General features: G+C 56.3%; 47 protein-coding genes (1 of these 47 running past the window's edge). 27 read left to right on the forward strand and 20 right to left on the reverse strand.

Going from position 1 to position 57,671, the window contains the following annotated elements; all coding sequences use genetic code 11:
- The 5 genes from KP703_RS07800 to KP703_RS07820 form a co-directional block, all read right to left on the reverse strand.
- On the reverse strand, window positions 1-209 hold a 209-nt coding region (locus tag KP703_RS07800; protein ID WP_215754404.1), incomplete at its 3' end, for a transposase.
- Window positions 210-359: 150 nt separating this feature from the next.
- Window positions 360-3,236, reverse strand: a complete 2,877-nt coding sequence (locus KP703_RS07805; RefSeq protein WP_215754405.1) for a TonB-dependent receptor plug domain-containing protein — start codon at window positions 3,234-3,236, stop codon at window positions 360-362.
- A gap of 97 nt (window positions 3,237-3,333) precedes the next feature.
- Window positions 3,334-4,233: a DUF4880 domain-containing protein gene (locus KP703_RS07810; protein ID WP_215754406.1), complete on the reverse strand. Its 900-nt coding sequence runs from the start codon at window positions 4,231-4,233 to the stop codon at window positions 3,334-3,336.
- Window positions 4,211-4,774 (reverse strand): RNA polymerase sigma factor, encoded by a 564-nt coding sequence (locus tag KP703_RS07815; protein ID WP_062144703.1) that lies wholly within the window; start codon window positions 4,772-4,774, stop codon window positions 4,211-4,213. The genes KP703_RS07810 and KP703_RS07815 overlap by 23 nt, the downstream gene beginning before the upstream one ends.
- 185 nt (window positions 4,775-4,959) lie before the next feature.
- The gene (locus KP703_RS07820) at window positions 4,960-6,363 is read right to left on the reverse strand and encodes a PLP-dependent aminotransferase family protein (RefSeq protein ID WP_215754407.1); all 1,404 of its coding nucleotides are present in this window, start codon (window positions 6,361-6,363) and stop codon (window positions 4,960-4,962) included.
- Between the two features lie 128 nt (window positions 6,364-6,491).
- Between KP703_RS07820 and KP703_RS07825 the strand changes: the two genes are divergently transcribed.
- The 5 genes from KP703_RS07825 (at window position 6,492) to KP703_RS07845 (ending at window position 12,424) form a co-directional block, all read left to right on the forward strand.
- Entirely contained in the window at window positions 6,492-7,841 is a 1,350-nt protein-coding gene (locus tag KP703_RS07825; protein WP_215754408.1) for an aspartate aminotransferase family protein, read from the forward strand.
- A 43-nt stretch (window positions 7,842-7,884) separates the two neighbouring features.
- A complete protein-coding gene (locus KP703_RS07830) occupies window positions 7,885-8,277 on the forward strand; it encodes a tautomerase family protein (RefSeq protein ID WP_062144536.1) in 393 nt (130 codons plus the stop codon).
- 271 nt (window positions 8,278-8,548) lie between these two features.
- Window positions 8,549-9,010 (forward strand): (2Fe-2S)-binding protein, encoded by a 462-nt coding sequence (locus tag KP703_RS07835; protein ID WP_062248735.1) that lies wholly within the window; start codon window positions 8,549-8,551, stop codon window positions 9,008-9,010.
- Window positions 9,000-11,177, forward strand: coding sequence for a molybdopterin cofactor-binding domain-containing protein (locus KP703_RS07840; protein WP_215754409.1), 2,178 nt, complete (start codon window positions 9,000-9,002; stop codon window positions 11,175-11,177). Before KP703_RS07835 ends, KP703_RS07840 begins: the two co-directional genes overlap by 11 nt.
- Entirely contained in the window at window positions 11,174-12,424 is a 1,251-nt protein-coding gene (locus KP703_RS07845) for a cytochrome c (protein WP_252353922.1), read from the forward strand. Before KP703_RS07840 ends, KP703_RS07845 begins: the two co-directional genes overlap by 4 nt.
- On the opposite strand, the gene KP703_RS07850 is transcribed toward KP703_RS07845, so the two are convergent.
- Window positions 12,414-12,956 (reverse strand): cupin domain-containing protein, encoded by a 543-nt coding sequence (locus tag KP703_RS07850; protein WP_043551040.1) that lies wholly within the window; start codon window positions 12,954-12,956, stop codon window positions 12,414-12,416. The two genes, KP703_RS07845 and KP703_RS07850, sit on opposite strands and share 11 nt — an antisense overlap.
- A 672-nt stretch (window positions 12,957-13,628) precedes the next feature.
- On the opposite strand from KP703_RS07850, the gene KP703_RS07855 reads away from it, so the two are divergent.
- From KP703_RS07855 to KP703_RS15625, 8 genes are all read left to right on the forward strand, one after another.
- Entirely contained in the window at window positions 13,629-15,872 is a 2,244-nt protein-coding gene (locus KP703_RS07855) for a TonB-dependent receptor (RefSeq protein WP_252353923.1), read from the forward strand.
- Between the two features lie 126 nt (window positions 15,873-15,998).
- The gene (locus tag KP703_RS07860; protein WP_252353924.1) at window positions 15,999-17,327 is read left to right on the forward strand and encodes an amino acid permease; all 1,329 of its coding nucleotides are present in this window, start codon (window positions 15,999-16,001) and stop codon (window positions 17,325-17,327) included.
- A 68-nt stretch (window positions 17,328-17,395) separates the two neighbouring features.
- Window positions 17,396-18,601 carry an amine dehydrogenase large subunit gene (locus KP703_RS07865; protein ID WP_373687459.1) on the forward strand — a complete coding sequence of 402 codons (1,206 nt, stop codon included), beginning with the start codon at window positions 17,396-17,398 and terminating at the stop codon, window positions 18,599-18,601.
- On the forward strand, window positions 18,598-19,122 hold the full coding sequence (locus KP703_RS07870) for a MauE/DoxX family redox-associated membrane protein (RefSeq protein ID WP_252353925.1): 525 nt from the start codon (window positions 18,598-18,600) through the stop codon (window positions 19,120-19,122). The genes KP703_RS07865 and KP703_RS07870 overlap by 4 nt, the downstream gene beginning before the upstream one ends.
- The gene (locus tag KP703_RS07875) at window positions 19,122-19,715 is read left to right on the forward strand and encodes a redoxin family protein (RefSeq protein WP_215754412.1); all 594 of its coding nucleotides are present in this window, start codon (window positions 19,122-19,124) and stop codon (window positions 19,713-19,715) included. Before KP703_RS07870 ends, KP703_RS07875 begins: the two co-directional genes overlap by 1 nt.
- Window positions 19,702-20,304, forward strand: a complete 603-nt coding sequence (mauA, locus tag KP703_RS07880) for a methylamine dehydrogenase (amicyanin) small subunit (RefSeq protein ID WP_082779751.1) — start codon at window positions 19,702-19,704, stop codon at window positions 20,302-20,304. The genes KP703_RS07875 and mauA overlap by 14 nt, the downstream gene beginning before the upstream one ends.
- Complete coding sequence (locus KP703_RS07885; RefSeq protein WP_062143320.1) at window positions 20,301-20,774, forward strand: cytochrome c; 474 nt, start codon at window positions 20,301-20,303, stop codon at window positions 20,772-20,774. Before mauA ends, KP703_RS07885 begins: the two co-directional genes overlap by 4 nt.
- Entirely contained in the window at window positions 20,752-21,255 is a 504-nt protein-coding gene (locus KP703_RS15625) for a cytochrome c (protein WP_252353926.1), read from the forward strand. Before KP703_RS07885 ends, KP703_RS15625 begins: the two co-directional genes overlap by 23 nt.
- Here KP703_RS15625 and KP703_RS07895 read toward each other — a convergent pair.
- Window positions 21,252-21,911 carry a methylamine dehydrogenase gene (locus KP703_RS07895; RefSeq protein ID WP_252353927.1) on the reverse strand — a complete coding sequence of 220 codons (660 nt, stop codon included), beginning with the start codon at window positions 21,909-21,911 and terminating at the stop codon, window positions 21,252-21,254. The two genes, KP703_RS15625 and KP703_RS07895, sit on opposite strands and share 4 nt — an antisense overlap.
- Before the next feature lie 29 nt (window positions 21,912-21,940).
- Here KP703_RS07895 and KP703_RS07900 point away from each other — a divergent pair, with 29 nt between their 5' ends.
- The 3 genes from KP703_RS07900 to KP703_RS07910 all read left to right on the forward strand — a co-directional run bounded on the left by KP703_RS07900 (window position 21,941) and on the right by KP703_RS07910 (window position 25,194).
- A complete protein-coding gene (locus KP703_RS07900; protein WP_215754413.1) occupies window positions 21,941-23,374 on the forward strand; it encodes an aldehyde dehydrogenase family protein in 1,434 nt (477 codons plus the stop codon).
- Entirely contained in the window at window positions 23,371-24,642 is a 1,272-nt protein-coding gene (locus KP703_RS07905) for an FAD-binding oxidoreductase (RefSeq protein ID WP_215754414.1), read from the forward strand. Before KP703_RS07900 ends, KP703_RS07905 begins: the two co-directional genes overlap by 4 nt.
- A 144-nt stretch (window positions 24,643-24,786) precedes the next feature.
- Window positions 24,787-25,194, forward strand: coding sequence for a lytic transglycosylase domain-containing protein (locus KP703_RS07910; RefSeq protein WP_215754415.1), 408 nt, complete (start codon window positions 24,787-24,789; stop codon window positions 25,192-25,194).
- A 36-nt stretch (window positions 25,195-25,230) separates the two neighbouring features.
- On the opposite strand, the gene KP703_RS07915 is transcribed toward KP703_RS07910, so the two are convergent.
- Window positions 25,231-26,154, reverse strand: a complete 924-nt coding sequence (locus KP703_RS07915; protein ID WP_062274122.1) for a LysR family transcriptional regulator — start codon at window positions 26,152-26,154, stop codon at window positions 25,231-25,233.
- 119 nt (window positions 26,155-26,273) lie between these two features.
- Here KP703_RS07915 and KP703_RS07920 point away from each other — a divergent pair, with 119 nt between their 5' ends.
- Genes KP703_RS07920 through KP703_RS07935 form a run of 4 tightly spaced genes read left to right on the forward strand, consistent with a single transcriptional unit; the run spans window position 26,274 to window position 31,276 of the window.
- Window positions 26,274-27,911 (forward strand): MFS transporter, encoded by a 1,638-nt coding sequence (locus KP703_RS07920; protein ID WP_215754416.1) that lies wholly within the window; start codon window positions 26,274-26,276, stop codon window positions 27,909-27,911.
- A gap of 15 nt (window positions 27,912-27,926) precedes the next feature.
- Window positions 27,927-29,003, forward strand: a complete 1,077-nt coding sequence (locus KP703_RS07925) for an HlyD family secretion protein (protein WP_215754417.1) — start codon at window positions 27,927-27,929, stop codon at window positions 29,001-29,003.
- 4 nt (window positions 29,004-29,007) lie between these two features.
- Window positions 29,008-30,531: an efflux transporter outer membrane subunit gene (locus KP703_RS07930; protein WP_215754467.1), complete on the forward strand. Its 1,524-nt coding sequence runs from the start codon at window positions 29,008-29,010 to the stop codon at window positions 30,529-30,531.
- Window positions 30,532-30,541: 10 nt separating this feature from the next.
- A complete protein-coding gene (locus KP703_RS07935; RefSeq protein WP_215754418.1) occupies window positions 30,542-31,276 on the forward strand; it encodes a hypothetical protein in 735 nt (244 codons plus the stop codon).
- A 42-nt stretch (window positions 31,277-31,318) separates the two neighbouring features.
- Here the strand turns inward: KP703_RS07935 and KP703_RS07940 are convergent, their stop codons facing one another.
- The gene (locus tag KP703_RS07940; RefSeq protein ID WP_215754419.1) at window positions 31,319-32,512 is read right to left on the reverse strand and encodes a low temperature requirement protein A; all 1,194 of its coding nucleotides are present in this window, start codon (window positions 32,510-32,512) and stop codon (window positions 31,319-31,321) included.
- Window positions 32,509-33,453 (reverse strand): LysR substrate-binding domain-containing protein, encoded by a 945-nt coding sequence (locus KP703_RS07945; RefSeq protein WP_215754420.1) that lies wholly within the window; start codon window positions 33,451-33,453, stop codon window positions 32,509-32,511. The genes KP703_RS07940 and KP703_RS07945 overlap by 4 nt, the downstream gene beginning before the upstream one ends.
- Before the next feature lie 119 nt (window positions 33,454-33,572).
- On the opposite strand from KP703_RS07945, the gene KP703_RS07950 reads away from it, so the two are divergent.
- Window positions 33,573-34,442, forward strand: coding sequence for a pirin family protein (locus KP703_RS07950; protein WP_062248763.1), 870 nt, complete (start codon window positions 33,573-33,575; stop codon window positions 34,440-34,442).
- Window positions 34,443-34,475: 33 nt separating this feature from the next.
- On the forward strand, window positions 34,476-35,063 hold the full coding sequence (locus KP703_RS07955) for an NADPH-dependent FMN reductase (protein ID WP_215754421.1): 588 nt from the start codon (window positions 34,476-34,478) through the stop codon (window positions 35,061-35,063).
- Between the two features lie 52 nt (window positions 35,064-35,115).
- Here KP703_RS07955 and KP703_RS07960 read toward each other — a convergent pair whose 3' ends face one another.
- The 10 genes from KP703_RS07960 to KP703_RS08005 all read right to left on the reverse strand — a co-directional run bounded on the left by KP703_RS07960 (window position 35,116) and on the right by KP703_RS08005 (window position 49,683).
- Entirely contained in the window at window positions 35,116-36,765 is a 1,650-nt protein-coding gene (locus KP703_RS07960) for a phospholipase C (protein ID WP_215754422.1), read from the reverse strand.
- A gap of 286 nt (window positions 36,766-37,051) precedes the next feature.
- Window positions 37,052-38,101, reverse strand: coding sequence for an aromatic ring-hydroxylating dioxygenase subunit alpha (locus tag KP703_RS07965; protein ID WP_215754423.1), 1,050 nt, complete (start codon window positions 38,099-38,101; stop codon window positions 37,052-37,054).
- Window positions 38,102-38,259: 158 nt separating this feature from the next.
- Window positions 38,260-38,796, reverse strand: coding sequence for an acetate uptake transporter (locus KP703_RS07970; RefSeq protein ID WP_373687454.1), 537 nt, complete (start codon window positions 38,794-38,796; stop codon window positions 38,260-38,262).
- 147 nt (window positions 38,797-38,943) lie between these two features.
- Window positions 38,944-40,236, reverse strand: coding sequence for an NAD(P)/FAD-dependent oxidoreductase (locus tag KP703_RS07975; protein WP_215754424.1), 1,293 nt, complete (start codon window positions 40,234-40,236; stop codon window positions 38,944-38,946).
- A gap of 180 nt (window positions 40,237-40,416) precedes the next feature.
- A complete protein-coding gene (locus KP703_RS07980) occupies window positions 40,417-41,808 on the reverse strand; it encodes an NAD-dependent succinate-semialdehyde dehydrogenase (RefSeq protein WP_215754425.1) in 1,392 nt (463 codons plus the stop codon).
- 775 nt (window positions 41,809-42,583) lie between these two features.
- Window positions 42,584-43,186 carry a TetR/AcrR family transcriptional regulator gene (locus KP703_RS07985; RefSeq protein WP_215754426.1) on the reverse strand — a complete coding sequence of 201 codons (603 nt, stop codon included), beginning with the start codon at window positions 43,184-43,186 and terminating at the stop codon, window positions 42,584-42,586.
- 199 nt (window positions 43,187-43,385) lie between these two features.
- A complete protein-coding gene (locus KP703_RS07990; RefSeq protein WP_215754427.1) occupies window positions 43,386-44,834 on the reverse strand; it encodes a TolC family protein in 1,449 nt (482 codons plus the stop codon).
- On the reverse strand, window positions 44,835-45,962 hold the full coding sequence (locus KP703_RS07995) for an ABC transporter permease (RefSeq protein WP_215754428.1): 1,128 nt from the start codon (window positions 45,960-45,962) through the stop codon (window positions 44,835-44,837).
- On the reverse strand, window positions 45,962-48,700 hold the full coding sequence (rbbA, locus tag KP703_RS08000) for a ribosome-associated ATPase/putative transporter RbbA (RefSeq protein ID WP_215754429.1): 2,739 nt from the start codon (window positions 48,698-48,700) through the stop codon (window positions 45,962-45,964). The genes KP703_RS07995 and rbbA overlap by 1 nt, the downstream gene beginning before the upstream one ends.
- Window positions 48,700-49,683: an HlyD family efflux transporter periplasmic adaptor subunit gene (locus KP703_RS08005; RefSeq protein WP_215754430.1), complete on the reverse strand. Its 984-nt coding sequence runs from the start codon at window positions 49,681-49,683 to the stop codon at window positions 48,700-48,702. Before KP703_RS08005 ends, rbbA begins: the two co-directional genes overlap by 1 nt.
- Before the next feature lie 350 nt (window positions 49,684-50,033).
- Between KP703_RS08005 and KP703_RS08010 the strand changes: the two genes are divergently transcribed.
- The 5 genes in view from KP703_RS08010 to KP703_RS08030 are tightly spaced (at most 44 nt apart) and all read left to right on the forward strand, a layout consistent with a single transcriptional unit that may run on beyond the window.
- Complete coding sequence (locus tag KP703_RS08010) at window positions 50,034-51,737, forward strand: NAD(P)-binding protein (RefSeq protein ID WP_215754431.1); 1,704 nt, start codon at window positions 50,034-50,036, stop codon at window positions 51,735-51,737.
- A gap of 14 nt (window positions 51,738-51,751) precedes the next feature.
- On the forward strand, window positions 51,752-55,327 hold the full coding sequence (gene nifJ / locus KP703_RS08015) for a pyruvate:ferredoxin (flavodoxin) oxidoreductase (RefSeq protein ID WP_215754432.1): 3,576 nt from the start codon (window positions 51,752-51,754) through the stop codon (window positions 55,325-55,327).
- A gap of 38 nt (window positions 55,328-55,365) precedes the next feature.
- Entirely contained in the window at window positions 55,366-56,370 is a 1,005-nt protein-coding gene (locus tag KP703_RS08020; protein WP_215754433.1) for a dihydroorotate dehydrogenase-like protein, read from the forward strand.
- Window positions 56,371-56,376: 6 nt separating this feature from the next.
- Entirely contained in the window at window positions 56,377-57,420 is a 1,044-nt protein-coding gene (locus tag KP703_RS08025; protein ID WP_215754434.1) for a bifunctional enoyl-CoA hydratase/phosphate acetyltransferase, read from the forward strand.
- Window positions 57,421-57,464: 44 nt separating this feature from the next.
- Window positions 57,465-57,671, forward strand: partial view of an acetate/propionate family kinase gene (locus KP703_RS08030; protein WP_215754435.1) — the 5' portion only. Its footprint extends 984 nt past the window's final position; 207 of the gene's 1,191 nt are visible here — the first part of the coding sequence; the start codon lies at window positions 57,465-57,467; its stop codon lies off the right edge, out of view.

A 57,671-nucleotide genomic window follows, 5' to 3' on the forward strand; every position in this document is an offset into this window, starting at 1 on the left:
AAAAGCTGGGCCGCTCGCCACCACGGCCCCAGTTCAGCGGGGATGCTCCGCCATTTCGCGCCATTCTCATGGCGCCAGAAAATTGCTGCTATCGTACGCCGCAGATCATGGGGCGGCGTCTTGCCCCTTGGGCGAACCGCCTCAATCAGAGGTTCCCAGATCGCCCATGTCTCGTCCGTAAAGGTGCCTGTTCTGTCTCCTTCTTCCATCCCTACAATATGGGAAGAAATTCAAGATCTAACAGGCCCTAGGCAGGTCACCCTTATAGGCTGAAATACCGTGACCCCGTAAAGGGCCACGGAGTAAAAGGAGGGAAAGTGGTTTTAAGGGAGTGATCTGTTGTTGGCGTGGAGAGTTCGTTAGTTGTAAACGACCTCAAAATAGATGCTGCGACCGTAGTTTTCTTTTGCTTCAAGGCGATTGAGGTTTTTGCCGTAATACATCCGTGTATGTGACCCAGCCAGATTATAAACCTCATATTTAAAGCGAAGACTGTCCGTAATGTCGTGCCATGCGCCGATGTCTAAACTTGGCTGCGAGCCATAACCATAAATTTGCGTCGGATCATCATTCAGTCCTTCGAGGTATTTTGCTGAGTAAGAAAAGGATGCTTTCAGTGCGCCGCGTATTTGCGGAATGTGCCAGGTTACGCTTCCGTTAAAAATATACTTTGGCTGCTCAGGGAGTTGATTGAGTTTGTAGGAAACATTTGCACCTTCATAAGTCATCCGGCCACGCATCCATGTGCCGCTGGCATTGACGTCAAAAGACTGATTCCATGGGCCTTTAATGCTGCGGTTCACAACAGAAACTTCAACACCCATAAGTGTTGAGGTGTTGGCATTGCGCGGTTGTTTAACGTATGTGAGTTCATCATTAATAAGCTCTGTAGATCTCGTTGTGTAAATGTCGTGTTTTATTATTTTGTTAAAATAAGCGACGCTAAAAACACCACGACCATGGTTAAAGAATTTATCTATTGAGACATCAAAGTTTTGTGCCTGACGTGGGCGCAGATTGGGATTGCCTCGCGTCAGTGAGCAATTCACACTCCCAGCCTGCGTATCGTCACTGTTACCACAGCTATATTGTTCGGCCTGAGCAAGGTCTGTTGGTTGTGGGCGCCCAACAGATTGGCTGTAAACTGCATGAAGTATTAAATCACGAGGAAATTCATGCACAAAGGTTAAAGAAGGCAAGGGGTTGATGTAACCACCGTTCTTCTTATTGATTTTTCCAGTTGCATTTGCCCCGTCTGTTTCAGGAATAAACGCATTAAAATTTACAGCGTCTGCCCGAACACCCGCAATGAGTTGCGAATGCCGCCATTTGTAGTGAAGGGAGACGTAGCCGTCAAAAAGCTGTTCTTTATAGCGGAAATAAGCCAGTTGTGTGTAACTGCGTGACTTGTCTGCATCAAGCGTTTGCTTATCCCACGCAAAATGGGTCAGATCAAAAAAAGGTCCATTAGGGTTTTTCATGTCTGGAATAAACATACTGGAAGTCGCATCTCCTCCAGGGGTATACCAAAGCTGGTTAGAGGAATTGGTCGCATCCAGGCTGCGCCATTCAAACCCACTTGCAAACCCAAATCCGTGAGAGTCAGGATTAAGGTTGCGTGTGTAATCCAGACGCACGTTTGCCACGCCTTCATGGTCGCGGTCGTACTCTTGTTGTACTGTCTGAAATGTATAACCGCTATTAAGCAGTTTATTCATATCGCTAATATCTGTAAGGGTTGCTACTCTTTCTTTGTCGATGGTGTAGTCGGCAAAAACGGCCTTATTCCCTTTTTCACTGGGGTAAACTCTGGCGGTGACATAGGGCTCATGATTGAAGTAATCTTCCCAAGTGTAACCAGCGCGTAATTTAAGAGTTGAAATATTGTCGTGCCAGTTCAAATTGCCCAAAACACCATTGGTATTCATTTTCCAGTTATCTTTACGACCAATAGTGCGAGCTCTGTAAATATATTCTCGCCCACTCGTGGGCGTTTGGTTCCATATCCCCGTATCGTCAAGCAGATATTCGTTATGCTCCATAAAGGAGTCTTCCCACCGCTGGTAGGCATAGCCCATGACTGAGGCGCTTAATCCGGTATTTTTCGGACGCCATTCCAAACGGGCTGCTCCCCCTAAAGTATTGAGGTCATTGGAATAGCTGCCACCATCAACGTAGCGGGGGGCCGTCATGCCGTTCCAGCCGGGTGTGGTGGAGGCGTTGGGTTTAAGGATTTTACCTTTGGTGTCGTAATAGTTGTAGCTATCTTCCTGCCATGTTTTGCTCGTATTGCGCGTCCGTTTTTGGTACCGGAATGAGGTCATAATCCCAAATTCATTGTTTTTCCCAAATCTATCGGAAAAAACGGCTTTAGCGCCTTGCCCCAGGTGGGGGGACATACCGGGGATCCTGTTGGCGCCAGCGGACCCTTTTTCGGTCGAGTAGATGCCATAAGCGTTAATGTATTTGTAGAGGCCTTTGTGGTCAAAAGCGCTCCGGGGATTCATATCAATAACCGCACCAATAGCCCCGCCATCCTGCTCGGCGGTAAAAGTTTTATAAATACTGTCTTCACCCGTCATTTCTGCTGGTATGTTCTGTAAATTTACGCGGCGCCTGATGCTGCCACCATCACTAATGCTGGCAAGTGTTATGCCATCTAACATTGTCTGGTTCAGGTCAGAAGAAACGCCACGCACACTGATGTAGCGGGGTTCATCCCCATTACGAATGCCAGTAACACCCGGTAGCTGCGTGAGCATCTGGGCAATAGAGGTGGCCCCCCCAAGGTTGGAGAGATCGTCATAGGTGGCGGTGTCTACCACACCGGCAAAATTGCGTTTAGTACGAAGTTCTCTTCTATGCCCTTGTACGGTCAGGTTATCTTCTCTGGCCTGTTCCGATGTTTTAGTTTTTTGGGCTGTTTTTGCTCGGAGTGTTATGAAATTTTGGTTAGAAGCATCAATTTTGAAGATGTTTGTTCCGAGAAGCTTATGCAGTGCTGAGAAGTTATCCATCTTTCCGTAAAGGGGGGCAGAGCGCAGGATATCTGCTACCTTGCCGTCAAACGCAATATGAAGCCCTGTCTGCCGGCTGAAAGCCATGAGGGCAGCCGTAAGTTTTTGTGCGGGAATAGCAAAGGTGCTTTGTTTGTCCTGTGCAATGGAAAGGGTTGGGATAAGGCACACTACAGAAGTAGAAAGAGCGAGTAGGCGAGACCGACCTGAAAAAGACATTCTTGGAACCTTAGTGAGATAGACACATCATACTTTCAATGAGTCTTTCCCCCGCTCATTCCCTCCGTCTTTTTTTGTGACAGTTTCGAGACGGCTCTTATTCAAGAAAAATATGGCCAGCATCTTCCTTGATATGGGCGCCAAGAATGGCTTTGACGGCCTGGGCAAACACATCTGGGCGGTTAAGGTCAAACAGGCCTGAAAGGCGCATGTCTGCCAGCCTGAAGGAAGGAACAAGCTGTTTTTGGTTGTATCTGTTAAAAATATCTGCGGCTTCAGAGAGTGTTTCTGTCGCCAGAGAGACCTGGCCCTGGGTCCATGCCGTCAGACGTGCAAGGGTATCCTGATCAACAGTGCTGAAGTGCAACCTGCCTTGTGGTGTTACAGTCACCTGCGCTCCCACAGAGAAGTGTTTGTGCTCATTCAGCCTGTGGCCATGCATGATCGCTGCGCCATCAACTACAACGGCATTCTCGTAAGAAGAGCTTTTTGTGAGCAAAAGACTGCCATCAAGCACAAACCGCAAATTTTGCGTTTTGACGTAACGGTGCCTGTCGGTAATGAAGCATTGCCCCATGAGCAAAGAGGTCTGTTCAGATTTGTCTTCAAGCTGAGTATAGCAATCCAGCACTATTCTGCGTTGTTTGCCATTCTCGCAATGCAGGATATTTTTTTGCGTACTATAGCGTGTGCTGGCTTCCCCGCTTTCTGCAGGGATGAAAAATGCCGCTACAGAGGCAGCCACAGCAGCAGACATAAATGCACGTCGGGATGGTCTTTGTTTGTGTTGAGGCTGGTTAAGCGTTGGGCTGTAAAGGGCTTTGGCTCTGTCTGTGGCGTGCCATACGGCCTGGCTGCGTAAAAAAGCGCCTTTGTGCCGGATATCGGTCTGTAGCCAGGTTTCCAGATCATCTTTTTCTTGCTCTGTAAGGCTACCCCGGTCTATGCGGGCAACCCAGCGTGCGGCAACGTCATCAAGAGAGTCTTTTGTTGCCACGGGTCAGTCCTGTTTGTGTGTTCTGTGGGGCTTTTTCACGCTGTCCATAAAATTTGGAGATCAGGACAAGCGCTCTGGCAAGCCGCTTTTCGACACTTCTTTCTGATATGCCCAGTTTCTTTGCGCAATCTTTTTGTGTGTGGCCATTTATTTTTCTGTCAATAAAGACATATCGGCAATTTTCGGGGAGTTGTTTTATGATGTCTTCCAGAAACCGGAGTTCTGCGCGGGCCGTGGTAATGTCCTCCGCAGAAGGTGTCTGGTCTATCAGAATGTCATGTTGCAAATCAGCAATAGCCGTAACACTAACGACCTGCGCTTTTTTATAGTGGCGTATAACCAGATTGCGGCAAATGGTATGAAAATAGCCGACGGGATTTGTAACATTGCTAACGTCTGCTTCGGAGAGGATAACATAGGCTTCCTGAATAATGTCATCAGCCTCAAAGTCCGGGAAACGTGCAAGCCATGAGCGGACTATATGCTCATTTGGTAAAATATAACTCGCCAGCCAATGGCTACGCTCTGTGTTCTCTAGCATAACCTTATGTCACCTCTTAATGCAGAGGCTATTTAGCAGTTTGCCATTGTTTGTTTGTGAAACTATTATGACACTCTGCGCATTATGACATTTTCGTCATTCTCTGCTTGAGCTGGATGTATGTCCGAGAGGAATGCCGCGATTATGCTTCTCAGGTAAGGTATCAGAGCAAAGTCTGCGTCTCTTTACCGACCTTTATTTTCTTTCTCTAAAAAAGCGTAGAGACGATCGTGGTTGGAGTGGGTGACGTTAAAGCGGAACCACTGTGACTCCGAGCGTTCCGGACGAAAGAGAGAGCCGGGGGCAAGCAGGATGTCTTCCGCAGCTGCACGTTCTGCAATGGCGTGTGTGGTGACGTCTTTCCTGAAGCGTGCCCACACAAACAGGCCGCCCATCGGGCGTAGAGACAGCGTCATGCCAACGGTGACTAAAGACTGGCAGACAGTTTTCTGGGCCTGAAACAAGCGTTCTCTCAGGTCGGTCAAGTGAGGGCCGTATTGGCCAGTTTTTATAATATGTAAGACTGTTGCTTCGTTTAATCCCGCGCTGGTCAGGCTGGCGGCCATTTTGTAGCGCAGGATGCGTTTACCAACATCAGGCGCGCAGGCCAGATAGCCAACGCGCAGGCCGGGCGCAATGGTTTTAGAAAAACTACCAATATGAATGACATTCTGGAGTTTATCATGCCGCGCATGACAGGGCTGGCTTTCCGGCGCTAAATCCAGAAAGATATTGTCCTCAATAATAGCAACGCCGTGTTTGATGGCGAGGGCATGGATCGCCGCCACATTGTCAGTCGTCACACAACTGCCTGTCGGGTTGTGGAGGATTGAGGTTGTTATGAACAGTTTAGGCTGATGTGCCTTGAGGGCGCGTTCAAATAATTCGGGGGAGGGGCCGGCATGTGTACGGGCTATGCCGACTGCGTTGAGACCCAGACTTTGCAGAAGCGGATAGAGGTTGCAGTAGCCGGGATCATCCACCAGCACGGCATCATCTGGTTGGGTTAAGGTCCGCAACACCAGTTCCAGTGCCTGACTGGCACCATGTGTCAGGATGATGCCGTCTTCAGCACAGGGAATGTCACGTTTTGCCAGAAGCCGACGAATGGCCCGGCGGAGTTCCGTCAGGCCATAAGGGCTTCCATAATCCAGCATGGAGGCAAGATCGGGTGATTGCTCAAGGGCTTTCAGGCCCTGCTTTACAGCATTTGCAAAAATGTAAGGCTGGGCCAGCCAGCCGCATCCGGCTTTGATGATGGGGGCGTTGTCTTCATACGCATGTTGCAAAAGCCAGAGTGAGTCGATGGGCGGCCGTGGTGTCGGCAGAAGCGGTGAGGTTTTGACGTAATAGCCACCCCGATCACGCACACCGAGCAGGCCTACGGACACAAGCCGCGTATAAGCGTTGGCGACAGTAATAGGGCTAACATTGCAGAGCGTTGCCATGCGACGAATGGACGGAAGCCGTTCCTGCGTCAGGAGATTACCTGTGTGGATCTGCTCGCTAATAGCCGCAACAAGTTGGGAAATGAGGGAGGCAGGCAGCCCTGGATCAAGCGCAATGGATGGGGATGCTATCTTAACCATAAGAATGCAGTACAGTTTGTGGAAAATATGCGCAACTGTACATAGGCCTGAAAGAGGGAGTCCGTTACTGTTTGTTATCGAATACGCCTGATGCACTGCGCTGGCGGAAATAAGAGGAACAGCAGTCAATGCCGAATGGGACGGGAAACTTTGATCCAGTTGCCGCTGTGGAAAAGGGGGCATATTGGCAACCCTTTACGGCGACCCGGGTGTTGCAGGCTAACCCGGCACCGCGCACGCTGGTGTCTGCTAAGGGAGCTTATTATCAGACACTTGATGGCAAGAAGGTGTTTGATACGCTGTCTGGATTGTGGTGCACCCCTTTGGGGCATGGGCACCCGCTGATTGCAGAGGCTGTCAAAGCGCAGGTGGAGACGCTTGATTTTGCGCCCTGTTTCCAGGTGACGCATGAAGGCGCGCTGTCTCTGGCTCAGCGTATTGCTGACATGGCACCGGAAGGCATGAACCATGTGTTTTTTGCCAATTCCGGGTCTGAAGCCGTCGATACAGCCCTGAAGGTGGCTCTGGGCTATCATCGGCTTAAAGGTGCGGGCAATCGCTTCCGTATGATCGGGCGGGAGCGGGGGTATCACGGCGTCGGGTTTGGCGGCATGGCGGTGGGGGGAATTCTCTCTAACCGCAAGATGTTTGCTGCAGGTATGATGCCGGGAGTTGATCATCTTCGGCATACTTATGAGCCTCAGCATATGGCGTTTACCCGTGGGCAGCCAACATGGGGCGCGCATCGGGTGGAGGATCTGGAGAGGTTGGTGGCGTTGCATGATGCCTCAACCATTGCTGCGGTCATTGTGGAGCCTGTGCAGGGTTCAACAGGCGTGATTGTGCCGCCACTTGGCTATCTGCAGCGGTTGCGCGAAATCTGCACCAAATACGGTATTTTGCTGATTTTTGATGAAGTGATTACTGGCTTTGGGCGCATGGGCGCGCCGTTTGCAGCGCAGCGTTTTGGGGTGACGCCGGATATCATCACATTTGCCAAGGCGGTCACCAACGGTGTTGTACCGATGGGCGGCGTGATTGTGACGGATGAAATTTACAAGACCTTCATGACGGGTCCGAAGAGCGCCATCGAATTCTGTCATGGCTATACCTATTCCGGCCATCCGCTTGCCGCTGCCGTGGGGCATGTCGTGCTGGATGTAATGGAGGGTGAAGGGTTGTATGAGCGTGTGCGTGCGCTGGAACCCGTGCTGGAAGATGCTGCCCATAGTCTGAAAGGCCTGAAAAATATTGCAGATATTCGTAATATCGGCCTGACCGCTGCGGTTGAACTGAAACCTGCGGAAGCCGGAGCCGGGGTGCGTGGCACAGCCGTGTTTGAAGAAGGGCTCCGTCAGGGGCTTCTGTTGCGGGTGACGGGAGATATCATTTCCTTTGGGCCTCCCTTCATTTCCACTGAGCAGGAATTGAAAGACATGATGCTCACACTCCGAAATGTGATTGAAACCGTCGGCTGAGTTGCGAGTTTTTACTCATTCATTCTGAAAAGGATTGTTCTTTATGCCCCTTCTGCATTTTCATATTGTCAAAGGTAGCCGTAACGCGACGGAAATTCGCGAACTGTTGGATTCCGCGCATGCTGCTATGCTGGAATCTTTCAAAGTGCCGGAGCGTGACCGGTATCAGCTCGTTTCTGAGCACGATAAAACCCACATGATCATTGAAGATACCGGGCTGGATATTCCCCGTACCGATAAGGTGGTGCTGCTTCAGGTTGTGTCTCGCCCCCGCTCAAAAGAACAGATTACCGAGTTTTACCGCCTTCTGGCGGAAAAGCTGGAGAAAGACTGTGGGCTGAAGCCGGCTGACCTCATGGTGTCCATTGTGCAGAATTCTGACGAACACTGGAGCTTTGGTCTGGGGCGTGCTCAGTTTCTGACTGGCGATCTCTGACATCAAATATCAGCCATTATGTTTCTATAAATATAGTTCGTGATGGCTGATGCATTCTTGCCCTGATTTTTAAGAAATCAAATAGGATTTTCGACGGGAGGTAAGGAGAGAAATGCACAATAAGGCAGCTGCCTTATGTGTGTATTGGGTCTCTATAACGGAAATATCTTCTAAAAAGACGGGCATGTGCATTTTTAGTGCGCTCTCTGGCCGAGAATGAGGTATCCTGTCTGGCAGATATCCAAAATAATCGCAGTAAGGCTGGGCTCGCATGAGGTTTGATCTCAAAGTCAATAATGTATTACGCGAGGTCGATGTGCCGCCGGATATGCCGGTGCTTTGGGTGTTGCGCGATATTCTTGGTCTGACGGGCACAAAATACGGGTGCGGAGTTGCACAGTGTGGGGCATGCACGGTGCATCTGGATGGGCAGCCTGTCAGAGCCTGCCTGCTCACGGTCGCCGCTGCTGCCGGGCATGATATTCTGACCATTGAGGCAATTGAACATACAGAAACCGGGGCGAAGGTGCAGCAGGCCTGGCTGGATGAGGAAGTCATTCAGTGTGGTTATTGCCAGTCCGGGCAGATTATGGCTGCAACGGCCCTGTTACAGCAGATCCCGCAGCCAACGGATGCAGATATTGATGAGGCTATGGCTGGCAATATCTGCCGCTGCGGGACCTATGTACGTATTCGCAAAGCCATTCATAAAGCCGCCAGCCATGAAGCGTAAAAATTTGCCCACATCCCGCCGGGCTTTGCTGGGAGCTGCGTTAAGCGGGGGCGGCGGTTTTCTGTTGTCTGCTTTTCTGCCGGGGTTGCCGCTTTTAAAGGCTTCTCAGGCGCAGGATACAGCGACGGGGGTTGTATTCAGGCCGAATGCGTTCATTCGGATTACGCCGCAGGGCGCTGTGACGCTGATCATGCGTTATGCAGAAATGGGGCAGGGAATTTACACCGGTATTTCCATGCTGCTGGCAGAAGAGCTGGGCGTGACACTGGATCAGGTTTCTGTTGAGGCCGCCCCGGCTGATCCTGCCTATGTTGATAGTGTGGCAGGCGAGGAAGAAACGGGCGGATCATCCTCGACGCGGGATAGCTGGGTCCCCTTGCGGGAGGCCGGGGCTGCGGCCCGCATGATGCTGGTTGCTGCTGCTGCACAAATCTGGGGTGTGGCAGAAAGTGCCTGTCAGGCCCGGGATGGGCGCGTTTTTCATCCGGGCAGTGAGCGGAGCCTGTCTTATGGAGAGCTTGCGGAGGCAGCGACGCATCAGCCTGTGCCGACAAAAGTTTCTCTTAAACCCGCTTCTGATTTCACCCTGATTGGCACAAGCCCCCGCAGGCTGGATACAAAAGCGAAAACAAACGGAAGCGCGCAGTTCGGGATAGATGCGCAGATACCGGGCATGAAAATCGGGCGTATCATGGCGTGCCCGGTTAAAGGTGGCCATTTGACCGGCTATAATCGGGCGGCAGCACTAGCTGTTCCGGGTGTGGTGGATGTGGTGACGTTGCCGGATGCGATTGCCGTTATAGGCGAGCATATGTGGGCAGCCATGAAAGGGATGGAAGCGGCTTTTCCGCAATGGGAGTATGGTCCAAACGCAACCACCTCCACCGATGATATTATTGCCCGTATGAAAAAGACATCAGAACAGTCTGGTGTAGTGGCTGTCAAAAACGGTAATGCGCAGGAGGCTTTGAAGCAGGCGCACACGCGTATTGATGCTGTTTATGAGCTTCCTTTTCTGGCGCATGCGCCGCTGGAGCCGATTAATACAACCCTGCATATCAGGCCGGATGGAGCGGATGTCTGGGTTGGCACACAGGTGCCTGGTCGAGCGCGGCAGGAAGTGGCTGATGCAACGGGTTTACGTCCGGAAAGTATTGCCGTGCATAATCACCTGATTGGCGGGGGTTTTGGGCGCAGGCTGGATTCCAATTCTATCGGTCAGGCAGCGCGTTTTGCAAAACAGGTGTCTTACCCTGTGAAGCTGATCTGGACGCGGGAAGAGGATATGACGCAGGATCAGTTCCGTCCGTATTATTATGATCGGATTTCTGCGGGGCTGACTAAGGATGGTGCGATTAGTGGATGGCATCATCGCACGACGGGTTCATCCGTCACGGCGCGCTGGTATCCGGAGGGGATGCAGAAAGGGCTGGACCCGGATGCTGTGGAAGGGGCTGCGCAAACCCCTTATGCCATGCCGGACCAACTGGTTGAATTTGTCCGGGATGAACCCGATGCGGTGACGACCCTCTGGTGGCGGGGGGTGGGCCCAACACATAATGTGTTTGTTGTTGAGAGCATGATTGATGAACTCGCACATCAATCCGGACAGGACCCGCTGGCGCTTCGTAAAAAGCTGGCCGCTCAGCAGCCCCGCGCGCTGAAAGTGTTGAACGAAGTGGAAAAGCAGTCCGGCTGGGGGAAGGCGCTTCCGCCGGGTCATGGGATGGGGATTGCGCTCCATTATTCTTTTCAGACATGGGCGGCGACCGTGCTGGAAGTTGCTGTTGAGAAAAATGGGTCGATCCGTCTTGTTCAGGTGCATAGCGCCGTGGATTGCGGGCCGATTGTCTTTCCCGATGGTATTGTGGCGCAAATTCAGGGTGGCCTCATTTTTGGGCTGACGATGGCGCTTTATAATGAAATCACGTTGAAAGACGGACGGGTTGAACAAACCAACTTCCACAACTACCGCATGATGCGTCTGAACGAGGCGCCGGATATCCAGGTGCATCTGGTGCCAGATCCTGAAGCAGAAATTGGCGGGATTGGGGAGGTGGGCACTGTTGCAGCGGCCCCGGCGCTGGCAAACGCTCTGTTTGCTGCAACCGGAAAACGCCTGCGCCGTATTCCATTTGCCAAACAGCTTGGCGGAGAAAAGGCATGATGTCGCTTCGCTCTTTGAAACATGTTTTGCGCGGGGCGACAGCCGTCGCGCTGAGTTTCTACAGTGGCATGGCGTTTGCTGGCAGTGCTCCGGGAGCTGAGGCCGATACGCGGCCCGAGCTCATCAAACGAGGAGAGTATCTTTTCCGGGCGGCGGACTGTGCGGCGTGTCACGTAGCACCTAAAGGCGGAAGTCTTACAGGCGGGCGGCCTTTCGTGCTGCCTTTTGGCACAATTTTTGCTGTTAACATTACGCCAGACAAGCAAACCGGGATTGGCAATTATACGGATTCTGAGTGGCTGAAAATGTTGCGGGACGGTGTGGGGCGTGGAGGGAAGTATCTTTATCCCGTCATGCCTTATACGGCTTATACACTGCTGAGTGATGCAGATGCGCTGGCCATCAAGGCCTATCTGTTTAGCGTGAAGCCTGAGAATGTGCCTGCTCCCCAGAACAAGCTGTATTTTCCGTTCAACCAGCGGTGGAGCATGATATTCTGGAACTGGCTGAATAACCCGAACAAACGCTTCCAGGCTGATCCAGCTCAATCGGAACAATGGAACCGCGGGGCTTATCTGACGGAAGCGTTAGGGCACTGTAGCCAGTGCCACACACCCCGCACCATAACATACGGCCTGAGTAGTAAAGCCTACGCCGGGGCCGTGCAGGTTGGCTGGCGTGCTTATAATCTGACATCAGACAAGCAGCACGGTTTGGGGGGCTGGACAGACGAACAGCTGACGTCCTACCTCTCAACCGGTAAAGCCAGTGGCAAGGGGGCGGCGTCGGGACCGATGGCGGAAGCTGTGGAACATGGCCTGCGCTATATGACGCAGGCTGATATTGCAGCCATGGTAACGTATTTGCGCAGTCTGCCGCCTATTGCAGAAGGGCCGGTGGGGCAGGTTATGTCGCCTCAGGCAGACCATGCCTTGAGTGATGTCGCACGCAGAGGGCAGGGGCTTTTTGCACAGGCTTGTGCCGGGTGCCATTTACCGGATGGACGCGGCCGACAGTCTGAGTGGGCCGCGCTTGCTGGGGCACATAGTGTGTCAGATCCTGCGGCGGATAATCTGGTGCAGGTTTTGCGCAGCGGCACAGCGCTAGAGACGGGGCAAGGACGCGTTTTTATGCCCGGTTTTTCAAAAGCCTATACAGAGGAAGAGCTTGCAGCCATTGCCTCTTACGTTCTGGCCCATTTTGGCAACACACAGACGGACATCAAACCGTCTGCTTTTAAAAACTAGGGGGCGTTGCAGCACTCACAATGTGGCAGGGTTCCTTGCCAATGTTGCGAAAGCGGTGGGGAAGATTGCTGTCAAAATAATAGGCGTCCCCGGGGCCGAGAATAGCGCGCTGGTCGGCCACAGTAACTTCTATTTCCCCACTGATGACCACGCCCCCTTCTTCCCCCGTGTGATGCAGCATGGTTTTGCCCGTATCTGTGCGGGGGGCGTAGACTTCATCCAGCATTTGCAGGGCGCGGCCATTCAGGTTTGTGCCAATCTGGCGGTAAGAAATCCCTTTGCCGCCAATCTCACGCAGTTCAGACGCACGGTAGAAAAGCTTACGCTCTTCCAAATGCTCGAAGGCGAAAAACTCCGATAAATTCATTGGCAGAGCATGGACAATCTGACGCAGCAGCCCGACTGAAGGGTTGATGGCGTTGGATTCAATCAGTGAGATTGTGCCATTGGCAACGCCGCATCGTCTCGCCAGTTCGCGCTGGGACAGGCCGCGTTGCGTGCGTAAAGCGTAAAGTGTGCCGCCAACATCCATAACGTCTGATTCTTTCGCTGCTCTCTATTTTTAACCGTAATGAAAAAACAGGCGTTCTGACAAGGGGAAGACGCAGGGTGCGTTCGATACCTTTGCATCCTATTAGTGTTTGAAGTGTTTTTGATACTGAACACATGCTTCGGCGAACTGTTGAAGGCCGCGGAGATTGAAAAACCTTACAAAACTGTTGCGATAAAGCATTGTTCTCCATATCATAACACAAAAGAAACGTTTCTTGTGAGGTCCGTAAGATACTGCTGATACCGAATCTGTTTTGTATCTGTGCAAGAAAGTTCACATTACGAGGCGAACGCGCAGAGGTTTTCCGGGCAGCTTTAAGTCTTATGTCTCCGTAGAATTCAGGCTCATCTGAACGCAGAAAAGCGTTTTAAATCCTGCCTTTTTCGGCATTTCAAAGTGGAAGAAACAGACGTGAGCAGAAAAACGAAACTCGCAGAGATGGTCACTTCCCGCCGGAAACTGCCTCTTCGATGTGCATTGTCCTTCTCGGCTTTAACAATGCCTGCGCTTCTTGCGTCAGATCCCGCAAAGGCGGCCTCGGGAGAGGTCTCTGCGCCTGTGTCAACGCAGGTGCATCATGCGCCCCACGGCAAGCGCCCGGTCCGCACCGTGTCTGGTGCGTCCCATACACCTGCAGGTGGCTCTGCCAGAATGGCGACGCCCGCGGTTAGGCACCGGGATCATGGTCCTGTGCAAGGGGGTAGTGAAGCGCTTGAGGTCAGCTCGCACCGCAGTGTTTCGCGCGGGGCAGACAATGTGGTGTCCAAAGCCGTTATGGAGCAGTTCACGCCCGGCACGTCCGTGCTGAAAGCAGCGGATCGTCTGCCGGGTGTCAGTTTCAGTTCGACTGATCCGCTTGGGATCGATCTGTGGGGTGCCAGTATTTACGTGCGCGGGTTTTTTATGGACCAGCTTGGCGTGACGCTGGATGGGATCCCGCTGAATGATCAAACCTATGAGAGCAATAATGGTCTGAACATCATTCAGGCGGCGATTTCTGATGATATTGACCGTAGCATCATCTCCGAAGGGCCGGGCGGGGTGAATGTGCCCTCCACCTCCACATTGGGTGGGACAATGCAGTTTGAAACTGCAGACCCTAAGGACAAGCTGGGGGGGAAGGTTTCACAGGGGTTTGGCAGCTATAGTTCTTTCCGGACCTACGCCCGGCTGGACAGCGGTAAGCTGAATATTACAGGCACCAAGTTTATGACAGCCTATTCCCGCTCGGATGAAGGGATGTGGGCAGGGGGTGGTTCTCAGTTCCAGCAGCAGGTGGATGCCAAGCTGGTGCAGCCTATCGGGCATGAAAGCGTCATGAAGGCGTTCTTCAACTGGAGTGACCTGGCAGAGTGGAACTACTGGGATACGTCTCTGGCAATGCTGAAAGGGCTTGGGTGGCGCACGCCCCACCTTTATCCTAACTACGGCAAAGCCTATAATTACGTTGCGGGAAATATCTCTCTTCCCACCACAGATGCCATTGAGGCCAATGGGGACGAGCCCTATCTGTATGATGGCGGACAGCAGGAGACCAACTACACGGGCGGCCTGAATTTTGATCTGGCGCTAACGGAGCGGCTGCGCTGGCGTACCAATCTCTATGGTACCAGTCAGACCGGGTATTATACGTATTCGGACACCTCCACGCCTTCGGCTGATACAGAAGCGCCATTTTCACAAGAAGTCTGGCAGAACCGGCAGGAGCGCTACGGTTTTACGACCAGCTTCCTTTATAAAATTGCCAATCATAGTCTTGATGCTGGCGTCTGGTATGAAAACAACAATCAGGAAGCCGGTCTGTTCTGGTATAATGAACCCACGTTAGGGGAGGGTGCACCCCTGAAAACGGTTGGCCCGTACAATACCTATGGCAAAGCGTTCCAGCAGGGATATGGGTTTAACTGGAGAACCAATAACTTTGCATTTCATCTGCAGGATACCTGGCGTCCTGTTGAGAATCTGCGTGTGACAGCAGGCTTTAAATCTGTTCTGGCCACCACGACGGGCGGGGCGTCCTATAATAATTCAGATTATACCGGCGTGGATGCTCTTCCCAACGGGAGCATGACGGCATCCAGCGCTTTCCTGCCTCATGTGGGCGCGAGTTATCGTTTTCTCAAGAACCATGAATTCTACTTTGATCTTGCGGAGAACATGCGGACTTATCAGGTTCTGCCAAACGGGGTTGGGAATTCTCCCTGGTCAGTGCAGGATCAGGATGCCTTTAAGAAGCTCCAGCATGGTGTTTCGCCTGAAAAAGACTGGGTCTATGCGGTTGGGTATCGCTATACCGATAAACTGATCCAGGCCAGTCTGGCAGGATATCATGCAGATGCCCGAAACCGCCTTCAGGCTGCAACGGAAGGCACTATTCTGGCCCCGGTTTCCACCGTTGTGCCAACGACGGTGCATACAAATGGTGTAGATGCTGCTGTCACGCTGACGCCCATCAAAGGATTGGCGATCTATAATAGCGTCAGCTACAATCACTCCACATATGGCGGAAATATCACGACATCAGATGGTATTTACTACACTAAAGGCAAGAAGATCGTAAACTTTCCGCAGTTTATGTATAAGGCCAACCTGTCGTACCGCTGGAAAGGTCTCGAGACGCATTTTGATGTGCACTATTATTCAAAGCGCTACTATAGCTATGTGAATGATACCTCTGTGCCTGGCTACTGGCTGGCCAGCACAGGGGCACGCTATAATTTCGGGAAATTTGGTTTTGCCAAAAACCTGTCGGTGGATTTTAACGTCTATAACCTGTTTAACTCCAAATATATCTCCATGATGGGGCAGAACGGGAACCCGATGTCCGGAGATTATCAGTCTCTGGAGCGTGGGGCAGTCCGTGAATTTTTCGGCACTGTCAGCGCGGAATTCTGACGCTGTGGTAAAAGCCTTTTCTCAACGTAGTAGAGCCAAGATCCTCATGTCACTGTGCAGTATGTGCCTGAAGGGTGCTGGGGGGCTTTCAGGAGAGGCGCAGCAGTGGGCGGAAGGTGGTTGTCGATGACTGTCGTCCAGAGCTCTTCCTCTCAACTGGCGCATACCCTGAGGCCGCGGCATATCACCATGATTTCTCTTGGTGGTGTAATTGGCGCGGGGCTTTTTATTGGGTCCTCGGGGGCTATTCTGACGGCAGGGCCGAGCGTCCTGATTTCTTACGCCCTCTCCGGCCTGATGGTTTTTCTGGTCAATATCATGCTGCGAGACATTGCTTTGCATGCGCCGGGGCATGGGTCTTTTGTCAGCCAGATCCGGCATGCGCTGGGGCCATTGCCCGGTTTTGTGGCTGGGTGGGTTTACTGGATGGTCTGGGTGACGACGCTTGGTGTGGAAGTGATTGCCTCGGCGTCACTCATCGCGCCTTATGTGCCTGTGCCGTATGCGGTGATTGAAATTGTCATTCTTGCCGTCATGACGGCCATCAATCTGATGTCTGTCAGAAATTACGGCGAATGTGAGTATTGGTTTGCGCTGATTAAGGTTGCCGCCATTTGTCTGTTTGTCGTGATTGGTGTTGTGTTGCTGAGCAGCCATTCTGTGCCGGTTGCAGACAATTTTCTGGGGCATGGTGGCTTTATGCCGATGGGCGCTTTTGCCTTTCTGGCTGCTGTGCCCACTGTTCTGTTTTCCATGACGGGAAGCGAGATTGCGACCATTGCGGCTTTGGAATCAGATAATCCGGATCGCAATATTGCTCGGATTACGCGCACGGTTGCGGTGCGGTTGCTGGTCTTTTATCTGACCTCAATCACCTTGATTTTGTGCCTTTTGCCCTGGTCGGAGAGCGTGCGTGGAATTTCACCTTTCCTCATGACGCTTGAGCGCTTCCATGTGCCCTATGTCAGTGTGGTTATGACGCTGGTCATTCTGTCCGCAACATTGTCGACGCTTAATTCAGGTTTATACGCCACATCCCGCGTCGTGTATGAAATGGCCCGCAGGGGGGATGCGCCACGCGCCTTGCAGGTCATGGCGCCACAGGCGCATCTGCCGCGCCGGGCGGTGCTGGCCAGTGCTGCTGTAGCGTTGCTGGTTTCTGCCACGGCCGTTCTCTCGCCCGGTGTGGTGTTTGCCTTTCTGGTCGCCACAACGGGCGCATTTATCATGGTCTATAATATCCTCATTGTCTGTGCGCGGTTGCGGCTGTATCGGCCGGGCGCATGGAAGGGCTGGCTGGCGATCATCATGCTCGTGGGGGTTCTGCTTTCCATGCTGGGTGCGCCGGAAACACGGCATGAACTGGCTGTCGGGGCGGTCGCCCTGTGCCTTATTACGTTGGGTGGCTGGATAAAGCTTCGTTCCGGTGGCGTTGCATCTGGAGCCAGAGAATGACACTCTTTTTCTCCCTGCGCAGTGCTGCTGCGTATTCATCTGCTCTATCAGCCAAGGGGTTTGATTTTATGCGCTATTCCACAGCTCTCCGGTCCGGCTCGGCGGCTCTTGTGCTGGGTCTTGTGGCACAGGGAGCCTCTTCCGTAGCGTCTCTTAAAGCGTGGGCAGATGAGCCGGTTGTGCAGGAAGAAGAAAGCGACATTATCAAGCTTTCTCCGGTCACGCCGCATCGTATTCTGGTGCAGGATACTGCGGGCACACACGCCAAGGATGGCCGTATTTACGTTGTGGATGCGGACAAGGGGAAGCTGCTTGGCATGGTGCAGGCGGCCTATAACGGCAATGTTGTACAGGACCCCAAAGGCCGGGCGTTTTATGTGGCGGAGACGGTCTGGTCTCGCGGTAATCGCGGAGATCGTCTTGACCTTCTGCCTGCGTATGACCCGCAGACGCTGACCATTACGAATGATGAAGTGCTGCCGGGCAGGGCGCTTGTTACGCCCAAGAAAAATGATCTTGCAATCAGTCAGGATGGCGGACGTGTGTATGTGTTTTCCATGGTGCCCACCAATGCGGTACATGTTGTGGATACGGCCACACATAAGGTCACCCAGACTGTGGATCTGCCGGGTTGCGCCCTGGCCTATCCGTGGGGGAATGACGGGTTTACGTCCATCTGTGCGGACGGTGGCCTTGCCAATGTCCGCCTGAAGGACGGCAAAGCAGAGGTTGCGCACACCAAGCCGTTTTTTGACCCGGAAAAGGACGCTGTTTTTGAGCACAGCCCAACCCGGCGGTCTGATGGCAAAACGTGGTTTATTTCCTATAGCGGCCTTGTTTATCCCACCGCCTTGTCTGCTGACAGCAAGGTGGAAGCACCCTGGTCTATTCAGGAAGCGGCTGGTATGAAAAAAGCCCCTGCTGCTGAGGCACCTTTCGCTAAAACATGGCGTCCGGGCGGCTGGCAGCTCTCTGCTCTCCATTATGCCAGCGGGCACCTGTTTGTGCTGATGCATGAAGGCACATTCTGGACCCATAAAAAGCCGGGCACGGAAATCTGGGAACTGGATACTGCAACGCATAAACTGGTGCGGCGTATTCCGTTGCCTGTGCCGGCCACAATGGTAGGCGTCACGCAGGATGACAAACCGCTCCTGTTTACCAACGATAATGCGGGGGATCTGTTTATCTGGGACATGAAAAGCGGCAGGCTGCTGCACAAGATGTCTCATTTGGGCGATGACCTGTACTTCACTGTCGCGCTGGGTGAATGAGCGTGCATAACCTTTTACTTCAGATGCTGGGGGCGTTGGGCAGCGGGGCGTTTGGTGCGCTGTTCCTGTTCACCGGTATTGGCAAAGCTACTGACAGCGCCCGGTTTGCCTCAGATATTGCAGCCTATCGCCTGTTGCCGCTTGATGCGGCGTTTCCGGCTGCCTACGCCATTATTGTGACGGAAACCCTTCTCGGGATCTGGTTGTTCTCTGGTGCAGCTACACTGGCGGCTGGACTGGTCTCGGCGGTGTTGCTGCTGGTGTTTGCGGCTGCGATGGGGATCAACGTGGCACGAGGCCGCACGCATCTGTCCTGCGGGTGTATCCCCGGTGTGGATGCGCGCCTGTCATGGGCTTCTGTGTTGCGTAATGTGGTGCTGGCCGTGCTGGTTTTTCTGGTTGGGCTGTGCGGTCAGCCGGAGTTTGGTCTGCTGTGTGTTGAAGGCTTGCTTATGGGCGTTTCCCTTCTGCTGCTGTGTGTGGCAACGGCGTCTCTTACTGGCGCGGAGGCTCTGAACTGATGCTGATTATTCTCACAGTGTCCACATTGTTGCTGACCGTCTTCACACTGGGGCTGGCGCTGGGTGTGTTTGTGCTGGCCCGCCAGATTGGTGTGCTGCATGAGCGGCTGGCTCCCATTGGCGTGCAGCCGGTTCTGTCCGGCTTGCAGGCCGGGCAGGCGCTGCCTCAGGTCACCGCCCGCACGCTGGCTGATGCGCCGGTTGCCATTGGGGGTGCCAGTGCGACTGGCCGCGCCATGATGCTGATGTTTGTCTCGGCTGATTGCCCCGTCTGTAAGCGTGCTCTGCCTGTGGCGCGTGCTGTGGCGCAGGAGCATGGGCTTGATCTGGTGCTGATAGGCGAGGGCGATGTTGCTGCCCTTTCGGCCATGGCGCAGCGGACGCCGCTGGGTGGTGTGCCGTTGCTGGTCAGCATGGAACTGCTTTTGCTGATGCAGATTGGCCGTCTGCCGACTTTGGTGGTGCTTGACCCCCGTGGTGTCATCACCGCGCGGGACGTTGCCAGCAGCCGCCGCGAAATTGAATCTTTGGTTGCTACGTTGCCGCAGGCACGTCCGGCCCAAATGAAGGAGACCTCTCATGTCGCAGTCTGATGTGTCCGCACGGTCCGGCACGCGCGCTGAAAAGGACGGCACGGCACACAGCCTGCTGGACCGCACGATTGAGCGTTTGACCCGCCACGTTGCTGGTCATAGTTCCCGCCGCGGCCTGCTTGGGCGCGTTGGGGCGTGGGTGACGTTCGGGGCGTTGATCCCGACTTTGCCGGTTGAGCGGGCGTCTGCCGCGCAGGCCGCTAAGCCCAAATTCAAAGCGCCCACGCCGTTTGCGGCTGATGCCCAGACGACGGACCCTACGGCCTGTAATTACTGGCGCTATTGCGCGATTGACGGGTTCCTGTGTGCGTCCTGCGGCGGTGGTGTGCATAGCTGCCCACCGGGGACGAGCCCTTCACCTACCTCATGGATTGGCACCTGCTTTAATCCCGGAGACGGGCAGTCCTACCTTGTTGCGTATCGGGACTGTTGCGGACAGGATGCGTGCAGCCAGCCCCTGTGCGTTGGCACGGAGGGTGACCAGCCGAGCTACCGGCCTCAGGCCAATAATGATATCATCTGGTGCTTTGGTACAGGCGCACTGATCTATAATTGTTCGACTTCTGTTATTGTTGGGAATGCATCATGATTAAACACGGTTTACGTCTTCTGGCTGGTGTTCTTGCCGCGGCTCCGGTTCTGGCGGGTTCTGCCCACGCAGCCTCTGACGGGCTGACGGTTTACAACACCAACTGTTCCGTATGCCATCAGGCTGGTGGGGCAGGGATGCCGGGCCAGTTTCCTGTTCTGAAAAACCGGATTGATAAAATTGCAGCTACGCCTGAAGGCAAGAAATATCTGATGGATGTTGTGCTGAACGGTCTGCACGGCCCCATTCAGGCCGGTGGCGCGGCTTATGCCGGGTTCATGCCGTCTCTCAAGGCGCTCTCTGATGATGATATTGCGGCTGTGCTGACCTATGTGGCGTCTCTGGGTGATACCTCACCGGCCCCGACCATTACGGCGGATGATGTGAAGGCAGCCCGCGCAACCCCCAAGAAAGGTCCGGAAGTTCAGGCTGAACGGAATGCGCTGAATGCTGCTCACCCTATTCCGTAATGTTGTAGGGGAATGCACGCTGCGGCCTGCCAGACGCATGGTTTGTCTGGCAGGGGCGATGTCTGCGTTTCTGTTGTGGGCTGACACAGCGCCCACAGCAGGGGCCGCGATGCTGGACCATGCGACCACAAACTATCTGACTCATTGTGGTGGCTGCCACGGGATTGAGGGTGTTTCAGCCCGTACATTTGTGCCGATTTTGCGAGACCACGTTGGTACATTTGCCTGCTCAGCAGAGGGGCGGGCCTATATCGGGCGGGTGCCGGGTGTTTCCATGTCGCTCATCCGGGATGATCAGGAACTGGCAGATGTCATGAATTTTGTGCTGTTTCGCATGGGTGGGGCCAGCACACCGGCAGGCACCAAGCCTTTTACGGCTGCGGAAATTCATACCTTGAGGGCACAGCCGATTGCCTCAACGGATCTTCTGGCCTTACGGGCCGAGGTGCTGGCCCGCGCTGCGGCGCAGTGCCCCCGTTAAGAGAGCGAAAGTGCATGCGGGTTGGCTTCCAGAAAAGACTGAATGGAGCTGTGGCCCGTTTCCATAACGCTCAGCAGGCTTTCCAGATGTTCCCGGTTGTTGACCAGCCCGCGCGCGTCCACCGTGCCATCCGGGGCCAGAAGCACCGCAAAGGGAACCCGGTCTACGCCCAGCAGACGGCCGATTGTAGCGGAATTGACCATGTCACGCGGGGTAATGCCAAGGGTGGAGACCGCTTCTTCCTGCGCCTGCGGGGTGTCATCCCCCACAAACAGCAGGTCGAGTTTTTCACGAACGCAGAAATCACGGGTAATGGAAACCATTTTTTGCGAAATCGGGCAGGTACCGGAAACAAACAGCAGCAGCAATTTTCTGCCATTGGACCTCTGACCACCGATGATGACGTCCTGCCCGTCCAGGGTTGTCTGGGGATGGGCATCCAGCCGGGAGGCCGTGGGGTTGACCGGAGCGAGAGCGCCAAGGGGCGCAATTTTGCGGTACAGTGCTTTAATCTGTTTGAGCAGCAGCAGGGCAACAGCGGCAGTCAGCACCATGATGATCCACAGTGTGCCCTGCGCCAGTATCAGAGCCTTCATATCCATCAGTTCCCGGTTGTTTGCCTGACTATTGCAACAAATGGCCTGATGGTCGATCAAAATATCCTCCTTTAAGGAACGAGCACGCCATGTCTCATGCTTTGCAATTTTATTATAATGGCCAGTGGGTTAACCCGGTGGATAGCCGCACGCTGGATGTTATCAATCCTGCAACGGAAGAGGTGTGCAGCACGATCGCCCTTGGGGAAGTTGAGGATGTAAACCGGGCGGTGGCCGCTGCCCGCAAGGCTTTTCCGGCATGGTCCGTCACCACGCGGGAAGAGCGTCTGGCTGTGCTGGAGCGTATTCTTGTTGTCTACAAAAAGCGCTCTGAAGATATGGCGCAGGCGATTTCTCAGGAAATGGGCTCCCCCATTGCCCGGGCGCGGGACAGTCAGGCATGGGCTGGTATGGCGCATCTGGAAGAAATGATTTCAGCCCTTAAAACCTACGTGTTTGACGAAATGCGGGATGATATTCTGATCACCCGCGAGGCGGTTGGGGTTGCAGGGCTTATTACGCCGTGGAACTGGCCGATGAACCAGATTATGTGCAAGGTCGCGCCCGCGCTGGCCGCAGGCTGCACGGTGGTGCTGAAGCCCAGCGAGGTCGCACCGCTCAGTGCTCTGGTCTTTACGGAAATTCTGGATGAGGCAGGCCTGCCGCCGGGCGTTTATAATATGGTCAACGGTGATGGCCCCGGTGTGGGGGAAGCTATTGCCAGCCACCCGGATGTGGATATGGTTTCCATTACCGGTTCGACCCGTGCTGGTATTGCTGTTGCAAAACTGGCAGCGGACACAGTCAAACGCGTTCATCAGGAGCTGGGCGGGAAATCACCAAACATCATTCTGCCTGATGCAGATTTTGAAGATGCCGTAACGCGAGGTGTTAAAGGCTGCTTTAGCAATTCCGGCCAGTCCTGTGATGCGCCCACCCGTATGCTTGTGCCGCGTGCGCAGATGGAACAGGCGATGCAGATTGCCAAAACGGCTGCTGAATCCTTCAAAATGGGCTCTCCGGCGGATGAAACCACGCAGCTTGGCCCGGTTGTGAGTGCCGTGCAGTATGATCGTATTCAAAAACTGATTGCCAAAGGTATTGAAGAAGGCGCGACCCTCGTAACGGGCGGCCTTGGGAGGCCGGAGGGGCTGGAAACCGGGTATTACGTCAAGCCTACCGTGTTTGGGAATGTTGTGCCGGATATGACTATCTCACGTGAGGAAATCTTCGGGCCGGTTCTGTCTATTCTGGCCTATGATGATGAAGAGCAGGCCATTCAGATTGCCAATGACACGCCTTATGGTTTGGGAGCCTATGTTCAGTCTGGTGACCTGAAGCACGCCAGAGCCGTGGCACGCCGCCTGCGGGCCGGGAACGTGAATATCAACGGGGCAGCATGGACCGTGGCCGCACCATTTGGTGGCTATGGTCAGTCCGGCAACGGGCGCGAATGCAGTTCCTTCGGGTTGACAGACTTTCTGGAAATTAAAGCTATTATTGGATATGGCGAGGGCGCATGAACACGGTAGCCAGCCTTTACGCAGCAGATGGCGGGGGTGGTCTGGTCTATCCGCCTCTGGGTGGCAGCACGCATGCCGATATTGTCATTGTAGGGGCTGGTCTGACCGGGCTTTCGGCAGCGCTGCACCTTGCTGAAAAAGGTGTGAAGGTGGTTGTTCTGGAGACCGAACAGCCCGGCTGGGGGGCTTCCGGGCGCAACGGGGGGCAGGTGAATCCCGGCCTCAAACCTCTTCCCTCGCAAGTGGAGCAGGATTTCGGGCCGGTTTATGGTCCGGCTCTTGTGGACGCAGCCTGGAATGCGCCCAACCTGGTTTTTGATCTGATTGAACGGCATGGCATTGCGTGCTCGGCCCTGCGTGGCGGAACGCTGAGAGCTGCTACAGCGCCCGCCCAACTTGCGCCTTTGCGGCAACTGACAGACGAGTGCCTGAAGCGCGGCTGGCCGGTGCAATGGCTGGAGCCAGCGGACATGCAGGCACGGTCCGGCAATGCTCTGTATTGCGGTGGGATGCTGGATGCACGGGGCGGCCAGCTTGACCCTCTGGCTTATACGCGCGGCCTTGCTCAGGCTGCGGCTAAAGCCGGGGCGAGCCTGTATGGGGGAACGTGGGTCACCTCTTTTGCCCGGCAGGGTGATGCGTGGCAGGTGCAGACAGCGCAGGGTTCGGTCCGCGCCGATAAGCTGCTGTTCGCAACCAATGGCTATACAGACAAAGCGTGGGATGCTTTGCGGCGGTCTGTGGTCCCGGTCTATAGCGGCATTGTCGCCAGCGCTCCGCTGCCAGAAGAGTATGCGGCCCGGATTTTGGCGCAGCACGAAGTTTTGTATGAACTGGGCCAGATTACGACGTACTACCGGGTGGATGCCCAGCGACGGTTGCTGATGGGCGGCCGATCCTATTCTCATCATTTACACGGGGCTTCGGCTTTTCCGTATCTGGTTCAGCGGGCGTTAACGCTCTGGCCGGAACTGCGCGATATCAGCTGGACCCATGGCTGGAACGGGCAGCTGGGTGTCACGCTGGACCATTATCCTCACTGGCATGAGCCGGAACCGGGTTTGCTGGCCTGTGTGGGCTATAACGGGCGTGGCGTGGCGATGGCGACGGTTATGGGGCAACATATCGCACAATACGTGACGGGGCAGGGCACGCCGCTGTTCCCGCCAACCCCGGTCAAACCCATAGCCGGGCATTTTGGGTGGAAAATGGGTGTGGCAGGGCGCATCTTATGGGGGCGGCTGGCGGACCGGCTGGGGCGCGTCTGATGCACGGTGAGGGCTGGGCTTCCAGTCCAGACCTTGAAAAAGTCTGACTGGGTCCATAGGGAGAAAAGCGGGATGCTCCGGTGCTCTTTTAAGACAAACGTCAAAAAGGGGGGGCAGCCACAGCCCGCTGAACTCAGGATGACAATGCCCGTTTCACTTCTTGCCTGCATGATTGCCAGCGCCAACCATTACCATATTCCCCCGCGTGTTCTGCCTGTGATCCAGAAAGTCGAAGGGGGTGTGACAGGGATGGTGCATCCGAACGGGGATGGCAGTGCGGATCTGGGCCTGATGCAGATCAATACGCGCTGGGTGCAGCCGCTGGCTGATATTCGTCATCTCTCCGTGCCTGCAACAGCAACGCGCCTGATTTCAGATCCCTGTTTTAATGTGGCGGCCTCAGCGCTCATCATGCGGACTTATATTGATGAGGCGCATGGCGATGTGATGCGGGCTATCGGCTATTATCATTCCCACACGCCAACGCTGAGTGCGGCTTACAGGCGGAAGGTGCTGAACATGGCCTCCTCCATGTTTGCCGCTAATAAATGACGGGGCGTGCTTCCGCGCGAGCCAGCCAGATCCGCTTTAAGGGGTGCATTTTTCAAACACTTTGCGGGAGACCCGGAACAGTGTTTCCCGCAGCCAGCGGTGGACCGGGTCCGTATCCCGCCGGGGGTGCCAGGCCTGAAAAGCTTCAACGCTTGGTAGGGAGAGGGGGAATTCAAAAGAGGCCAGCCCCAGAGCCTTCAACGAGATATGGTTGATGACAAGGCCGGGGAGGGGAAGGATGAGGTCCGTCTCCTTCATGCTTTCCACCATGCAATGATAGGTGGGAACCACCATGGCGATCCGGCGTGTCAGGCCGTGCTGGTTTTGCAGCATCCAGTCGATGGGGCCGCGTGCCCGGCCTCTGCGGGAGACGCTGATGTAATCGTAAAGCACCATGCTCTGAGGCGTGATGGGAGCGGCAAGAATAGGGTGATCCTTCCGCACCAGTCCTTGCATGTGGTCTCGCAGGACTGTCTGGCGTCGGATTTCGGGCTTCATCAGGTCGGTCGCGCCAAGATACAGGTCAATCCCGCCATCCCGTAACGGGTCAGAGGCCGCGGCATCCAGCTCCGGGGCCCATATCACTTCACAGCGCGGGCACTCCTGCTTGAGGGCTTTCAGAAGCGGCAGGGCGAGGGCAGCCACCACCAGATCATTCGCGCGGATGGTGAAGGTGGGGGCCATGTTGGCCAGATTGGCGAGGGCACGCGTTTCCAGCAGGCTGTCCGCACTGTGGACCAGATCCTGCACCTGACTGAGAACCCCGGTGGCAAAGGCCGAAGGGATCATACGCCGACCCGCCTGCACTAAAATGGGGTCTGCAAAGGTGGTGCGGAGTTTGGCGAGCTGGCGGCTCATGGCTGGTTCACTGACCTTCATGCGGCGGGCCGCACGGGATACACTCTCTTCTTCAGTCAACACCTTGAGGTAACGAAGCAGATCGAGATCGTAGCGTTTCATCCCTCCAGAAATAGATTTTGTCTGGCGGATTGACCAGAAATTATTCTTCCGAAAATCGAAGTCGTCGCTTTCCACAAATGAGGGTTGTCGGCAGGCGCCTCTCAGGATCATGTGCGGCCATGAACAACGTCGCCCCTCCACAGGCGGTCGGTGAGCCTGTCGTTCACGCCTCGCCACCGCGACCGTCCTATATTCCGCCTTTTGGTCTGCGGACTGTCATTGGCTGCCTTGGCATGCTGCTGGCGGTGCATATTGCAGGCTTTAATGAACATGTGACTGAAATCGGCCTGTCCGACATTCGCGGCGCGATGCATATCGGCCACGATGAGGGGACGTGGGTCATCTCCATTTATGAGGCGTTCAATATTGCCGCCATGGCCTTCACGCCGTGGTTCTATATGACGTTCTCAATCTACCGCTTTTCCATTTTTATGACGACGGTGATGGCGATCCTGTCCATCCCCGCGCCGTTCATGCCGGATGTGACATCGCTTTGTATTTTGCGGGCCTTTCAGGGGCTGGCGGGGGGCTGTCTGCCGCCGGTGCTGATGACCGTGATGCTCAAATATCTGCCACCGCAGATCCGCGTTTTCGGTATTGGTGGCTATGCCATGAGCGCGACCTTCGGGCCTAATCTTGGCCTGCCGCTGGAAGCCTTCTGGTTTGAGCATGTGGGCTGGCACTGGCTGTATTGGGAGATTATCCCGCTTGCCGTGGTTGCCGTGGGCATGATGGCGTATGGCTTGCCGCGTGACCCCATGCATTTTGAGCGGTTTGAGAAGTTCAACTGGTTCGGGCTGATTGTGGGCGTGCCGGCCATCTGCTCACTGGTGACGGTGCTGTATCAGGGGGACAGGCTCGACTGGTTCCGTTCGCCCCTCATCACCAATCTGACCTTCTGGGGCATGGCGGCCTTTATCGTGTTCGTCATTAACGAGGCCTATCATCCCAGCCCCTATTTCCGCATTCAGTACTGGCGGTCCCGCAATATTCAGGCGTCGTTGCTCTCGTTGGTCGGTATTCTGGCAATCTGCTCCATCATGGGGGAAATTCCGGCCCTGTATCTGGAATCTGTGCGGGGTTATCGGCCTATTCAGGCGGCCCCCGTCTCACTGGTGGTCGCGCTCCCGCAGTTGATTATGCTGCCGCTGATTGCGGCCATCTGTAACCGCCGCAAGGTGGACTGCCGCTTTGTGCTGGCTGGGGGCATGCTGTGCCTTGCGGGTTCGGCCTGGCTGGGCACGTGGCTGACGGTGGACTGGGTGCGGGACAATTTCTATCCGCTCCAGATCCTGCAGGTCTTCGGTCAGCCGATGACGGTGATCCCGACCCTGATGCTGGCGACCATGGCGATGGGGCCTGCGGATGGGCCGTTCATCTCCGGCATGGTGAACATGCTCAAGGGGCTGGCCAATGCAGTGGCTTATGCGCTGTTTGCCGCACTCAGCCGCCGGCGTGAGCAGTATCATTCCACGATGTTGCTGGACCATCACGGCACGCATGCTCTGGCTTTGCAGGGTATGGGGAATCCCATCACGCAGCAGCTTTCCGGCACGTCGCCCGATAGCGGGCATGTGGCCCGGAACTCCCTGCAGGTCTTTCATACCTACGTGCATGAGCAGTCTCTCGTGCTCGCACTCAACGATATCTACGCCCTGCTGATTGTCGTCTGCCTTGGCTATGCGGTGATGAACCTGGTGCTGCCGCATCGTGTCTATCCGCCCCGTGCGCCGTCTCCCAACACTCCCGCTCGTTAATCCGGAACTCTGACCATGATTTACAAAAAACCTCTGCTTTACGCAGGCTGTGCCGCCGGTGTTCTTGCCCTTATTGCGTGGGGCGGGGCGCGTTGGGTCAATGGGGATGGTGTGAACCAGTACACCAATGATGCCTATGTAACGGCGGATTTCCCGACGGTTGCGCCCAAGGTCTCCGGGCGTATTGACCGCGTTATTGCGCAGGACAACGAGCAGGTGCATGCGGGCGAGGAACTGGCCCATATTGAGGACGATGATTACCGCGCCGCACTGGATGTGGCGAAGGGGAACAGGCTGGCCGCACAGGGGGATGTGACCAACCTTGAGGCCGAACTGGCGCGGCAGGATGCAGTCATTGCAGAAGCGCGGGCGGCCGTGCAGGCGGATCAGGCGAATCTGATGTTTGCCCGGCAGAATGCGGTGCGATACCGCAACCTGTCTTCCGGTGGGGCGGGGACCATTGAGCAGAAGCAGTCCTCCGAAGCGCATGAGAAGGAAGCCGAAGCTGCCATTGCGCGTGATCAGGCCGGGGTAGATGCCGCCATCCGTCAGGTGGCGGTGCTGAAAGGTCAGCTTGAGCGGGCTCGTGGTGTGCTGGTACGCGCACAGGGGGATGAAAAGCAGGCAGACCTTAACCTGTCCTATTGCACCATTCCGGCCCCCATGGATGGCGTGGTGGGTGAGCGTGGCGTGCGCGTGGGGAATTATGTGCATCCGGGCACGGGTATTCTGGCGGTTGTGCCGACCCATGCCGCTTATGTGCTGGCCAATTTTCAGGAAACCCAGTTGACCAAAGTGCAGGCAGGGCAGCGGGCGACCATCTGGGTGGATACGTTCCCCGGCCATCCGCTCAAGGCGCATGTGGACTCACTGGCTCCGGCAACGGGCGTGGCCTTTGCTCCTATCCAGCCAGACAATGCCACCGGCAACTTTACCAAGGTGGTCCAGCGTATTCCGGTCAAGCTGACCTTTGATGCGGACCAGCCGCTGGCGGCCAGGGTGCGGGTTGGCATGTCGGTGGAAGCCAATATCGATACGTCTTCAAAGCCGGAAGGGCCGCATGCCAATGACGCTCGCTATGTCTGGCAGTAACGCCATGAAGCGCTTTCTTCTTGCCGGGTTTTCCATGGTGGTTCTTGCGGGCTGCACAGTCGGGCCGACCTATCACAAGCCGCAGGTCAAGGCACCTGCCGCATGGCGGGATACGCAGCCCCCAGCGGAAAGCCGCGTCACCACGGCGTCCACCGATCCGCAGTGGTGGAAACTGTTTAATGATCCCGCTTTGACGAAGCTGGAACATGAGGTCGCGTCCTCCAATCTGGACCTGAAAGCCGCCAGTCTGCGCCTGATGCAAAGTCAGGCAGAGCGGCGCATAGCCAGTGCCGCGCAGATGCCGCATGTGGAAGCCAATGCCTCCTATGGGCGGGAGCGGGCCAGCACGAATGGTGTGCTGGGGCTGCTTGGCACCATGGAGCGGGAGCAGGCGGGCTCTATTGCCTCAGGCTCACAGGGCTTTGGTCCGACGGCGCTGCCGGGGAGCGTGGGCAATCCTTCCTTCAATCTGCCGCAATACGGGATGAATGCCTCGTGGGAAGTGGATTTCTGGGGGCATGTCCGGCGCCAGGTAGAAGCGGCGACAGCAGCGACGCAGGAAACCGAGGAAATGCGCCGCGATACGCTGGTTTCCCTGATGGCCGAGACGGCACAGGATTATATCGACCTGCGGGCTACGCAAACGCAGGTTGGCATTCTTGAGCATAATATCGACGTGGCCAACAACAGTGTTCGGCTGACGAGCCTGCGGTTCCAGCAGGGGGCGGCAACGCGGCTGGATGTGGCGGAGGCGACGGGCCAGCTGCATACCTTCACCTCTCGTCTGGCTCCCCTTAAAGCGCAGGAAACGCATATGCTGAATGCGCTGAGTTTCCTTGTGGCGCGGGAGCCGGGTGCGCTGGATGCCGAACTGGGCAAACCTTCGGGCATTCCGTCCGTGCCAGCTGTGGTGCCGGTTGGCCTGCCGTCGGAACTGGCGGAGCGTCGGCCAGATATCCGCATGGCGGCGGACCATCTGCATGCGGCGACGGCAGCCATTGGTGTGGCGATTGCGGACTTTTTCCCGCGTGTGACGCTCTCCGGCAGTCTGGATATTCAGGCGCTTCAGTTCAGTGGGTTAGGGTCATGGGCTTCGCGTCAGTATGGCTTTGGTCCGACGGCGACGCTGCCACTTTTTGAAGGGGGACGCCTGACCGGCCAGCTGCATCTGCGCAAGGCGCAGCAGAAGGAAGCCGCCACCCTGTTCCAGCGCACGGTGCTGAAAGCCTGGCAGGAAATTGATGACGCCATGGCGGACTTTACCGCGGCCCAGAGACGGCGCGACGAACTGGCGGAAGCCGTGCATGAGAACGAGATTGCTGTGGAAACGGCCAAAGCTCAGTATGTGCAGGGGGCGTCTGACTTCCTGAATGTGCTGACTTTGCAGAATGCGCTGCTCTCCTCACAGAGCGCTTTGGCTACAGCCACGGCGCAGGTGGCCGGGTCTGTCACGCATCTCTATCGCGCTGTGGGCGGAGGGTGGCAGGATATCTATCCTGAAAAGACGCCTGCCAGAATACCGGCCTGAGGGATAATCCATGATAACAGTGAGACGAGGCGCGACCCTTAGTTCCGCGCAGTCGGATACGCTGACGCTCCAGTGCCATTTTGCTTTTGCGGATTATCAGGACCCTGCCCATCAGCATGATGGGCGATTGCGGGTTCTCAATCAGGGCACGCTGCGTCCCTCTGAGGTCTATCATCTGGGGCCTGAAGCTGCGGTTGACGTGGTGACATGGGTGCGGGCAGGGAGCCTGACGGCACAGATTGACGCGTTTGCACCGGAGGAGATTCAGGCCGACGGATTGCATCTGATCAGCACGGGTTCAGGTTGCCAGAAGCTGGCATGGCAAGCCGGGCCGGAGGGGGCGTCTTTTCTCCAGTTCTGGTTTTTGCCGGATACGGATGAAGGGATGCCACGGCAGGAAAGCCGCCTCAGTTTTCCGCAAGGGGAAGATGGTGGCTTTAGAATTCTGGCGTCCGGTTTCCCTGAAGATGACCCCGAGGAAAGTGAGGTCGTTACAGATGGCGCGCCAGTGGCCCTGAGTGCGGGCGCACGCCTGCTGCATGCCGTTATACCAGCGGGAGAGGGGGCGGCTTACAGCACCAGTGTAAACCGTGACTTATATCTGCTGGTGGTGTCGGGTGTTGTAAGCGTGGCCGGCGCGGTGCTGCAAGCGGGGGATGCGGCGGCTGTGAGTGATGTCAGAGATCTGACGGTGATGGCGCAGGAGCAGGCTGTTGTTTTGCTGACGGATGTGGCTTCGGTCTGACCGGGGCGGCGCAGGGTACGCCGCCGGTTAGGTCGCAGGCTTTTAGGGAGCTTTCCCGAAACAGGCCTTGCTCCGTGCGACTTTGCCGGACCCGATAACGCTGATGATCAGGAACAGCGTCGTTTCGCAGAATGCCAGTATCCATAAAGGAAGCGACTGCCCGGCAAACCCGACCAGAAGCAGCAAACCTACGCCGACCATCTGGCTGGCGGCCAGCCTGCGAGTGGCCACCCAGCGGTAGGCAGTGCTGGCCAGCAGGTAGAGGGCTGGCCCGAGCGTCATGACCAGAGCAGGGGCCCCTTTGGCCTCCTCAACCGGATTTTCCAGAAGCATATCCATGGCGACGGCGGTGACGATAATCCCGCCAATCAGGATGACATGCAGATAATGGAAGTACGCTCCCATCCGGCCCGGATCGGAGGAGCTGGTGATGGCGTGTTCGGCTTCCTCGCTGGAGGTTTCAAAATAGAGCCACCACATGGCGAGCGTGCAGAGAAAGCTTGCACCAAACCCGCCAAACTCAATCCATGACCAGTGCTCACTTTCCGCAAGGGAAAGACCGGAGGCCATGATGGTTTCCCCAAGGGCGACAATTACAAACAGCTGGCAGCGTTCCACAATATGGCTGCCTGAAATGGTCCAGTCCGACGTATGGGAGCGGCCCAGTCCCGGCAGCCAGAACCCGAACATGGGAGAAAAATATTCGCAGGCGACCCCGGCGGCCCATAACGGCACACGGGCTTCCGGTGAGGCCAGCCCGCCTACAATCCAGAAGCAGGCGGCAATGATACCCCAGCCCAGAATACGGCGGTAATTGGGGGCAAGAGGGTGCGAGGCAGGGAGGCTGAAGACAATAAAGGCGGAGCGGCCGACCTGCATGAGGGTGTAACACAGCGCGAAGGCCAGCCCGCGCTCCCCAAACGCTTCAGGGGCCGCAGCGCCGCAGACAAGGGCCAGTGCCATGGTGAGAAACAGCACGCCGCGCAGGGCGGGCACGCGCGGGTCAAACCAGTTTGTCACCCAGCCGGTATATTGCCACCCGAGCCATGCCGCGAACCAGAGGATGAGGGTTTGCAGGCCACCCAGAGGAGTCAGATGATGCAGCAGGCCATGACTGATCTGGGTGACTAGAAACACATAGACCAGATCAAAAAACAGTTCCTCATTCATTACGCGGGTATTATCTGCTCCCGGCTGGCGCATGAGGGGATGAGATGAGACATCCTGTGCAGTCATGAAGAACTCCGTTGAGAAGGGGGCGCCTTGAACGCTTCTGCGGCAAACCCGCGTTGCGTAGCACATTCCTGCGCCAGAAAATCAAGCAGGGCGCGCACGGCGGGCACAAGCCCGCGTCGGGATGGGAAAACCGCGTGGATAATGCCTGCGCAGGGCTGCCAGCCGGGCAGAACCTGCACAAGGCGTCCGGCCTCAATATCCTGCCAGATCATCATGGTGGGGAGTTGCACAATCCCGCTGCCAATCAGGGCGGCTTCCCGCAGGACGGCCATATCATCCGTGGCAAGGCGGGGTTCATGAAAAACCGTGGCGGTCTGCCCCTGCTGATTTTCCAGCAGCCACGAATGGGTGCCGGGGTGGGTTTTGAAGTCCAGACTGGGCAGGCCGTTCAGATCAGCAGGCGAGGCAAGAGGCTTGGGCACCAGAGAGGGCGCGGCAATGAGGCATTGCGTGCTGGTGTCGAGCGTCCGCATGACGAGGTCGGACGGAGCGAGGGGTGGAAAGCGCACGCGGATGGCGAGGTCAAACCCTTCCTTCAGGACATCCACCTGCCGGTTGGTGCTTTCAAGCTGAAGGGTGACAGCGGGGTAGCGCAGCATGAAGCGGGCCAGCAACGCGCCGAACTGAAAAGTCAGAAGTGCCACAGGGCAGCTCAGCCTAATTTGTCCGCAGGGTTCGGCCTGAAGCTGGGCGACGGATTGCTCGGCAGTGTCGGCAGCCGCCAGCATGGTCAGGCAATGTTCATAAAACCGATGCCCGGTTTCTGTTACGCTGAAATGGCGGGACGAGCGCTGGATGAGGCGCGTATGCAGCCGGTCTTCCAGCAGGCGGACCCGTCGGCTGAGGAGGGATTTCTGGAGGCCGGTTGCCCGCGCCGCTGCGGAAAAGCCGCCGTGTTTGACGACCTGCGCAAAATATTCAAAGTCGTTGAGGTCTCTCATCGTCCTGCCTGTGGAACGCATTGTTCGATTGAGCGCTCTTCCTGCGACAATAAGAGCAACGCATATTCCTTATCAAGCAAAGAGGCACAGGCCTCGGGCAATCAGACAGGATGATGACAATGCAAAAGAAAATTCTTGGCACGTATGGGAATGATCGGGGCCACTGGGTAGGGGATGGTTTTCCCGTCCGCTCGCTGTTTTCCTACAGTCAGTTCGGCACACATCTCAGCCCGTTTCTGCTGCTCGATTATGCCGGGCCGCATGAATTCAAACCCACCGACGCACGGCGGGGCGTAGGGGAGCATCCGCACAAGGGGTTTGAGACCGTAACCATTGTTTACGATGGTGAGGTTGAACACCGGGATTCATCAGGCGGCGGTGGCATTATCGGGCCGGGTGATGTGCAGTGGATGACGGCAGGCAATGGCGTCCAGCATGAGGAATTCCATTCTCCGGCCTACGCCAAAACCGGCGGCAGTTTCCGCATGGTGCAGTTGTGGGTGAACCTGCCAGCAAAGGACAAAGGTGTGCCTGCGGCGTACCAGACCATCCTTGCGGGGAATATCCCGACGGTGCCTTTGGCCAACAAGGCTGGCCATCTGCGGATTATTGCCGGGGACTATGAGGGAACCCATGGGCCAGCCCGCATCTTTTCTCCACTGAACGTGTGGGATGGTGTGCTGCATGAAGGGGCGCAGGTTACGCTGGATCTGCCCAAAGGGCACAACGCGGCCATTGTTTCTCTGGAGGGGCATCTGATTCTGAACGGGACGCAGGAACTCGGTGCCGCGCAGTTCGCTTTGTTAGGGCATGAGGGGGCTACTGTGACGCTGCAAGCCTCCAGAGCGTCCAGCTTTCTGGTGTTGACGGGAGAGCCGCTGAATGAGCCGATTGCAGGATACGGACCTTTCGTCATGAATACGCAGGAAGAGATCCGGCAGGCGATTGAGGATTTCAATGGCGGGCGATTTGGCGGCATTCACGCCTGATAAATCAGAAAAGAGCAAAAAAGGGAAAAGTTGATGACGCACACTGCACCACTTCATTTTGTCACGCTTTTGGGGAGCCTGCGTAAAGGGTCACTGAACGGTATTGTAGCCCGAACATTGCCCGAACTAGCTCCGGAAGGCATTACCATTACGTCTCTGGGGTCCGTAGCGGAGCTTCCGCATTATGATCAGGATGTGCAGGAGCAGGGATTTCCTGCTCCCGTTCTGACCATGGCAGAGCAGATCCGTGCGGCAGACGGGCTGATTATTGTGACGCCCGAATATAACTATTCCATCCCCGGTGTTTTAAAAAATGCGCTGGACTGGCTGTCCCGAGTGACACCGCAGCCTTTGGCCAGAAAAGCGGTGGCTTTGCAGACGGTTTCTCCCGGAGCTATCGGTGGCGCGCGGGCGCAATATCACCTGCGGCAGAGCCTTGTTTTTCTGGATGCGTTTGTTCTGAACAGGCCTGAAGTGATGATCGGGCAGGCAATGAGCAAGTTTGATACGGACCGGCTGGAGCTGACGGACCCGTCAACCCGGGCTTATCTGACGCGCCAGATTGCGGCACTTGCTGATCTGGCGCATCAGATTGCACCGCATAAATCCGGAAACGTATGAAAGCATTCAGGCTGGATGCTGTAGTGCATCCAGCCTGATCAGCGATTAAACTTTACTTGGACGCTGGCTGAGAAAGAGGCGTTCCCGTTTCCGGATCAAGCAGGAGCGGGGTGAGGCGCGGAGGCGCGGTGAAGTCGAACAGATCGTTGAGGTCGTGGGCCACGGCATCAAACGAGCCGCCGCCAAGGCGCTGGCCGTTTAGCCAGTTATCCTCGATAAAGCGGGGAATGGAGCTTTGGGTGATCTGGACATGACTGACGGCATTGCTGCGTGCCCACGGTGAGATGAGGATAAACGGGATGCGTGTGCCCGGTCCGCACCGTCCATTGACGGGTTTGTCCTCGACGCCCGGGAAAGGCGTGCCGGTTCCGCAGCGGCCCGGACCATTCAACTGGTCAACTTCCGCATCAAAAGATCCGTGCTGAGGTTTGATGAAGGCATGGTCATACCAGCCGTCTGAATCATCATACGCAATAAGGATGGCGGTATCGCGCCATTCCGGCTGCTGTTGCAGCATGTTCACCAGTGGGACGATGCCCTGCTGTTCATCCAGCGGGTCGGAATAGCCAGCATGGCCATCCTGAAATGCTGGCAGTTTGATGAAGGAGACGGCCGGAAGACGATGCGCTGCGACAACAGCTTTGAAGTCTTCCAGATCATATTCATGGTTGGCCGGGTCACGCGTTTTGCCGTCTGCACTCAGGGTATGACCAATGGCTGCGAGTGAGCTGGGGCGTGCGTGCGTCGGGTTTGCCGTGCTGGCATAATACTGGAACCAGTTATGGTGTGAAATGTAATCGGCAATCATTTCATGCACGACAGGGGAGTATGTTGCGCGCTGGCAGCCTGTTGTGCCGTCACTATTTTTGGTTTGCAGATTGAAGCCGCCCATAAAGCCGCCCCAGGACACATTGCCGGCCGTCAGCAGGTCACCGATATTCTTACCGGTCATCATCACCTGATTGCCTTTGACGGAGCAGACATCGCCAGCCGGATCAATATCATTGATCATCGTCCAGCCGCCCTGACCATCCGCAATATAAGGCGAGACAGCCTCTTTGGTGGAGGGCTTCTGGGTAGTGGCAATAATTTTCATGCCATTGGTCTGGCCAGAGACGGCCTCCAGCGCGCCGGGGGTGGAGGGGCCGTAGGTGTCCGTATAAGCAGCGTCGCTCATGGCAAAGCGCTGGGCGTAATTCCACAGGGCGGTGACGGTATTGCCATCAAAATAGCCCATCACCTGCCCGCGGGTGGCAAAGGCTCCGGTGCCGCCGGACGTGCCGCGGCCTGTATAGCGGGGGAACAGGTCGGCATGGCCATCATGATAGGCCATCTGTTCGGCAGTATAGAGGTGGTTCTGGTCTGCGGTGCTGGCCTGCGTGCGGTCTAGCCTGAACGGAAGCGATGCATTTTTTCCGTTCTCGGGGTTTGTATTAGGGTTTGTTTCCAGCAAATGCGCACTGAGCAGGGTATTGGCATGCGGCGTTTGCGGAGAGGCCTTGAAAGCAGGTTCCCCGGCCGGGTTGGCCGCTACAGGATAAGTGCCAAAATAATGATCGAACGCGACGTTTTCCTGATAGATCACGACCAGATGTTTGATTGGCGTTTTGGTCGTAGTGTCAGGCTCGGCTGCCCATGCGGAAGAGGCGAGTGTCAGCAGTGATGTACTCAGGCACAAAATGCTGCAAAAAGTTTTGAACATGGGCATCCCTGCAAAATCGGCTTCGAAGCGGGGCTTATAGCATAAGATTTCGTCTTTGATGAAGAACAGAAAAAAAGCGTTTTCTATAAAAATTTAGAAATTTTTACAGTGAGAGGGCGGTTTTTTGGAATGCGCGCGATGAAGGATCCTGTGTGAATTTCAAAAAACATTAACATTACTTGCTAGTAAGGACGTAGCGCCGGGCGATTTCTATACGTGCTCACGCCGGAAACAGCATAGGGAGCCGGAGAGTGCGCCGCGAGCCTCTCCGGCCTTTCGAACGATTTCAGGATGTAAAAAACTGGCTCAGGCCAATGGTGCGTAACGCGCGCCGGTAGGCAATGGAGCTACGGTCCGCCATGACGTGGACCTCCAGAGACGTATCCAGTGGCAGGTTTTCAGGTTTCTGGGCTTCGACCAATGCACGGTCTTCTTCAAACACTTTACGATTAAAATCGTAAACATCCTGCACAGGGAGTGTCGTATCAAAATTACGGCAGATAGGGGCGAACATCCGGGTTTTTCGGGCAGACACGGGCGAGGCAGCGTTCATGATCACCAGCCGTTTATCCTCTGGGAAATGAATTTCCAGCGTTGCCGTAAAGGGCACATGCACCCGGAAATGGCGGAGCCATTCGAACTCACTGCCCTTATGGTCTTTATGCCCAACCGGATAGTTGCTTACATCGCTGCGATACTCGGCCTCAAAGCCATAGGGCGTAATTTTGGGCATGTATGAGGGCACAACCGCGTTGTCCGGGTCTGCAAATGTTTCTGTATGCACAAAGGCAAAATGGGCGACGTCGATAAACCCTTCCACCTGCCGCCCCGCAAAGCCGCCAATATCAATCCATGGGCAGGTAATCTGCTGAAAACCCGCTTCGTCCCAATGGGGCATAGCGGGAAGTGAAGCCTCTCCCTGAGGGCGCAGGCAGGTCCAGATCAGTCCATACCGCTCCACTGCGGGATAAGTTTGCAAATTCAGGCGTTTGGGGATGGCGTTGTCGGGTTGCGCCGGGACCTTTACACACCGGCCATGCGGGCCAAACTGGAAGCCGTGATAGGCACAGGCCACGGTCTGCCCATTTCCCTTACCCATACTGAGGGGCACGCCACGATGGGGGCAGAGATCATCCGCAATAACAATCTCATTCCCGGCCCGATACAGGACAAGAGGGGCGTCGAGCAGCGTTACACCCAGCGGTTTTTCTTCAAGTTCCCGAACAAGGGCGACCGGATACCAGTAAGACGCCAGAATGAGCCAGTCCTCTTCATGAAAACTCACATCACGGGGCAGTCTGGCGTCGGTCTTGCTGGCACTGGCTGATGTCGTCACGTCAAAGCTCCTGAGGGGGCGAAAGCGGGGTGCTACAGTCACCCCTTCAGGCAAACTATGTCATTGATTATATTCTTATGGATATACTTGTTTTACGGTGTGGCCATTCTGGAAATGAGAGCGGGGGGAGAAAGCGCTTCTCACTTTCTGCCAAAGTGTCAGTTTCGCACCTGTAAAAGTTCTTTGCCTGCCAGATAGATGGCGGAAAATCCGCAGATCAGCCCCTCAAAGCCCGCAATGGTGGTGAAAATAGCCTGCCCGGTGAATTCTCCGGCGGCGAGGAGCCCGAAGAGAATGACAAGTGTTGCAAAAATTACCTGCAATTCCCGGGAGGCTCTGAGGGTCGCGATAAAAAGGATTGCGGTAAAAAGGCCCCAGATGAGCAGATAGCTACCGATGAGGGCAGGGGAGGAGGCCGCGATCACCCCAAAATGGGGAAGAACAATGAGCAGAACAAAAGAAATCCAGAACGCGCCATAGGAGGTAAAGGCCGTCAGCCCAAACGTATTCCCGTTGAAAAACTCGAGGATCCCGGCAAAAATCTGCGCGGCACCCCCAAAAATGAGGCCCATGGCCAGAATGGCGGACCCCATGGACACCAGCCCGGCATTATGAAGGTTGAGGAGAACCGTCGTCATGCCAAATCCCATCAGGCCCAGCGGGCCCGGATTGGCATAGAATTTTTCGTTATTCACCGGATTTATTCCTGTTTATTATTAGTGTTATTCCTTATCCTATGACTGTGTGAGGCGGAAAAGATATTAAAATCCGATGGTATTCTGATCACATTCTGGATTGCTCACAAATCTGTCAGAACGGGGGGCAGGCTGGGTCTGGCGAGCTTAATCCAGACGCACCGGCGGCCGAATGATGGTTTCAACCCAATCGGCAAAAATAGAGGCCATGCCGCGGAAGACCCCGAACAGTTCCATCTGGTGCCGGCGATACAACATGATGTGGCCCATGCGGGCGGAGAGCCCATGCATCAGGCCGCCACCGACCACGCGGCCTCCCGGAAAAGCGGCCCAGCCATTGTAATTGCCAAGTGCGACAATCGCCCCTTTGTTGTGGAAGATACAGGAGGGGACGGGTGTTCCCTGTTCCAGCCAGGCAGGCAGATGTGTGGCTAAGTGGCAGGCCTGCTGTCGGGCAACCTGTGCTGTTGCGGGTAATGGTTCCTCGGTAATGAAGGAGCAATCCCCCATGGCAAAAATCCTGTCATCATCTACGGAGCTCAGGTTTGGGTTGACCACAATCTGCCCGGAACGGCTGAGGGAAAGGCCGCCATAGGCCTTGGTGACTTCCGGGGCTTTGACGCCCGCTGCCCACACCCGCAGGGTGGCGGATACGTGTGAGCCGTCCTTCAGGGTAAAGCCGGTTGCGTCCGCTGCGGCAACGCGGGCCGACGTGCGGACATTAACGCCCAGCCGCTCAAGCTCCTGCTGCGCCGCGGCAGAGACGGATTCAGGAAAGGCAGGAAGAATGCGCGGGCCGGACTGAAGCAGCGTGACGCTGAGTTTGGGAGGCGCTTTGCCAAAGGCATGCAGGCTGACCGGGTCTACAATTTCCAAAGATTTATGGAGTTCAGCCGCAAGCTGGGTGCCTGTCGCTCCACCGCCGACAATGGCAATATCCAGCTTGGAACTATTGGCAAAGGACTTGAGAATTTCCATTCGGAACTTCTCATTGAAAGCATTGGCTTCAACAAGATTGTCAATAAACAGACAATGGTCTGTCACGCCGGGGGTGCCAAAATCATTGGCGCAACTGCCGACGGCCAGAACAATGGCATCATACGTCATGGTGCGGCTTTCCAGCACTTTGGTGCCGTCAGACGCATGGAAGGGGCTTAAAACAACCTCGCGTTTGGCGCGGTCGACCGAAATGACCTCGCCCGGCCAGAATTCAAAATGATGCTGGCTGGCCTGAGAGATAAAGCTAATGCGATCATTTTCATTCAGCACGGTGCCCGCTGCAAAGCAGTGCAGCATGGGCTTCCAGACGTGCGAGAAGCTTTTATCAATTAGCGTAATGCGTGCTTTGCCTTGCCTGCCAAGTGTTTTTCCTAAACGTGTTGCAAGAGCCAGCCCCGCCACGCCGCCACCGACAATCAGAATTTCAGACCTGGGTGCCATGAGTTTTACGTGCCTCTTTTGAGAAAGTCAGCCGAAGGGTGATTTTTGGAAAAGGCTTTGCGCGCAAAGGATCGGTTCATGAAACACGAGGTCTCATGAATAAAAAGAAGACTTAATTTTTATGAAGAATTACTGTGTAAAAAGGCAGGCCCCCGTAAAGGAGCCTGCCGGTAAGCGTGATCAGGCCGGAGCGTCGATATCGACGATGTTGATCAGCTTGTGGTTGACGAATTCCTTGATGCCAAGGCCAACCAGCTCGCGGCCAAAGCCGGAACGCTTCACGCCGCCGAAGGGCAGGTCTGCCTTGGGGATCAGCGGGTGGTTGATGTTGACCATGCCGGTGCGGATCTTGGTTGCAACGCGGGCACCACGGGCTTCGTCTTTGGTGAAGACAGCGCCACCGAGGCCATAGGGGGAGTCATTAGCGATGCGGATGGCATCTGCTTCGTCCTTGGCGCGATAAAGCTGCGTCACGGGGCCGAAAAATTCCCAGTGGCGTGCTGCGTTCTCACCGTCCAGACCGGTCATCAGCAGCGGGCGGAAGAAGGTGCCTTTTTCCGGAATTTCCGGACCAATGACTTCAACCTTGGCACCATGCTTGACGGCTTCTTCAACCTGACGGTGCAGATCGTCAACAGCCGCGCGGGAGCACAGCGGAGCCAGCGTGGTGGACGGGTCCATCGGGTCGCCAGCCTTCAGCTCGGCAACGCCTTTTTTGTAAAGGTCCAGGAAGCGATCATAAATCGCATCAGCCACAATCAGACGCTTGGCGGACACACAGACCTGGCCAGCGTTCCAGTGGCGACCCATGACAGCCCATTTGGCGGCTTTTTCAACGTCAGCATCATCCAGAACGATGAATGCGTCTGCGCCACCCAGTTCCATCATGGATTTTTTCAGGGCCTTACCAGCAACACCAGCAATGATGGAGCCAGCACCTTCAGAACCCGTCAGGGCCACACCGCAAACGCGGGGGTCTTCCAGGATCATGGCCGTGTGAGAGCGGGCCGTGTACAGGTTGCGGAACAGACCCTTGGGCAGCCCGGCTTCGATCATCAGATCTTCACAGGAGGCAGCACACTGCGGCAGGTTGGACGCATGCTTGAGCAGCACGGCGTTACCGGCAGAAAGCTGCGGTGCGATGATGCGGACGACCTGATAGAACGGGAAGTTCCACGGCTCAACGGCGAACACGATACCAAGCGGTTCATGCACCAGCTGGGCCTTGCCGGTTGCCGGGTCAGCTACGGGCAGGGCTTCCGGCTTCAGAAGCTCTTCCGAATATTTTGCGTAATATTCAAAAATTTCGGCTGAAAGAATGACTTCAGCTTTGGATTCAGCAAAAGTCTTGCCCATTTCAAGCGTGCCCAGACCGGCATACTTGTCAATGTCACGCCGCAGAATGGCGGCGGCGGCGTTCATAATACGCGCACGTTCAGCAAAAGATGTGTCACGCCATTTTTCAAAGGCAGCATGGGCCTCGGAAAGCGCAGTCTGAACTTCCTGATCTGTTGCCTCAGGGAAAGTAGCAACCACTTCCTCTGTATAAGGGTTCGTTGTCGCGTAAGCCATTAGTACCTCATAAAAACTCAAAAACAGGAAAAGGAGAGCGATCCCGCCGCTGCGGTATCCGATCAGGACGAGCAGAGTGAGACACGCTGCATCATCGCCAACCCTTAGGCCTGAGAAAAATATAGACCGGTCACTTTCCGGCAGAAAGGGGGGGCGCTTCTGCAAACCCTGTGTAGGGGGAGCAAAAGGGGGCCTCGCTCAATGCTGCTGCAAACCGTTCAGTTGGTGTTTGTCTATATATTCGTGGATATAGACATGGTCAATCTATAAATAATATGGGATTTTTGATAACACTTAATCTGAATCAGTATGGAAATAACGGCATGATCTGGACAATATCATAATTTCGTGATGATAATGACATTATTTTAACAAGTCTAAGTGGTTGGAAATTTTGGTGTTTTCATAGATTGTAAGGTCATTCTTCTTTATTTACATGATATTTGAAATTTTCTTCTGAAAATATATTTTCTGGGGAGTTGATTTAGAAAACTGTTGGTCGATGCTTTATGCTGGGCAGTAGAATAAAAAGAAATCGATCCATTCGTTTTTTTTATCTAACGAGTGGGGCAGAACATGTCGATTTTTCTCTTGTTCGGGACAGAAATGCCAAGATCGGCAGGGTGAAAAAGATGTTCTCTGTCTTGTTAGAGAAGACTTGTCGGGAAATTTGCGCAGTATTCTATATTCATTTGAATATAGATGAGTCTGCATTTCTAAAATGCGTCTCTATAGAGGGAGCAGTCCACAAGTCGGCAGCAAGCGGGGCATTTATTCAGTCCCCGGACGGCATCCCGGAGAGGAAGGTCATGGCCCCCCGGACATTGCCTGCGGCCATACAGCCTGAAAGTCGGGCGGTTTCATCAATATCCAGCAGCGGATTGCGCGCCATATAGAGAAGGGATTCAAGGCCCATCGTGAGCAGAGTGGCGGCAATAAAGCTTAGCCGGTCTGGTGAGATGGTTTTCACCGGCATCAGGCGCAGGATGTTCTGCTTGAGGTCTTCCAGCATGTCCCGCGTTTCCTTCATGGTGAACAGACGGGCGCGGATATGGTGCTGGTTGAGTTCAAAAAAGCGCGGTGCGCCGTTAATGCTAATCAGTTCGCGCAGAACAGCCTGATGGCTCCTGGTGAGCATCATTTCCAGATTATCCATGGGGCAACGCGATTGCAGGACAATATTCTTGACGCGATCAGCAACTTTGATCAGCAGGATATCAAAGATTTTTTCTTTGGTTTTGTAATAATTATAGAAGCTGCCGGGGGAAACATTGCTCAGGGAGACAATGTCCCGCACCGTTGCGGCATCCAGCCCGATGGTTGAAAACACATTCCACGCCGCACGCTCAAAAGCCTCCTCCTTGAAGGCTCTTGTCATTTCTCTCTTCTTGGAGGTTCGGTAGGCTTTCCGTTTGGCGGGCGCTTCTACGGGAACGTCCTGGGGAGAGGGCTGCTGCTGGGTGCTCAATTCTTTTTAGGCTCCTTCAGGCCTTTTTAGGCTGGGTGACGGGGTGGCTATTATTCAATCCTTGAATAATCTTTGTGTTCCAATGTCATACGGAAAGCAAGCGTGCCGGTTATGACGGAGACTGGCTGCTCCAGCCGCCACCCAGAGCGCGGGCAAGCTGAATGGTGCTGAGCGCCTGCCGCGTTTGCGCGCTCACCAGATCATCCTGCGCGGTAATCTTCTTGATGCGCGTTGTCAGCACGTCCTGCATGGTAAACTGGCCGCCTTCATACAATCCACGGGCCTGAGAGGCCGCCTGTGTGAGTGCGCTGACCTCTGCTGTCAGGCTGGTGATGTTCTGGTCTGCGCTGCTTCGGCTTTCATACGCATCTTCCACCTCCGCCAGAGCCGTCAGGACGGTCTGATCATACGTGGCAAGAGCCTGATGCAGTTGGGCATCGGAGGCCCGGATTTTGGCCTGTATTCGGCCTGCGGTGAAAATGGGCAGGTAGGCATTGACCGCCATCAGGCCCCCGGAACCGGAAACGCCGGGAATACCATCAAACCGCAAGCGGCCATCACCCCCGAAAAACTCTAACCCGAAGCGTGGCAGGAGGTCGGTCTTGGTGCTGATCAACCGTTGCAGATTGGCTTCCAGAACATGCTTTTCCAGCCGGACATCCGGCCTGCGTTCCAGAACGGTGGAGGGAAGTTCGGTCGCCGGTGGGGCAGGGACGTGATACTGGGCCGGAGAGGAGAGGTCCGGAGCCTGTTCGGGCGGCTGGCCTGAGAGAATGGCCAGCCGGTGGCGGCAGGCATCCAGAGAGGAGACCAGCATGGGGCGCTGCGCCTGTGCCTGCGCAATCTGGCCGCGGATGGTTTCAAGATCAGCCTGCGTGGTCTGGCCGGCATCAAAGCGGGCAGAAGCGTAGCGCAGGAGAGACTGAAGCGTGCTGACAGACTGGTCCAGCAGCACAATGCGCTGTTGCAGGCCGCGGGCCGTTACGTAATTGGCCGCAACATCGGCTGCAATCGCCATGTGGGTGCCGTGCAGCATCTCTTCTGATGCTAGCGCCATCTGCTTTGCACCGCGCTTTTTGGCCAGGTTGCCACCCCAGATATCCGGTTCCCACGCCATGGTGATGCCTGCAAGGTGACCATCCGTTGCGGGGTCCTGAATATTCGGGGTGGCCATTTTCATCAGCGGTGGAACCGGGTGCCGCCAGTCTACACCGCCTCCCATCATGCCCGCTGTGGCTCCTATGGTGGGATACAGGGCGGATTTGGCCATCTGGGTATAAGCGCGGGATTCCTGCACGCGGGCCTGCGCCACACGGATATCCGGGTTGGCCGCCAGAGCCTGCTGCACAAGCTGGTTTAGCAGCGGGTCCTGCCAGGCGGTCCACCATGCGGTAAGGTCGGTGGCCTGCGTAGAGGCTGGTGCTGCCGTGAATTGCGTGGGCACAGCGACCTGTGAGGCAGGCATCTTAGTCTTGAAAGGGGAGCAGGCGACCACACCCGAGCACAGAAGCGTGGTGAGCAGCAGCCGGGCGGAAGGTGCTGAAAAAGACATCGGCATTCAGTCCTGACGGGCAAGCATGGAGCGGAAGCGGAGCAGCGCCATGGCAAGAAAAAGAGTGGAGGAGAACACAATGGCCAGCAACGAGGGCCAGATACTCTCAAGGCCAGCACCGCGATACAGGATGGATTGTGAGATTTTCACGAACTGGGTGGTGGGGAAGAAGCGCACAAGGGACTGCACAAGGTCCGGCATGCTTTCCACCGGTGTGGCCGCGCCGGAGAGCAGATAGGCCACGGCATACACCGGCACGACCAGCAGCCCGAACTGGGGCATGTTGGGGGCGATGGTGGCCAGCATCATGCCCAGAGAGGTGACGGAGAAAAGATACAGAATGAGGCAGGCGGCAAACAGGAACTGGCTGCCCGCAATGGGCACGCCAAGCCACAGATGCACCGTTAGCCAGAGGGAGAGCAGGCTGGCAACAAGGATGACCGCGCCATTAGCCAGAATTTTGCCCACGGCAATCTGACTGGCGGAGACGGGGAGCACCAGCAGATGCTCGATGGTGCCGTGTTCCCGCTCACGGATGACGGCAGCGCCGACCAGAACAATAGAGAGAACCGTCGCGTTGGTGACGACCTGCATGACGGAGGTAAACCATGCGGATTCACTATTGGGGTTAAAGCGGATACGACTTTCCCCGTGGAAGGGCATCAGCTTGTTCAGGTCAGGAGAGTGCAGCTGAGCCTGCACTTCCCCCATAAAGATCTGTTGCAGATAGACAGCGCCCAGCCCGGCCTGTGTCATGGCGGTGGCGTCAATCAGTTCCTGTATGTCCGGGGTGCGGCCTGCCAGCGTGTCCGCCTCAAAACGCGGGGGGATATCAATCACAAAGTTATAGGTGCCGTTATCCATGCCAGCCTTGCTGTTGGCGCGGTCCGTCAGGGTTGGCGGTTTGAAATAAGGCGGCAGCACCACGGAGCGGAGCTGGCGGGAGAGGGCAGAATGGTCCTCATCAATAAACGCCACGGTGGCGTTGGAGACGTCAATCTTCACGCCATGCGCCACCAGCACAATGGCGACGGAGAAGGAGAAGACAATCAGCCCCATCAGGACGAAGTCCCGCATCAGGCTGTAGAATTCCTTGCGGCACAGCAGGCCGACATTCATGACCCAGCGCAGCATTATGAATCCTGCTTCTTGAGGAAAAGGCGTGCGCCCAGCATGTAAACAGCCGCAAAAGTGCCAAGAGCAGCATACATGGAGAGGAAGGAGGTAACCCCCAGCCCCTTTGTGAAGCTGCCCAGACAAATGAGCTGGAACCATGAGGCCGGGAACGTCTCGGCAAGGTAGTACGTCACGCCCGTAAGGGTGGAGATGGGGTAGAGCAGCCCGGAGAAGTTGGCGGACATGATCAGGCAGATAATGGCTGTGCCGAAAATGGCCGCGACCTGAGAGCTGACGAAGGTTGAAATCAGCAGTCCCAGCCCGGTGCAGGCCTGAATATAGAGCAGCGCCCCGATCGTCAGGCCAATGAACGAGCCTTTGAGCGGTACCCCCAGCACAGTGACGGACAGCACGACAAGCACCAGATAGGCGATGATAGCCAGCGCCACATAAGGCAACTGCTTACCCACCAGATACTGCCCGGAACTGGCGGGGGAGGCGTAAAGGTTCATGATGGAGCCAATCTCCTTCTCCCGCACCACGCCAAGCGCTGTCAGCATGGTGGGGATGAGGATCAGGGCCAGCATGATGGTGCCCGGCGTCATGGCGTAAATACTGCGGAATTCCTGATTATAGACAAAGCGCGGGATAATATTGACGGGTATCAGATGTGCCGTGGCGGAGGGGGGCAGGGTTTTCTGCATACTGGCGGCGTAGGTCAGCAGCACGGCGTCCACATAGGCGCGGACGTTGGCGCTGAGGAACGGCATTGCACCGTCAATCACCACGCCCACTGTCGGGTTGCGGCCTGCCGCCAGATCCCGCCCGAAGCCATCGGGAATATCCAGCCCCAGGGCAACCTGCCCCTGCCGAATACGGGTTTCCACAGTCTCCCGGTCGGGAGAATAGGCGGTCTCATGGAAATAGTGCGACCCGCGGAACTGCTCGACAAGCTCCCGACTGGCGTGGGTGTGGTCATAATCCGCTACTGTGTAGCGAATGGTGTTGATGTCAAACGAGACGCTATAGGCCGAAATAAGCAGCAGGATGGTCGGGCCAAGGATGGCGAACATCAGGCGTAGGCGGTCGCGCGTCAGTTCCACGGCCTCTCGCCGGGCAAAAGCCCAGCAGCGTGAGAACCAGCGGATGAAAGGCGGAATTTTACGCGCTGGAGCCGTGCTGGCGGGAGCCTGTTGCTGCGACGTGCTGGCGGCGTTGACGCTGTTGCCGGCATGTTCGAGAAACGCGATGAACGCATCTTCCAGCGTGGCGGCGTGGGCTTCCTGAATAATTTCATCCGGGGTGCCCATGGCCAGAACTTTCCCTTTGTCCATCAGGGAAATGCGGTCACAGCGGGCGGCTTCATTCATGAAGTGGGTGGAAACAAAAATGGTCACATGCTGATCGCGCGAGAGGGCGACGAGATGTTTCCAGAACATGTCCCGCGCTGCCGGGTCCACGCCGGAAGTGGGCTCATCCAGAATAAGAATATCCGGCGTGTTGATGCAGGCAGCAGCAAGTTGCAGGCGTTGACGGATACCGAGCGGCAGACCTGTGGGGCGGCTGTCCGCCTGTTCCTCCAGCCTGAAGCTTGAGAGCATTTCTGCGACGCGCTTTTTGGCTTCTGCCACCGGCAGGCGAAACAGCTCAGCCTGAAGCATCAGGTTTTGCCGGACGGTCAGTTCTTCATACAGTGAGAAGCCCTGAGACATGTAGCCAATGCGCATGCGCGTGGACATGTCGCCCGGTGTCACCTTGCGGCCAAACAGGGTGGCCGTGCCGCTGGTGATGTCCAGCAGGCCGGTCAGCATCTTCATGGTGGTGGATTTGCCGCAGCCATTGGAGCCAAGGAAGCCGAAAATCTCGCCGCGTTTGATGCGGAAGCTGACGTTATCCACTGCTTTGAACGAACCGAACTGGCGGGTCAGATTTTCCGCGTCAATAACAGGGGGACTGCCATCATCCTGATAGGGCGGGATGGTGAAGTCGGAAATTTCCTTCTGGTCGGCTTCCGGCAGCATGGAGGTATAGGCGGCCTCCACTGTGGTGGTGCCGGTTTGTTTTTTAACGTCCGCTGTGGGAGCGGAGGCCAGAATGCGTCCGTCATTCATGGCGACCAGCCAGGAAAAGCGCTCGGCTTCATCCATATAGGCCGTTGAGACAATTACGGTCATGGAGGGCCGCTCGGCACGCATCTGGTCTACCAGCGCCCAGAACTGGCGGCGGGAGAGCGGGTCCACGCCGGTGGTGGGCTCATCCAGAATAAGCAGGTCGGGGTTATGGACCAGAGAGCAGCACAGGCTGACCTTCTGCTTCATACCCCCTGAAAGCTGGCCGGCAGGCCGGTTGGGGAAGGGCGCAAGGCCGGTTGAATCCAGCAGATGCGTAATGCGATTGGCGCGGGTGGTGGCGTCCAGCGCAAACAGGCGGCCAAAAAAATCAATGTTCTCGCGCACGGACAGGGTTGGGTAGAGGTTTTTTCCCAGACCCTGCGGCATGAAGGCGAGGCGGGTGAGAAATGCCTCACGCTCGGCCTTGTTGCTGACATCCACGCCCAGCGTGTGGATGCTGCCGCTTTGCAGGCGCCGCACGCCGGCAATCAGCCCAAGCAGGGTAGATTTGCCAACACCATCCGGCCCGACAAAGGCAATGGTCTGCCCGGCGGGAAGGGTGAGCGAAACATCATGCAGAACGTCGCGGCCATTATAGGCATGGCGCACGCCCTCTACATGGATTTCAGACGGAGGGGCGCTCATTACTCAGCGCCGCTCCGCTGGGCTGCCTGTGGCCATGCGGCATCCGGGCGCTGCCTGATATAGCCTTCACCCGTCATGCCTGCCTTCAGAAGTGCCCCGAGATGCTGCTGCTCTTCCGGTGTGACGCGCAGTTTGACGCGATAGACAAGCTGCTCCCGCTCTGTCGCCGTTTCCACATATTTGGGCGTGAACTGGGCCTGACTATCAATAAAGGAGACGGTGGCCAGCACGGGAGAGGCCACGCCGTCAAACTTGATGCGGGCTTCATCCCCCACCTTGAGCGTGCTCATGGCGGCGGTGGGGAAGAAGAGAGTCATATACGGGTCAACCGGGTCCAGCATGGAATACACGCGCCCGCCCGGTGCCAGCACGCTGCCGGGCTCCACAATGCGATATTCAATGCGGCCTGCGACGGGCGCACGGATTGTCATGTCATCCACTATGGTCTGGATCTGCCGGACCTGTGCGGCAGCGCCTTCCGTTGCATGCAGGGCTTCCTGCACACCCTGTGTCGCGGCGCGGACGGCAGCCTGTGCGGACTCAAACTGCGTGCGCCGCTGCGTGACTTCCATGTCAGAAACAAGGTTTTGCCGGCGCATGGTTTGTGCATGACGCAGCTCATCCTGCGCAAGGCGCAAAGACGCCTGATGCGCGGCCAGCTCCGCTGCGGCGCGGTCTGCCGCACTGGTGGCGCGGCTCTGCTGGGCTGCGGCCTGATCATACTGGGTCTGCACGGTGGCGCTGTCTTCCTGCGCCAGAACCTGGTTGGCCGCGACGGTATCGCCCTCATGCACCAGAAGTTTTGTAACCCGCCCTGGATATTTTACGGCCACATCCACGCGGGTAAATTCCAGCCGCCCGTTTCCGTAGAGAATACCTTCAGGCACGCTTTCGGCCTGCTGATGATGGTGCCATGCAAAGGCTCCCCCAGCGATCACAAGAAGGGAGGCGGCAATAATCGTGATTTTTACAGGAGCTTTCACAACAAACCTTGTATGGCAAAAAAGCGAATGGGTGATGAAAAGGTGTCATTTATGGAGACGGTACTATGCTTAATTTATGACGGAAACGTCAAGTTATTATTCAGAACCTGATTGAGCGTCATACGGAACCGTTTAAGTCTGGATTGGCGCTGGTTTCACGCGGAAACTTAGCTTTTTCCGTGGTGCAATAATCTAGATCAATAAATCCATAAAAATTCTTCATTTTTCATAAATTTGCAAAGTTGACAGAGTGTTCGTGTTTTATATGGTGGCACCCTGAATGACGTGTCGGGCGTGCCTGCTGCAGTTTTGCTCAGTGCCTTAAATTTCGTGCCGCACGCGACGGGGGAATGACAGTGCCTATGAAGCTCCACGATATGACGCAGATTATGCAGGACACTGCGCGGCGCGGTGTAGGAAGCCGACGGTGGCAACAGCCGGTTTACGAACATTTCCTTCCGCCCTGTAATCAGGCCTGCCCGGCAGGTGAGGATATTCAGGGCTGGCTTTCCCTCGCGCAGGCCGGAGAGTATGAGCAGGCCTGGCGTGCGCTGGTGGCCAACAACCCCATGCCTGCCGTGCATGGGCGCGCCTGTTACCATCCGTGTGAGAGCGGGTGTAACCGCGGGTCTCTGGATGACTCAGTCTCTATCCATGCGGTGGAGCGGTTTCTGGGGGATGAAGCGCTCAAAAACGGCTGGACGTTTGAAGCGGCCCCTGCAACCGGCAAGAAGGTTCTGATTGTCGGGGCTGGCCCGGCTGGTTTGTCCTGCGCCTATCATCTGGCGCGGCAGGGGCATGCGGTAGAGGTGCGGGATGCGGCAGCGGAACCGGGCGGGATGATGATGCACGGTATTCCGGCTTATCGCCTGCCGCGCACAGAGCTCCAGCAGGAAATTGCCCGGATTGCCGTCATGCCGGGCGTGACGCTGACATGCGGCGTGAAAGTAGAGGATCTGAGTAAAGCAAAGGCTGAGGGCGGGTTTGATGCCGTTTTTGTGGCTGTGGGCGCGCAACTGGCCAATCACCTGAACGTGCCAACCGGCGACGGTAAGCGTCTGGTTGACGCCGTCAGTCTGCTGGATGATGTCAGCGAGCAGAAAAAGCCGCAGCTTGGCCGTGTGGTGGCCGTTGTGGGCGGTGGCAACGTGGCCATGGATGCCGCGCGCACGGCTGAACGCCTTGGCGCGAAAGATGTTGTGATCGTCTTCCGTTACGATAAAGACCATATGGAAGCTCTGCCCGGTGAGGCTGCGGAAGCCTTTGCCGAGGGTGTAAAAATTCGCTGGCTGAATGTCGTGGATCACTTCGGCGCGGACGGCATTACCGTTGAAAACGTGACCATGAATGCGGACGGCAGTGTCACGCCCACCGGCGAGATCACCACGCTGGCTGCGGACTCTGTCGTGATGGCCGTGGGGCAGCATAGTGATCTGTCCCTGCTGGCGACGATGCCCAAAATCACCGTGCAGAAAAATGACACGGTTGCGGTGGACGCCACCACGCTGATGACCGGTGAGGCCGGGATTTTTGCGGGCGGTGACTGCATTGGCGGTGCACGGACCATGACAACGGCGACGGGGCACGGCAAACGCGCAGCGCACGCCATTCATGCCTATCTGAACGGCGAGACCTACGTGCACCCGGCCAGTCATCCGGTGGTGAGCTTCGACATGCTGCATCTGCCGGACTACCGGAATGCGCCGCGCCGCACACAGCAGGAACGGCCTCTGACTGACCGCAGCGATTTTGAAGAAGTCACTGCGGGGCTGAGTGAGCGGGAGGCGCGCTATGAGGCTGGCCGCTGCCTGTCCTGCGGCAACTGCTTTGAATGCGACAACTGTTTTGCCGCCTGCCCGGAGCAGGCCATTACCCGGCTGGGGCGCGGGAAGGGGTATGAGGTCTCTCTCGATCTCTGCACAGGCTGCGCGTTGTGCGCCGCCCAGTGCCCCTGCCACGCCATAGAAATGCAGCCTGAACCACAGGATGAAAACGCGACCACCGGCAGTCTTGGCGAGCCCATTGCGCCGGTCGATTTCAAAGTGCGCGCGTGAGAAGGGAAAGTGTCATGACCGATCAAAGTGTGACCATGGATGGCAACACCGCAGTTGCCCATATTGCTTATCGCGTAAACGAAGTCTGCGCCATTTATCCCATCACGCCGTCCTCCACCATGGCGGAACTGGCTGATGCCTGGTCGGATCAGGGGATCCGCAACATCTGGGGGACGATCCCGGTGGTGCAGGAAATGCAGGCCGAAGGCGGGGCAGCCGGGTGTGTGCATGGTTCCCTGCAAAGTGGTGCGCTAACCACCACTTTTACGTCCTCGCAGGGGCTTATGCTGATGATCCCCAACATGTTCAAGATTGCGGGGGAACTGACCTCCGTAGTCTTTCATGTCGCGGCGCGTGCGCTGGCGGCCGGGGCGTCTTCCATCTTTGGGGACCATCAGGATATCATGGCTGTGCGTACCACGGGTTTTGCCATTCTGGGCGCAGGCACCGTGCAGGAAGGGCATGATCTGGCGTTGATCGCGCAGGCCTCTACGCTGGCGGCGCGTGTTCCGTTCATTCACTTCACGGACGGGTTTCGCACATCGCACGAATATAACGGGCTGCATCTGCTTCCGGATGAGACCATCCGCGCCATGATTGATGACAAGCTGGTGCTGGCCCACCGTAAACGCGGGCTGAGCCCGGAAAATCCGTTTATCCGGGGCACATGGCAAAACCCGGACACGTATTTCCAGAGCCGTGAGTCCGTAAACCCGTTCTATGAGCGTGTGCCGGACATTGTGCAGTCCGCCATGGATCGCTTTGCCGCGCTCACGGGCCGCCAGTATCAGCTGTTCCGCTACGAAGGTGCACCGGATGCCGAGCGCGTTGTGGTGTGTATGGGCTCGGGCGCGGAAGTGGTGCGGGAGACCGCCAAATGGTTGTGCCAGCAGGGGCAGAAGGTTGGTGTCCTGCAGGTCCGGCTGTTCCGCCCGTTCTCGGCGAAGCATTTTCTGGATGCCTTGCCGAAAAGCGTCAAATCCATTGCGGTGCTGGACCGCACGAAGGAGCCGGGTGCGCCGATGGAGCCGCTGCATGCGGACGTGGTGGGCGTGCTGGCCGAAGGTGTGGGGGAAGGGGCCTTCCCGCATATGCCGCGCGTGATTGGCGGGCGTTACGGTCTGTCTTCCAAAGACTTCAACCCTGCCATGGCGCGGGCGGTGTTTGATGAACTGACCAGGCCGTCACCTAAAAACCACTTTACCGTCGGTATTCTGGATGATGTGGGGCACACCAGCCTGACCTATGATGAAAACTTTGACATTGAGCCGGAAGGCACGGTGCGTTGCCTGTTCTATGGTCTGGGGGCCGATGGCACGGTGGGTGCCAACAAAAATAGCGTTAAGATCCTGAGTGAAAAACCCGGCTGGTTTGCTCAGGCCTATTTTGATTATGACTCCCATAAATCCGGTGGTCAGACGGCCTCGCATGTCCGGTTTGGCAAAAGCCCGATCAATGCGCCGTATCTGATCCGTCATGCCGATTTTATTGCCTGCCACAAGTTTGATTTCCTGTTTCGGCGTGATGTGCTGGGGGCAGCGAATGATGGCATCTCCTTCCTGCTGAACAGCCCCTATTCCGCTGACGAGGTCTGGGACCATCTGCCCAGAAAAGTGCAGGATCAGATTGTTTCCAAAAAGCTGCGGTTTTTCGTCATCAACGCGTCTGATGTTGCGCTGACTCTGGGTCTTGGCCCGCGTGTGAACACCATTCTGCAAACCTGCTTTTTCCATCTCTCCAATGTGCTGCCTGCGGATGAAGCGATTACAGAAATCAAGAAGGCTATTCAGAAATCTTACGGGGCGAAGGGGGATGCTGTTGTTCAGCTGAACTTCCGCGCTGTGGATGCGGCCCTTGCGGCCCTGCATGAAGTCAAGGTGCCGGCACAGGCCACTGGCACGGTGCCAATGCCGCCGGTTGTGCCGGAGACTGCGCCGCTGTTTGTCAAACAGGTGACGGGTGAGATCATGGCCGGGCGGGGAGATCTAATTCCTGTCAGCCATATGCCGGTGGATGGAACATTCCCCGGTGGCACCACGCAGTATGAAAAACGGAATATTGCGGTGGAAGTACCTGTGTGGGACGCGGATGCCTGCCTGCAATGCGGCCAGTGCAGCATTGTCTGCCCGCATAGTGTCATCCGCGCGAAAATGTATGATGTGGAGGATCTGGAAGGGGCGCCTGCGTCTTTCAAAACAGCTGAGATTAACGCGCGGGGTTATCCGGATTCTCGCTTTACGCTCCAGTTTTATGTGGAAGACTGCACCGGCTGTGGCGTGTGCGTAGAAAACTGCCCGGCCATTGTGCCGGAAACGGAAAAACGCGCCATTAATATGGAAGAGAAACTGCCTATTCTGGAACAGGAACGCCAGAATATCGCGTTTTTTGAAAAACTGCCGGATATGGATCGGGCCAGTATTAATGAAGCCAACGTCCGAGGCGTGCAGTTCCTTGAGCCGCTGTTTGAGTTCAGCGGGGCCTGCGCAGGGTGTGGTGAGGCACCGTATCTGAAGCTGGTTTCTCAGTTATTTGGTGACAGGCTTCAGATTGCGAACGCCACAGGCTGTTCCGCCATTTTTGCGGGTAATACGCCAGCTCATGCCTGGAAAGCCAATGCTGAAGGGCGCGGGGTGGCGTGGTCCAACTCGCTGTTTGAAGACAATGCCGAATTCGGGCTGGGTTTCCGTATTGCAGCGGATGAACAGACGGCTCTGGCGCGCCAGCTGGTGCAGAAACAGTCCGCTCTGGTGGGTGAGGATCTGGCCAAAGCCCTGCTGGGCGCTTCCATGCATACGGAAGCGGATTTTGCAGAGCAGCGGAAACGGGTTGCGGCTCTTAAGCAGAAGCTGGAGGACGTGGACGCCCCCGATGCCATCATGTTGCTGTCCGTGGCGGACTTCCTCATCCGCCGGTCTGTCTGGATTATTGGTGGTGACGGTTGGGCCTACGACATTGACTCCGGCGGTCTGGACCATGTGCTCGCACAGGGGCGGAATGTGAATGTGCTGGTGCTGGATACGGAAGTGTATTCCAACACGGGTGGTCAGTCCTCCAAAGCCACGCCGCTGGGGGCTTCCGCCAAATTTGCGGCGGCTGGTAAGCGGTCTCCGCGGAAAGATCTGGCCATGCAGGCTATTTCCTACGGGAACGTCTATGTGGCGCAGATTGCGATGGGCTCAAACCCGGAGCAGGCCGTCATCGCCATGCGGGAAGCCGAGGCGTATGAGGGGCCGTCCATTATCCTCGCCTATTCCCAGTGTATTGCACACGGCATTGATATGCGCACAGGCATGAAGCAGGCCGCCCGGGCCGTTGCCTCTGGTTACTGGCCGTTGTTCCGGTTTGACCCGACCATGCGCAAAAGCGGGCTGAACCCGTTCCGGCTGGATTCAACCCGGCCCCGTATCCCGCTGGAAGACTATGCCTATCAGGAACTGCGCTACAAAACGCTCACTCGCACGCATCCGGAAGCAGCGGCGCATATGCTGCATCAGGCGCAGGCGGCGTTGAATGAGCGCTATCGTCTCTATGAGGATCTGGCCGCCCGTGACGGCAGTCGCTTCCTGCCGCACTGGGAAGATGTGAACTGAAAACCGCAGGGTCTCAAAGAACCGGGGAGTTAAAGAGCATGAACCTTGAAACACAGTATCTGGGCCTTTCCCTGCGGCACCCCATTGCGGCGTCCGCATCACCTCTGACAGCCGATCTGGATCACATTCTGCGTGTAGCGGATGCAGGGGCGGCGGCCATTGTCATGGCCTCCATTTTTGAAGAGGAGATTGCCGCGCAGGAGGTGCATGACGCCGCTCTGTTTGAAGCGGGAGAGGATAGTCATCCGGACGTCAACGGCGGGTATTTTCCCGCTGTGCCGCAGGCGACCGTCCTGGATGGACGGCTTTCCGTGCTGCGGCGTGCGGCGGAACGGGCCGGGGTGCCGGTGATTGCCAGCCTGAATGGCTGCACGCAGGCAGGCTGGGTGCATTTTGCCCGCAAGCTGGAGCAGGCAGGCGCTGCGGCCATTGAGCTGAACTTCTGGCATATTGCTGCTAACCCGGATGAGACGGGGGCTGAGGTGGAAGAGCGGTTTATTGCCATCCTCAAGGCCGTAAAGGCCGAAGTCAGCCTTCCTGTCAGCATCAAGTTACCGCCGTTTTTCAGTGCGCCGGGCAATATGGCGAAACGGCTGGTGGAAGCCGGGGCTGCCGGGCTGGTGCTGTTCAACCGGTTTTATGAGCCGGGGTTGGACCTGCATCCCGTAGCACCGGAAGCCGATGCGCAACTCAGCACGTCCTACGAACTACGGCTGCCGCTGATCTGGACCGGCCTGCTGTCCCGCAGGCTCCAGACCAGCTTTGCGGTCTCCGGTGGCGTCAATTCCGGTGAGGACGTGGTGCGCTGCCTGCTGGCCGGCGCGGATGTGGCGATGGTGACCTCCGCTCTGCTGCGGCATGGCTCAGGCTTTCTCTCCACCATGCTGGCAGAGATGCAGGCATGGATGGAAGCGCGCTCTGTGGAAAGTGTAGCGGCCTTTAAAGGGCAGCTGGCGGCCCATGGCACAGCGCAGGCGGCCGAGACGTTCCTGCGGGACCAGTATCGGCGCATTTTGTCTTCCACTCCGGCTTTCGGGCAATAACGTAGTATGTCTCAACAGGAAAATCAGACCATGGTGTCCTCTTCTGCTGCTTCCGTAACCCCAGCGCAGCAGTACGTGCAGGATAGCGCCGATATGCCCGCAGCTTCCGGCCCGAAAAGCCATCAGGCTTTTGAAAATCTGATTGAGCGGGCCAGACAACTCCCCGGCAAGGTGAGTATCGGTATTGTCTGGCCGTGCGAACAGCATGCGCTGGAAGGCGCGATGGATGCGGCGCAGCAGAATATTCTGGAACCCGTTCTGATCGGCCCGCGTGCTCTGATTACTGATGTGGCGCAGAGCTGCGGGATTGATCTGGGGGGCGCAACCATTGTGGATGCCGCCACCCCGCAGGAGGCTGCGGCGCAGGCTGTAGCACTGGTCAAATCCGGGCAGGTGCATGCCCTGATGAAAGGCAGCCTGCACACAGATGTGTTGATGCATGCCGTCGTCTCACCAGAGAGTGGGTTGCGCACAGCCCGGCGGGTGAGCCATGTCTTTCTGCTCGCAGTGCCTGCTTATGATGACCTTATTTTTGTGACGGATGCCGCTATCAATATCTTCCCGGACCTCACCATCAAGCGCGATATTGTGCAGAACGCGATTGATCTGCATCGGGGCCTTGGGCTTGGCGAGCCGCGGGTGGCGCTGCTGTCTGCTGTGGAAACCGTGAACCCAAAAATTCCGGGCACGGTGGATGCCGCGGCCCTGTGTAAAATGGCGGAGCGTGGGCAGATTGAAGGCGGTGTTCTGGATGGCCCGTTGGCCATGGATAATGCCGTGAGCGCAGAGGCCGCCAAAATTAAAGGCATTACCTCGCCGGTAGCAGGGCGGGCGCAAATTCTTGTGACACCCGATCTGGAAGCAGGCAACATGCTGGCCAAGAACATGATCTTTCTGGCCGGAGCGGATTCAGCCGGGGTGGTGCTGGGGGCCAGTGTGCCGGTGTTGCTGACCAGCCGGGCGGATAGTGTGCAGGCGCGGCTGGCGTCCATTGCCGTGGGCGCATTGTATGCGCGGCACCTGCATCCGGAAAGCGCTCCTGCGGCGTGAGGCGGGTTCAGGACAGAAGAAGAGCCATAGAGAAGGACGGATCAATGCAGGACGTGATTATTGTTTTTAACAGTGGCTCTTCCAGTCTGAAATTTACCGTTTACGACAAGGCCGACAGCCAGAAAGCGACGGTTCTGCTCAACGGGGAAATTGAGCAAAACCCCAAGGGCGCACGCTTCCATGCCAAAAATCATGATGGCGCCGTTCTGGTGCAGGAAGAGTGGCCCGAAACCGGGCTGGCGATTTTTGAC

The sequence above is a fragment of the Acetobacter sp. P5B1 genome, assembly GCF_018811985.1.
GTDB classification, from domain to species: domain Bacteria; phylum Pseudomonadota; class Alphaproteobacteria; order Acetobacterales; family Acetobacteraceae; genus Acetobacter; species Acetobacter cerevisiae.

What these genes read in the sequence shown, in the direction of transcription:
- KP703_RS07805 (WP_215754405.1), bottom strand. Translation starts at nt 3,236, where the DNA reads ATGTCTTTTTCAGGTCGGTCTCGCCTACTCGCTCTTTCTACTTCTGTA.
- KP703_RS07815 (WP_062144703.1), bottom strand. Translation starts at nt 4,774, where the DNA reads ATGCTAGAGAACACAGAGCGTAGCCATTGGCTGGCGAGTTATATTTTA.
- KP703_RS07820 (WP_215754407.1), bottom strand. Translation starts at nt 6,363, where the DNA reads ATGGTTAAGATAGCATCCCCATCCATTGCGCTTGATCCAGGGCTGCCT.
- KP703_RS07825 (WP_215754408.1), top strand. Translation starts at nt 6,492, where the DNA reads ATGCCGAATGGGACGGGAAACTTTGATCCAGTTGCCGCTGTGGAAAAG.
- KP703_RS07830 (WP_062144536.1), top strand. Translation starts at nt 7,885, where the DNA reads ATGCCCCTTCTGCATTTTCATATTGTCAAAGGTAGCCGTAACGCGACG.
- KP703_RS07835 (WP_062248735.1), top strand. Translation starts at nt 8,549, where the DNA reads ATGAGGTTTGATCTCAAAGTCAATAATGTATTACGCGAGGTCGATGTG.
- KP703_RS07840 (WP_215754409.1), top strand. Translation starts at nt 9,000, where the DNA reads ATGAAGCGTAAAAATTTGCCCACATCCCGCCGGGCTTTGCTGGGAGCT.
- KP703_RS07845 (WP_252353922.1), top strand. Translation starts at nt 11,174, where the DNA reads ATGATGTCGCTTCGCTCTTTGAAACATGTTTTGCGCGGGGCGACAGCC.
- KP703_RS07850 (WP_043551040.1), bottom strand. Translation starts at nt 12,956, where the DNA reads ATGGATGTTGGCGGCACACTTTACGCTTTACGCACGCAACGCGGCCTG.
- KP703_RS07855 (WP_252353923.1), top strand. Translation starts at nt 13,629, where the DNA reads ATGGCGACGCCCGCGGTTAGGCACCGGGATCATGGTCCTGTGCAAGGG.
- KP703_RS07860 (WP_252353924.1), top strand. Translation starts at nt 15,999, where the DNA reads ATGACTGTCGTCCAGAGCTCTTCCTCTCAACTGGCGCATACCCTGAGG.
- KP703_RS07865 (WP_373687459.1), top strand. Translation starts at nt 17,396, where the DNA reads ATGCGCTATTCCACAGCTCTCCGGTCCGGCTCGGCGGCTCTTGTGCTG.
- KP703_RS07870 (WP_252353925.1), top strand. Translation starts at nt 18,598, where the DNA reads ATGAGCGTGCATAACCTTTTACTTCAGATGCTGGGGGCGTTGGGCAGC.
- KP703_RS07875 (WP_215754412.1), top strand. Translation starts at nt 19,122, where the DNA reads ATGCTGATTATTCTCACAGTGTCCACATTGTTGCTGACCGTCTTCACA.
- mauA (WP_082779751.1), top strand. Translation starts at nt 19,702, where the DNA reads ATGTCGCAGTCTGATGTGTCCGCACGGTCCGGCACGCGCGCTGAAAAG.
- KP703_RS07885 (WP_062143320.1), top strand. Translation starts at nt 20,301, where the DNA reads ATGATTAAACACGGTTTACGTCTTCTGGCTGGTGTTCTTGCCGCGGCT.
- KP703_RS15625 (WP_252353926.1), top strand. Translation starts at nt 20,752, where the DNA reads ATGCTGCTCACCCTATTCCGTAATGTTGTAGGGGAATGCACGCTGCGG.
- KP703_RS07900 (WP_215754413.1), top strand. Translation starts at nt 21,941, where the DNA reads ATGTCTCATGCTTTGCAATTTTATTATAATGGCCAGTGGGTTAACCCG.
- KP703_RS07905 (WP_215754414.1), top strand. Translation starts at nt 23,371, where the DNA reads ATGAACACGGTAGCCAGCCTTTACGCAGCAGATGGCGGGGGTGGTCTG.
- KP703_RS07910 (WP_215754415.1), top strand. Translation starts at nt 24,787, where the DNA reads ATGCCCGTTTCACTTCTTGCCTGCATGATTGCCAGCGCCAACCATTAC.
- KP703_RS07915 (WP_062274122.1), bottom strand. Translation starts at nt 26,154, where the DNA reads ATGAAACGCTACGATCTCGATCTGCTTCGTTACCTCAAGGTGTTGACT.
- KP703_RS07920 (WP_215754416.1), top strand. Translation starts at nt 26,274, where the DNA reads ATGAACAACGTCGCCCCTCCACAGGCGGTCGGTGAGCCTGTCGTTCAC.
- KP703_RS07925 (WP_215754417.1), top strand. Translation starts at nt 27,927, where the DNA reads ATGATTTACAAAAAACCTCTGCTTTACGCAGGCTGTGCCGCCGGTGTT.
- KP703_RS07930 (WP_215754467.1), top strand. Translation starts at nt 29,008, where the DNA reads ATGAAGCGCTTTCTTCTTGCCGGGTTTTCCATGGTGGTTCTTGCGGGC.
- KP703_RS07935 (WP_215754418.1), top strand. Translation starts at nt 30,542, where the DNA reads ATGATAACAGTGAGACGAGGCGCGACCCTTAGTTCCGCGCAGTCGGAT.
- KP703_RS07940 (WP_215754419.1), bottom strand. Translation starts at nt 32,512, where the DNA reads ATGACTGCACAGGATGTCTCATCTCATCCCCTCATGCGCCAGCCGGGA.
- KP703_RS07945 (WP_215754420.1), bottom strand. Translation starts at nt 33,453, where the DNA reads ATGAGAGACCTCAACGACTTTGAATATTTTGCGCAGGTCGTCAAACAC.
- KP703_RS07950 (WP_062248763.1), top strand. Translation starts at nt 33,573, where the DNA reads ATGCAAAAGAAAATTCTTGGCACGTATGGGAATGATCGGGGCCACTGG.
- KP703_RS07955 (WP_215754421.1), top strand. Translation starts at nt 34,476, where the DNA reads ATGACGCACACTGCACCACTTCATTTTGTCACGCTTTTGGGGAGCCTG.
- KP703_RS07960 (WP_215754422.1), bottom strand. Translation starts at nt 36,765, where the DNA reads ATGTTCAAAACTTTTTGCAGCATTTTGTGCCTGAGTACATCACTGCTG.
- KP703_RS07975 (WP_215754424.1), bottom strand. Translation starts at nt 40,236, where the DNA reads ATGGCACCCAGGTCTGAAATTCTGATTGTCGGTGGCGGCGTGGCGGGG.
- KP703_RS07980 (WP_215754425.1), bottom strand. Translation starts at nt 41,808, where the DNA reads ATGGCTTACGCGACAACGAACCCTTATACAGAGGAAGTGGTTGCTACT.
- KP703_RS07985 (WP_215754426.1), bottom strand. Translation starts at nt 43,186, where the DNA reads ATGACAAGAGCCTTCAAGGAGGAGGCTTTTGAGCGTGCGGCGTGGAAT.
- KP703_RS07990 (WP_215754427.1), bottom strand. Translation starts at nt 44,834, where the DNA reads ATGCCGATGTCTTTTTCAGCACCTTCCGCCCGGCTGCTGCTCACCACG.
- KP703_RS07995 (WP_215754428.1), bottom strand. Translation starts at nt 45,962, where the DNA reads ATGCTGCGCTGGGTCATGAATGTCGGCCTGCTGTGCCGCAAGGAATTC.
- rbbA (WP_215754429.1), bottom strand. Translation starts at nt 48,700, where the DNA reads ATGAGCGCCCCTCCGTCTGAAATCCATGTAGAGGGCGTGCGCCATGCC.
- KP703_RS08010 (WP_215754431.1), top strand. Translation starts at nt 50,034, where the DNA reads ATGACAGTGCCTATGAAGCTCCACGATATGACGCAGATTATGCAGGAC.
- nifJ (WP_215754432.1), top strand. Translation starts at nt 51,752, where the DNA reads ATGACCGATCAAAGTGTGACCATGGATGGCAACACCGCAGTTGCCCAT.
- KP703_RS08020 (WP_215754433.1), top strand. Translation starts at nt 55,366, where the DNA reads ATGAACCTTGAAACACAGTATCTGGGCCTTTCCCTGCGGCACCCCATT.
- KP703_RS08025 (WP_215754434.1), top strand. Translation starts at nt 56,377, where the DNA reads ATGTCTCAACAGGAAAATCAGACCATGGTGTCCTCTTCTGCTGCTTCC.